53 protein-coding genes (1 of these 53 running past the window's edge) are annotated in these 57,671 nt (G+C 56.2%); 34 read left to right on the top strand and 19 right to left on the bottom strand.

The window, feature by feature from the left end; genetic code table 11:
• The 3 genes from addA to hslV form a co-directional block, all read left to right on the top strand.
• A protein-coding gene (gene addA / locus BV911_RS07910; RefSeq protein ID WP_086053066.1) for a double-strand break repair helicase AddA crosses the window boundary here: on the top strand, positions 1–3,212 show its 3' portion. The gene continues 163 nt to the left of window position 1, outside the view; the window shows 3,212 of its 3,375 coding nt (coding positions 164–3,375); its start codon lies off the left edge, out of view; its stop codon occupies positions 3,210–3,212.
• Between the two features lie 68 nt (positions 3,213–3,280).
• Positions 3,281–3,601, top strand: a complete 321-nt coding sequence (gene trxA, locus BV911_RS07905; RefSeq protein WP_086053065.1) for a thioredoxin — start codon at positions 3,281–3,283, stop codon at positions 3,599–3,601.
• 133 nt (positions 3,602–3,734) lie between these two features.
• Positions 3,735–4,295, top strand: a complete 561-nt coding sequence (hslV, locus tag BV911_RS07900) for an ATP-dependent protease subunit HslV (protein ID WP_086053064.1) — start codon at positions 3,735–3,737, stop codon at positions 4,293–4,295.
• Here the strand turns inward: hslV and BV911_RS07895 are convergent.
• The 4 genes from BV911_RS07895 to BV911_RS07880 form a co-directional block, all read right to left on the bottom strand.
• Entirely contained in the window at positions 4,292–5,521 is a 1,230-nt protein-coding gene (locus tag BV911_RS07895) for an MFS transporter (RefSeq protein WP_086053063.1), read from the bottom strand. The two genes, hslV and BV911_RS07895, sit on opposite strands and share 4 nt — an antisense overlap.
• 132 nt (positions 5,522–5,653) lie before the next feature.
• On the bottom strand, positions 5,654–6,961 hold the full coding sequence (hslU, locus tag BV911_RS07890) for an ATP-dependent protease ATPase subunit HslU (RefSeq protein WP_086053062.1): 1,308 nt from the start codon (positions 6,959–6,961) through the stop codon (positions 5,654–5,656).
• Between the two features lie 78 nt (positions 6,962–7,039).
• Positions 7,040–7,393, bottom strand: coding sequence for a Smr/MutS family protein (locus BV911_RS20365; RefSeq protein ID WP_371587966.1), 354 nt, complete (start codon positions 7,391–7,393; stop codon positions 7,040–7,042).
• Between the two features lie 311 nt (positions 7,394–7,704).
• Complete coding sequence (locus BV911_RS07880) at positions 7,705–8,373, bottom strand: Tim44/TimA family putative adaptor protein (protein ID WP_086053061.1); 669 nt, start codon at positions 8,371–8,373, stop codon at positions 7,705–7,707.
• Positions 8,374–8,476: 103 nt separating this feature from the next.
• Between BV911_RS07880 and BV911_RS07875 the strand changes: the two genes are divergently transcribed.
• Positions 8,477–8,980 (top strand): FxsA family protein, encoded by a 504-nt coding sequence (locus BV911_RS07875; RefSeq protein WP_086053060.1) that lies wholly within the window; start codon positions 8,477–8,479, stop codon positions 8,978–8,980.
• 80 nt (positions 8,981–9,060) lie between these two features.
• The gene (gene secB, locus BV911_RS07870) at positions 9,061–9,570 is read left to right on the top strand and encodes a protein-export chaperone SecB (RefSeq protein WP_086053059.1); all 510 of its coding nucleotides are present in this window, start codon (positions 9,061–9,063) and stop codon (positions 9,568–9,570) included.
• Between the two features lie 15 nt (positions 9,571–9,585).
• Here secB and dnaQ read toward each other — a convergent pair whose 3' ends face one another.
• From dnaQ to BV911_RS07850, 4 genes are read right to left on the bottom strand one after another with little or no spacing between them, the layout of a single operon-like run.
• Complete coding sequence (gene dnaQ / locus BV911_RS07865) at positions 9,586–10,308, bottom strand: DNA polymerase III subunit epsilon (protein WP_086053058.1); 723 nt, start codon at positions 10,306–10,308, stop codon at positions 9,586–9,588.
• Entirely contained in the window at positions 10,301–10,894 is a 594-nt protein-coding gene (gene coaE, locus BV911_RS07860) for a dephospho-CoA kinase (RefSeq protein ID WP_086053057.1), read from the bottom strand. The genes dnaQ and coaE overlap by 8 nt, the downstream gene beginning before the upstream one ends.
• Positions 10,891–11,718 carry a shikimate dehydrogenase gene (locus BV911_RS07855; protein WP_086053056.1) on the bottom strand — a complete coding sequence of 276 codons (828 nt, stop codon included), beginning with the start codon at positions 11,716–11,718 and terminating at the stop codon, positions 10,891–10,893. The genes coaE and BV911_RS07855 overlap by 4 nt, the downstream gene beginning before the upstream one ends.
• 4 nt (positions 11,719–11,722) lie before the next feature.
• The gene (locus BV911_RS07850) at positions 11,723–12,322 is read right to left on the bottom strand and encodes a nucleoside triphosphate pyrophosphatase (RefSeq protein WP_086053055.1); all 600 of its coding nucleotides are present in this window, start codon (positions 12,320–12,322) and stop codon (positions 11,723–11,725) included.
• A 404-nt stretch (positions 12,323–12,726) separates the two neighbouring features.
• Between BV911_RS07850 and hemJ the strand changes: the two genes are divergently transcribed.
• The 7 genes from hemJ (at position 12,727) to BV911_RS07815 (ending at position 20,122) form a co-directional block, all read left to right on the top strand.
• Positions 12,727–13,179 (top strand): protoporphyrinogen oxidase HemJ, encoded by a 453-nt coding sequence (hemJ, locus tag BV911_RS07845; protein ID WP_086053054.1) that lies wholly within the window; start codon positions 12,727–12,729, stop codon positions 13,177–13,179.
• Between the two features lie 130 nt (positions 13,180–13,309).
• The gene (gene rho / locus BV911_RS07840) at positions 13,310–14,593 is read left to right on the top strand and encodes a transcription termination factor Rho (RefSeq protein ID WP_086053053.1); all 1,284 of its coding nucleotides are present in this window, start codon (positions 13,310–13,312) and stop codon (positions 14,591–14,593) included.
• A gap of 19 nt (positions 14,594–14,612) precedes the next feature.
• Positions 14,613–15,899, top strand: coding sequence for a tRNA uridine-5-carboxymethylaminomethyl(34) synthesis GTPase MnmE (gene mnmE / locus BV911_RS07835; protein ID WP_086053052.1), 1,287 nt, complete (start codon positions 14,613–14,615; stop codon positions 15,897–15,899).
• A gap of 12 nt (positions 15,900–15,911) precedes the next feature.
• Positions 15,912–17,777, top strand: coding sequence for a tRNA uridine-5-carboxymethylaminomethyl(34) synthesis enzyme MnmG (gene mnmG / locus BV911_RS07830; RefSeq protein WP_086053051.1), 1,866 nt, complete (start codon positions 15,912–15,914; stop codon positions 17,775–17,777).
• Positions 17,767–18,402, top strand: coding sequence for a 16S rRNA (guanine(527)-N(7))-methyltransferase RsmG (gene rsmG / locus BV911_RS07825; RefSeq protein ID WP_240512188.1), 636 nt, complete (start codon positions 17,767–17,769; stop codon positions 18,400–18,402). Before mnmG ends, rsmG begins: the two co-directional genes overlap by 11 nt.
• Positions 18,395–19,195: a ParA family protein gene (locus BV911_RS07820; protein ID WP_086053050.1), complete on the top strand. Its 801-nt coding sequence runs from the start codon at positions 18,395–18,397 to the stop codon at positions 19,193–19,195. The genes rsmG and BV911_RS07820 overlap by 8 nt, the downstream gene beginning before the upstream one ends.
• A 63-nt stretch (positions 19,196–19,258) precedes the next feature.
• A complete protein-coding gene (locus tag BV911_RS07815) occupies positions 19,259–20,122 on the top strand; it encodes a ParB/RepB/Spo0J family partition protein (protein WP_371587965.1) in 864 nt (287 codons plus the stop codon).
• On the opposite strand, the gene BV911_RS07810 is transcribed toward BV911_RS07815, so the two are convergent.
• The 4 genes from BV911_RS07810 to rph all read right to left on the bottom strand — a co-directional run bounded on the left by BV911_RS07810 (position 20,097) and on the right by rph (position 22,931).
• Entirely contained in the window at positions 20,097–20,390 is a 294-nt protein-coding gene (locus tag BV911_RS07810) for a YbaN family protein (protein ID WP_240512187.1), read from the bottom strand. The two genes, BV911_RS07815 and BV911_RS07810, sit on opposite strands and share 26 nt — an antisense overlap.
• Before the next feature lie 63 nt (positions 20,391–20,453).
• Positions 20,454–21,647 (bottom strand): radical SAM family heme chaperone HemW, encoded by a 1,194-nt coding sequence (gene hemW / locus BV911_RS07805; RefSeq protein ID WP_086053047.1) that lies wholly within the window; start codon positions 21,645–21,647, stop codon positions 20,454–20,456.
• The gene (gene rdgB, locus BV911_RS07800) at positions 21,610–22,221 is read right to left on the bottom strand and encodes an RdgB/HAM1 family non-canonical purine NTP pyrophosphatase (RefSeq protein ID WP_086053046.1); all 612 of its coding nucleotides are present in this window, start codon (positions 22,219–22,221) and stop codon (positions 21,610–21,612) included. Before rdgB ends, hemW begins: the two co-directional genes overlap by 38 nt.
• Complete coding sequence (rph, locus tag BV911_RS07795; RefSeq protein ID WP_086053045.1) at positions 22,218–22,931, bottom strand: ribonuclease PH; 714 nt, start codon at positions 22,929–22,931, stop codon at positions 22,218–22,220. Before rph ends, rdgB begins: the two co-directional genes overlap by 4 nt.
• 101 nt (positions 22,932–23,032) lie before the next feature.
• On the opposite strand from rph, the gene hrcA reads away from it, so the two are divergent.
• Together hrcA and BV911_RS07785 are read left to right on the top strand one after the other, a co-directional pair.
• On the top strand, positions 23,033–24,094 hold the full coding sequence (gene hrcA, locus BV911_RS07790; protein WP_086053044.1) for a heat-inducible transcriptional repressor HrcA: 1,062 nt from the start codon (positions 23,033–23,035) through the stop codon (positions 24,092–24,094).
• An 11-nt stretch (positions 24,095–24,105) separates the two neighbouring features.
• Positions 24,106–24,705, top strand: a complete 600-nt coding sequence (locus BV911_RS07785) for a nucleotide exchange factor GrpE (RefSeq protein ID WP_086053043.1) — start codon at positions 24,106–24,108, stop codon at positions 24,703–24,705.
• A gap of 39 nt (positions 24,706–24,744) precedes the next feature.
• On the opposite strand, the gene mutS is transcribed toward BV911_RS07785, so the two are convergent.
• The gene (gene mutS, locus BV911_RS07780; protein WP_086053042.1) at positions 24,745–27,372 is read right to left on the bottom strand and encodes a DNA mismatch repair protein MutS; all 2,628 of its coding nucleotides are present in this window, start codon (positions 27,370–27,372) and stop codon (positions 24,745–24,747) included.
• Between the two features lie 186 nt (positions 27,373–27,558).
• On the opposite strand from mutS, the gene BV911_RS07775 reads away from it, so the two are divergent.
• Both BV911_RS07775 and BV911_RS07765 read left to right on the top strand, forming a co-directional pair.
• A complete protein-coding gene (locus tag BV911_RS07775; protein ID WP_086053041.1) occupies positions 27,559–29,814 on the top strand; it encodes an NADP-dependent malic enzyme in 2,256 nt (751 codons plus the stop codon).
• Positions 29,815–30,364: 550 nt separating this feature from the next.
• A complete protein-coding gene (locus tag BV911_RS07765) occupies positions 30,365–30,892 on the top strand; it encodes a hypothetical protein (RefSeq protein WP_086053039.1) in 528 nt (175 codons plus the stop codon).
• Positions 30,893–30,994: 102 nt separating this feature from the next.
• On the opposite strand, the gene msrA is transcribed toward BV911_RS07765, so the two are convergent.
• Entirely contained in the window at positions 30,995–31,663 is a 669-nt protein-coding gene (msrA, locus tag BV911_RS07760; RefSeq protein WP_086053038.1) for a peptide-methionine (S)-S-oxide reductase MsrA, read from the bottom strand.
• 246 nt (positions 31,664–31,909) lie between these two features.
• On the opposite strand from msrA, the gene BV911_RS07755 reads away from it, so the two are divergent.
• Together BV911_RS07755 and BV911_RS07750 are read left to right on the top strand one after the other, a co-directional pair.
• Entirely contained in the window at positions 31,910–32,251 is a 342-nt protein-coding gene (locus tag BV911_RS07755) for a DUF2853 family protein (RefSeq protein WP_086053037.1), read from the top strand.
• 261 nt (positions 32,252–32,512) lie between these two features.
• A complete protein-coding gene (locus tag BV911_RS07750) occupies positions 32,513–33,379 on the top strand; it encodes a BadF/BadG/BcrA/BcrD ATPase family protein (RefSeq protein ID WP_086053036.1) in 867 nt (288 codons plus the stop codon).
• Here the strand turns inward: BV911_RS07750 and BV911_RS07745 are convergent.
• Entirely contained in the window at positions 33,376–34,212 is an 837-nt protein-coding gene (locus BV911_RS07745) for a TIGR00730 family Rossman fold protein (RefSeq protein ID WP_086053035.1), read from the bottom strand. The two genes, BV911_RS07750 and BV911_RS07745, sit on opposite strands and share 4 nt — an antisense overlap.
• A gap of 189 nt (positions 34,213–34,401) precedes the next feature.
• On the opposite strand from BV911_RS07745, the gene dapD reads away from it, so the two are divergent.
• The 7 genes from dapD (at position 34,402) to BV911_RS07710 (ending at position 41,934) form a co-directional block, all read left to right on the top strand.
• The gene (gene dapD, locus BV911_RS07740; RefSeq protein ID WP_086053034.1) at positions 34,402–35,229 is read left to right on the top strand and encodes a 2,3,4,5-tetrahydropyridine-2,6-dicarboxylate N-succinyltransferase; all 828 of its coding nucleotides are present in this window, start codon (positions 34,402–34,404) and stop codon (positions 35,227–35,229) included.
• Between the two features lie 10 nt (positions 35,230–35,239).
• Positions 35,240–35,584, top strand: a complete 345-nt coding sequence (locus tag BV911_RS07735; protein ID WP_086053033.1) for a hypothetical protein — start codon at positions 35,240–35,242, stop codon at positions 35,582–35,584.
• A 129-nt stretch (positions 35,585–35,713) separates the two neighbouring features.
• Positions 35,714–36,859 carry a succinyl-diaminopimelate desuccinylase gene (gene dapE, locus BV911_RS07730; protein ID WP_086053032.1) on the top strand — a complete coding sequence of 382 codons (1,146 nt, stop codon included), beginning with the start codon at positions 35,714–35,716 and terminating at the stop codon, positions 36,857–36,859.
• A 4-nt stretch (positions 36,860–36,863) separates the two neighbouring features.
• Complete coding sequence (locus BV911_RS07725) at positions 36,864–37,460, top strand: DUF2064 domain-containing protein (protein WP_086053031.1); 597 nt, start codon at positions 36,864–36,866, stop codon at positions 37,458–37,460.
• Positions 37,461–37,521: 61 nt separating this feature from the next.
• A complete protein-coding gene (gene rnr, locus BV911_RS07720; RefSeq protein ID WP_086053030.1) occupies positions 37,522–39,777 on the top strand; it encodes a ribonuclease R in 2,256 nt (751 codons plus the stop codon).
• Between the two features lie 106 nt (positions 39,778–39,883).
• A complete protein-coding gene (locus BV911_RS07715; protein WP_086053029.1) occupies positions 39,884–41,170 on the top strand; it encodes a lytic murein transglycosylase in 1,287 nt (428 codons plus the stop codon).
• A gap of 74 nt (positions 41,171–41,244) precedes the next feature.
• Complete coding sequence (locus BV911_RS07710) at positions 41,245–41,934, top strand: GntR family transcriptional regulator (protein ID WP_086053028.1); 690 nt, start codon at positions 41,245–41,247, stop codon at positions 41,932–41,934.
• 66 nt (positions 41,935–42,000) lie between these two features.
• Here BV911_RS07710 and BV911_RS07705 read toward each other — a convergent pair whose 3' ends face one another.
• The 3 genes from BV911_RS07705 to BV911_RS07695 all read right to left on the bottom strand — a co-directional run bounded on the left by BV911_RS07705 (position 42,001) and on the right by BV911_RS07695 (position 44,884).
• A complete protein-coding gene (locus tag BV911_RS07705) occupies positions 42,001–43,284 on the bottom strand; it encodes a TRAP transporter large permease (protein ID WP_086053027.1) in 1,284 nt (427 codons plus the stop codon).
• Between the two features lie 2 nt (positions 43,285–43,286).
• A complete protein-coding gene (locus BV911_RS07700) occupies positions 43,287–43,817 on the bottom strand; it encodes a TRAP transporter small permease (protein ID WP_086053026.1) in 531 nt (176 codons plus the stop codon).
• Between the two features lie 74 nt (positions 43,818–43,891).
• Positions 43,892–44,884 carry a TRAP transporter substrate-binding protein gene (locus tag BV911_RS07695; RefSeq protein WP_086053025.1) on the bottom strand — a complete coding sequence of 331 codons (993 nt, stop codon included), beginning with the start codon at positions 44,882–44,884 and terminating at the stop codon, positions 43,892–43,894.
• A gap of 611 nt (positions 44,885–45,495) precedes the next feature.
• Here BV911_RS07695 and glpD point away from each other — a divergent pair.
• Positions 45,496–47,079 carry a glycerol-3-phosphate dehydrogenase gene (gene glpD, locus BV911_RS07690; RefSeq protein WP_086053024.1) on the top strand — a complete coding sequence of 528 codons (1,584 nt, stop codon included), beginning with the start codon at positions 45,496–45,498 and terminating at the stop codon, positions 47,077–47,079.
• A 112-nt stretch (positions 47,080–47,191) separates the two neighbouring features.
• The gene (glpK, locus tag BV911_RS07685) at positions 47,192–48,682 is read left to right on the top strand and encodes a glycerol kinase GlpK (RefSeq protein WP_086053023.1); all 1,491 of its coding nucleotides are present in this window, start codon (positions 47,192–47,194) and stop codon (positions 48,680–48,682) included.
• Between the two features lie 38 nt (positions 48,683–48,720).
• On the opposite strand, the gene BV911_RS07680 is transcribed toward glpK, so the two are convergent.
• The gene (locus BV911_RS07680) at positions 48,721–48,981 is read right to left on the bottom strand and encodes a hypothetical protein (protein ID WP_086053022.1); all 261 of its coding nucleotides are present in this window, start codon (positions 48,979–48,981) and stop codon (positions 48,721–48,723) included.
• 1,165 nt (positions 48,982–50,146) lie between these two features.
• Between BV911_RS07680 and BV911_RS07675 the strand changes: the two genes are divergently transcribed.
• From BV911_RS07675 to BV911_RS07645, 7 genes are all read left to right on the top strand, one after another.
• Positions 50,147–50,857: a methyltransferase domain-containing protein gene (locus BV911_RS07675; RefSeq protein WP_086053021.1), complete on the top strand. Its 711-nt coding sequence runs from the start codon at positions 50,147–50,149 to the stop codon at positions 50,855–50,857.
• 139 nt (positions 50,858–50,996) lie between these two features.
• Positions 50,997–52,019, top strand: a complete 1,023-nt coding sequence (locus BV911_RS07670) for a UDP-glucuronic acid decarboxylase family protein (RefSeq protein ID WP_205963818.1) — start codon at positions 50,997–50,999, stop codon at positions 52,017–52,019.
• A 22-nt stretch (positions 52,020–52,041) separates the two neighbouring features.
• Entirely contained in the window at positions 52,042–53,061 is a 1,020-nt protein-coding gene (locus BV911_RS07665) for a glycosyltransferase family 2 protein (RefSeq protein WP_168184013.1), read from the top strand.
• An 83-nt stretch (positions 53,062–53,144) separates the two neighbouring features.
• On the top strand, positions 53,145–54,044 hold the full coding sequence (locus BV911_RS07660; protein WP_086053019.1) for a glycosyltransferase family 2 protein: 900 nt from the start codon (positions 53,145–53,147) through the stop codon (positions 54,042–54,044).
• Positions 54,045–54,111: 67 nt separating this feature from the next.
• Entirely contained in the window at positions 54,112–55,008 is an 897-nt protein-coding gene (locus BV911_RS07655; protein ID WP_168184012.1) for a lysylphosphatidylglycerol synthase transmembrane domain-containing protein, read from the top strand.
• 25 nt (positions 55,009–55,033) lie between these two features.
• Positions 55,034–56,479, top strand: a complete 1,446-nt coding sequence (locus BV911_RS07650; protein ID WP_086053017.1) for an NAD(P)/FAD-dependent oxidoreductase — start codon at positions 55,034–55,036, stop codon at positions 56,477–56,479.
• Positions 56,480–56,481: 2 nt separating this feature from the next.
• A complete protein-coding gene (locus BV911_RS07645; RefSeq protein ID WP_086053016.1) occupies positions 56,482–57,234 on the top strand; it encodes a polysaccharide deacetylase family protein in 753 nt (250 codons plus the stop codon).
• Positions 57,235–57,671 lie beyond the last annotated feature (437 nt).

Below are 57,671 nucleotides of genomic sequence, written 5' to 3'. Positions count from 1 at the left end.
GCCTGACATTTACCAAGGCCGCCGCCAGCGAAATGCAGAACCGTTTGTTCAGCCAGTTGGGTGACTGGGCGATGAAGCCCGATGCAGATCTGCGCGCCGCCCTGACCAAACTTGGGGTGGAAGGAACGCTGGAAACCAGCCGACTGGATGCCGCCCGCCGTCTGTTCGCCCGCGCCATTGAAACCCCTGGCGGGTTGAAAATTCAAACCATTCACGCGTTTTGCGCATCACTTCTGCGGCAATTTCCGCTAGAGTCTGGCGTCTCTCCCCAATTCACCGAACTGGACGAGCGGACCCAATCCGCCTTGTGCAACGAGGTTCTGGAAGAACTGTCCGACGGCTCAGAAGCAAGCGCCGTTGACGGGATCGCAGCCTATTTGTCAGGCGATGATCTAGACCGTCTGACCCGGGCCATTTTGAAGGACCGAGATAGCTTTGTGCCGCCGCTGGATTTGCCCGCCGCGCTGGAAGCGCACGGCCTGCCCCAAACCTTCAGCACCGACGCCCTGCTGGCGCAAATCTTTGATGGTGACGAAGGCGATCTGATCACCAGCCTCCTGCCCGCCTTGCGCGCCAAAGGCGGAAATGACGCCACCGCAGCCCGCAAGCTGGAACCTTTGGCGGCACGTCCACTGGTGCTCTCGGACCTCGCGGTTATGGAAAACGTGTTCCTGTTCGGCGCCACAGCCAAAGCGCCGTTTGCCGCCAAAATCGACAGCTTCCCAACCGCGCCGACCCGTAAAACCCTTGGCCCGGACCTGATGGATCGCCTCAACGATCTGATGCAGCGGGTCGAAGACGCCCGCCCCATGCGTCAGGCGCTGGTATCGGCCCGCAAGACCGCAACCTTGCACCGGTTTGCCGGCGTCTTCCTGCCTGCGGTCGACGCACGCAAAGCGCAACGTGGATGGCTGGATTTCGACGACCTGATCCTGCGCGCTCGCGATCTGTTAACCGATCCACGGGTGGCCGACTGGGTCCTTTACAAACTTGACGGCGGCATTGATCACATTCTGGTGGACGAGGCGCAAGACACCAGCCCCGTACAATGGGAGGTCATCCGCCTACTGGCCTGCGAATTTACCGCAGGAAACAGCGCCCGCGACGATACCTTGCGCACCATCTTTGTGGTCGGCGACAAGAAGCAGTCAATTTATTCGTTCCAAGGGGCAGATCCGCAGGAATTTGACCGCCTGCGCCAGCACTTCGACGACCGCCTGACCGAGGCGGCACAGCAATTGCAGATCCATGCCTTGGAGCACTCCTTTCGGTCCTCGCCTGCGGTTCTGGAGGTCGTTGATGCCACCTTTGACGGCGCAGCGGCGGCAGGTGTCGGCGGGACGACCCGCCATATCGCCTTTAAGGACCAACTGCCCGGCCGGGTCGATCTATGGCCGCCGGTGGAAAAGCCGGAAGAACCGGATACACCCGATTGGCATCGACCGGTGGACCAGATTAGCCCTCGGCATGAGAACGCGGTGCTTGCCGATGCCATTGCCAGTGAGTTGCGCCGTCTGATCGACGCGGGCGAAACCATCCCTGACGGCAAGGGCGGTCGCAAGCTGCTGTCTGAAGGCGATGTCCTGATTCTGGTCCAGCGCCGCGGGCAATTATTCCGCGAGATCTTGCGCGCGTGCAAACGGGAACGCCTGCGCATCGCCGGGGCCGATCGATTGATCCTGACCAAGGATCTCGCGGTCCGTGACCTGCTTGCGCTTTTGTCGTTTCTGGCACTGCCCGAGGATGATTTGGCTTTGGCCACCGCCCTGCGATCGCCATTGTTTGGCTGGTCGGAAGATGGGCTCTTTCAATTGGCGCAGCCTCGGCGCGGATTGCTGTGGTCGGCCTTGCGCGCCCAGCCGGTTCGCGGCCGCACCATGGCCATTTTGGACGACCTGATCGCCACCGCCGACTTCTTGCGCCCCTATGATCTGCTCGAACGGATCCTAAACCGGCACGGCATGCGGCAAGCCCTGATCGCGCGCTTGGGTCCCGACTGCGAAGAGGCCATCGACGCCCTGTTGGGTGAAGCACTGACCTATGAATCCACCGACATTCCCAGTTTGACAGGCTTTCTGGAATGGATGCGGGCCGAGGATGTAGAGATCAAGCGCCAAGCCGATGCCAGCGGCGAAAGCCTGCGTGTGATGACAGTGCACGGGTCCAAAGGATTAGAGGCGCCAGTGGTTATTTTGCCGGATTGCGCCAGTCGCCGGGCCTCGCCGGGGTCGGAAATTCTGATCACGCAGGATGGCTGGGCGGCGTGGCCCCCCAGCGCCGACGATCTGCCGGATCTTTTGAAATCTGCGAAGGCAGATCTGCAGGCGCTACAGGCCGAAGAACGCTTGCGGTTGCTCTATGTTGCCATGACCCGGGCCGAGGTTTGGCTTTGGGTCTGTGCTGCGGGGGAGCTTGGCAAATCCGGCGACAGCTGGCACGATCTGGTGCATTCCGCCATGGCATTGTGTGACGCGGGACCCATGGAATTTCCGACCGGCAACGGGCTGCGTCATGCCCGCGGTGACTGGGATGGCGGCGACGTCCAAGGGGCAGCAGAGGCCGGGCCTAGCTTGCCCGCCCTTCCGGACTGGACCTCGGGCCCGGCGCCACTTGAGACCGAACCACCGAAACCGGTTGCCCCGTCCAACTTGGGGGGCGCCAAGGCTTTGGCCGGCGATTTGGGGCGCGACGAGGCGACAGCGAAGCTGTGGGGGCGCAGCTTGCACTTACTGTTAGAGCATCTGCCGAACTACCCACCGGCAAGCTGGCCCAACCTGACGCCTGACCTGCTGCGCATGGGGGTCGACGGCGAAACCGATCTTGACCAAGGCGCACTTCTGGCTGAAGCAACACGCGTGCTGACCAACCCCGATCTGGCGTTCCTGTTTCACCCCGACACCTTGGCCGAGGTGGACATTTCCGCGCATCTGACCGGGCTGGATCGCCGCATGCACGGCATCATTGACCGATTGGTGGTGTCACAAGATCGTGTGTTGGCTGTCGATTTCAAATCCAACAGCTTGATTCCGGAACAAGCGGCATCCGTTCCAGATGGACTTTTACGACAGATGGGGGCCTATACTGCGGCTTTGACGGCGATTTATCCGGGAAAAGCCGTTGAGACGGCCTTGCTTTGGACCGCTAGCGCCCGCCTGATGCCGCTGCCGACCACGCTGGTACTGGCCGCCCTCGACCGGGCCGAGCCGCAATGAGCAACCTTGACGCTGCCCGGGATGGTTCTTACCTTCGACATCTGAGTTTTTTCGCCAAGGAGGCACCCATGGCAACCGTAGCAGCCACCGACGACACCTTCGATGAAGTTGTCAAGCAATCCGACATCCCCGTAGTGGTGGATTTCTGGGCCGAATGGTGCGGTCCGTGCAAGCAGATTGGCCCCGCTCTGGAAGAGATCGCCAAGGAAATGGACGGTAAGGTCAAGATCGTGAAGGTCAATGTCGACGAAAACATGAAGACCGCGCAAGAGATGCACATCCGCGGCATCCCGGCGCTGTTCATGTTCAAGGATGGCAAAGTGGTGTCGAACAAGACCGGCGCTGCCCCCAAGGCCGCGCTGCAAAGCTGGATCATGGGCGAGCTGTAATCGCCGCTGGTGATTTCGACAGACCAAACGCCCCGCAGTGCCGGGGCGTTTTCGTAACCGGACCAATCGGGCAAAAGCGCTTGTCGTGCCGCGCCCGGATGCCCATATAGGCCGCCAGAGCATTGGAGGCCCCATGGCAGAGCAACAGTTTCCCGGTTGGCACGGCACCACGATCATCGGCGTTCGCAAGGGCGGCAAGGTCGTGATTGCAGGCGACGGACAGGTCAGCCTTGGCCAGACCGTCATCAAGGGCACCGCCCGCAAAGTGCGCCGGTTATCGCCGGGGGGCTTTGATGTGGTCGCCGGTTTTGCGGGCTCCACCGCAGATGCGTTTACTCTTTTGGAGCGGCTTGAAGCCAAGCTTGAGGCCACGCCGGGCCAACTGGCACGGGCCAGCGTTGAACTGGCCAAGGATTGGCGCACCGACAAATACCTTCAAAAACTAGAAGCCATGCTGATCGTGACCGATGGCACCGAATTGCTGATCATCACCGGCGCGGGCGATGTGCTGTCCCCAGAGCATGACGTGACGGCCATAGGTTCGGGCGGCAACTATGCCTTGGCTGCTGCGCGCGGCTTGATGGAAGCCGATCTGGACGCCGAAGGGATTGCCCGCAAAGCCATGGCGATTGCCGCAGACATCTGCGTCTATACCAACGGCAAGCTGACCGTCGAAAGTATCGACGCGCATTAAGCGGTCGGGCAGGGCGCGCGCCGCAGGGCTTTGAACCCGACCCAGACCAAACCGGAACTGAGCAAGAAATAAACAGCGATCGCGGGCATTTGCCGATCAAACGGAATGCCCGCATCGATCAGCGCGCCGGTCAGGAATGGCCCGATGGCAGTGCCCAGAACCATGATCGCCGTCGCCATCGACCGGTTCGCCCCAAGATGCCGGGTGCCATAGGTTTCGGCCCAGAAGGCCGTCGACAGGGTATTGTTCGCCCCATTCGAAATTCCGATCAAGGCCATACCCATGGCAGCAACGATCAGGCTGTCCGAGCCGCCCAAGATCAGAAACCCCACCGCCATCGGCAGTTGATAGAACGGCATCAGGCGATGCGTTCCGAGACGGTCCAACACTATCCCGGTGGTGATCATTGACGCCACAGCCACCGCGGTGAACAGGGGAAACAACGCCACAAACTGGACATGAGGCCAGCCTTTGACCTCGGCCAAATGCACTTGTTGAAAAAACAGGGCCGTGCCGAATGCCGGTGGCCCAAGGATCAGCGGAATGATGCACCAGAACAGTTTGCTCCGCAGGACCTGCGGCCGCGTCCAGTGACGCCCGTTGAGGCCGGGAGACTGGCTTTGCTGCGCCGCGCTCTGCGGTGTGCGCTCCTCGCGCAGCAAGGCCAGTAGGGCGGGAATGGACAGCAGCGCCATTAGTGCGGCGACCACCCACAGATCGCGCCACGCGAACACCGTCAACAGTGCCGCGAAGATCAGCGGCAGGGACGCTTCACCCAACGACACCCCCAGCGCAACCGTAGACAGCGCGCGGCCGCGTGTGGCCACGAAGTACCGCCCCATAGCGGTGGCCGCGATATGGCTGCTCATGCCCTGCCCAGCCAGCCGCAAGGCCAAGATCACCGGGATCAGCGCCCATGCGGCAGAGACCTGCGACATCGCCAGACTGGCCAGCGCCAACATCGCCAAAACGCAGCTGCCAAGCACCCGAACCCGAAAATGATCCGTCAGGATGCCGGCCCACACCATGATTGTCGCCGAAATTAGGGTTCCGGCGCCATAAATCGACCCCCATTCCCCATGGGAAAGGCCGAATTCCGCCCGGATCTCGCCTGCGAAGGTCGAGATAAAGAACGTCTGGCCGTAGCTGGAGCTGAACATCAACAACGCACCCGCGGCAAGCCAGCGGGCGTTGTCACGCAGAAACGCGATCGAGGGAAGTTTCATATGGAAATGCCTACTGTCGCAGGCGGGACCCTAATGACATTTGCCTGCCTGCCAAGGGTTAGGACCCGCACCCCTGCGAGTCCAGTCCTGACAGATCTCGCGGGGGCGCAGAACGGCCCCCACGACGCGGACTTACAGCATGAAGCGGCTGATATCCGTCGACTGCACCAAATCGCCTAGATGCTTTTGCACAAAGGCGCCGTCCACGACGACCTCACTCCCCGAACGATCCGGCGCGGTGAAGCTGAGTTCTTCGAACACCCGCTCTAGAACCGTATAAAGCCGCCGTGCGCCGATGTTCTCGACACTGCGATTAACCTCTGCCGCAATCTGTGCCAAGGCGGCGATGCCGTCCTCAGTAAAGCTGACGGTGACCCCTTCGGTGCCCATCAACGCAGTGTATTGCAAGGTCAGCGCATTGTCCGTTTCGGTCAGGATGCGGACGAAATCATCTTCGGTCAGGGCGCGCAATTCGACGCGGATCGGCAGACGGCCCTGCAACTCAGGCAAAAGATCCGACGGCTTGGCCACGTGGAACGCGCCGGAGGCAATAAAGAGGATGTGGTCGGTCTTGACCGGGCCGTGCTTGGTGGAAACCACGGTGCCCTCGATCAGCGGCAGCAAGTCGCGCTGCACACCTTCCCGGCTGACGTCGCCACCGCGCGCATCCGCCCGGGCGCAAACTTTATCGATTTCATCGATAAAGACGATGCCGCTTTGCTCCACTGCTTCCAGTGCGGCGCGGGTCACGGACTCATCGTCCAGCAATTTGTCCGCTTCTTCTGACAGCAACAGCTCATAGCTTTGTGCAACGGTCATCTTGCGCCGTACCTTGCGCCCACCCATGGCTTTCCCGAACAGATCGCCAAGGTTCATCATCCCCATATTTCCGCCCGCTTGCCCGGGAATATCCATCATGGACAGGGGGTTTGAGGTATCTGCAACCTCAAGTTCGATCTCATGGCCGTCAAGATCGCCCGACCGCAATTTTTCGCGGAACCGTTCGCGGGTGGCATCCCGGGCATCGGCACCGGCGATCGCCTCAATGACGCGTTCTTCGGCGTTGGCCTGCGCCCGAGATTTGACGTCTTCGCGCATCTGATCCCGGACCATGGCGATCGCGCTATCGACCAAATCGCGGACGATCTGTTCCACGTCACGGCCAACATAGCCGACTTCTGTAAACTTGGTGGCCTCAACCTTCACAAAGGGCGCGCGCGCCAGTTTGGCCAAGCGGCGGCTGATCTCGGTTTTCCCGACGCCTGTCGGTCCGATCATCAAGATGTTCTTTGGGTAAACCTCATCTTGCAGCGACGGATCAAGCTGCTTGCGCCGCCACCGATTGCGCAACGCCACGGCCACAGCCCGTTTTGCGTCCTTCTGACCGATGATAAACCGGTCGAGTTCAGAAACGATTTCGCGGGGAGTCAGGGTGGTCATCAGCTTGGTCCTTGTTGTTCTAGCGCGATGTAAGAGGTTCAGCCGCCGCTGCCAAGGGGAGGCGGCAGATCAAACCGGTTACTTCATGCGCCGCAGGTACACGTAATAGGCACCGTCACCGCCATGACGCAGATGAGCTTGGGTGACCTGTAGGACAATGCTGTTCAGAGGGGGCGTCTGCAGCCAATGAGGCACCTGATGGCGCAGGATGCCGCGCGGGACCGGCACTGGCCCGCCGTCGTCACGATCCTTGCCCTTGCCGGTGATCACCAGAACCAGCCGCTGTTGCCGCGAATAGGCGCCCATCATGAAGCGGTTCAGCACCGGGTGCGCTTGCGACAGGGTCATCCCGTGCAGGTCAATTCGGGCATCCGGACGCAGTTTGCCGCGCTTTAATTTGGTGTGGGTTTTCGCGTCGACCTGCGGCGGCATCGCTGCAAGCCGCTGCGCCAGGGGCGGAACGAGATCGTGTCCGCGGGTCGAAGGCGGCGCGGCACTGCCGATCCGAAACAGGTGCTGCGCTTTTGGGGGAAGACCCTCATCACGCTTTTGTGGCGACTTGGGTCGCACAACGGGTGGTGCCGTTTTTACTACGTCGTCAATTGGTGCGCTGTTTGGCCGGATCGGGGTGACATTTTCTGCCACCCGTTTCCATAAGGCACGGTCTTCTTCAGACAGCTTTCCAGATCGACGACGCGCCACCAAGTCACCCGAGAACGATCAGATCGCAACCACGGCGCATATTATTCGCCTGTGGCGACAAGATGCCAGTTTGGATCGTCGGTGCCCATAACCCGGCTGAACGTCCACGTATCGCGTTGACGTTTGATTTCCGTCGGGCTGCCTTCAACAACATCACCAGACAGGTTTTTCACCACCGATGTCAGTTCAGCAACAAACCGAACCGTCAGATCGGCCTCGGCGCTGGTTTGGTCGAAGGTCGCATCCATCAATTTGACGTCCCGCAGGCCAACGAATGTCGCTTCGACATTCAGGCCTTGCTGCGTTCGCTCGTCAATAACGGCCGAGAAGCTTTCATACACCTCAGGCGACAGGAAATCTTTCACGCTGGACAGATCACCGCTTTCGAACGCCATGAGGATCATCTCATACGCGCCGCGCGCGCCCTGAAGGAATGGGCCCACCACGAAATCGTCATCGACCTTTTTCATTTCGGCGAGGGCCTTGGCGGCCGCAGAATGCTCGTCCACGTGGTCGATGATATCGTGATCCGGGCCGCCTTCGATCACTTCAAACCCGCCAGCGCGAGTGTTGCGGGTGTCGGGTGTCTCGGCGGCCGGCGTTGTCGGCTTTTCGAACCCCTCCCGGGTGCCCAGCACATTCTTCAGGCGCAGAATCAAAAAAATCGCAACGCCAGCAAGAACGAGTAATTGGAGCAAGGCAGAGCTCATGTTCACCTCATAGGGCAGAAGGATGGTAACAACAGACAGTCTTCCTTATGTAGTTGACGGGGGACGCCAAGTCCACCAACAGACCTGACCTATCGAGGGATACATGCGGCTGCTTTTCATCTTCATCCTCATTCCGCTGATTGAGATTGCACTATTTGTGACGGTCGGTGACCTGATTGGCCTCTGGCCGACCTTGCTGATCGTGCTGGCAACAGCCGTGATTGGGACGTCTCTTGTCCGCAGTCAGGGCCTGAGCGTGATGCGCGATATCCAGACATCGATGGACCGCCTCGACAATCCTGCGGCACCTTTGGCGCATGGCGCCATGATCCTGCTCTCCGGCATTTTGTTGGTGACACCGGGTTTCTTCACCGATTTCGTCGGGTTCGCCCTGTTGGTGCCCAAGGTTCGCGACCACGTCTTCAACCTGATCCGCAGCCGGATCACCATCAACGGTGTTCAAATGAATGCCGCATCGCGTGGACCGGGCAGGGGCAGTGCAGGCCGCGCCGCGGGCGATGTCATCGACGGTGAATTCCGCGAGATCGACCCCGACAGCCTGCCGCCGCGCCCCGGCAACCATCCCTCGGGCTGGAAACAAGATTAACCACACGCGCTGTCCGGTTGTGGTGGCGATACCGACCTGATAATCAGCGGGCAATTCGTTCCTAGCTCTGGAGAGATCTTATGGCTGATGCCCCGAACGGTGCTGCGCCCCAACCGACCCAAGTCAAGATGCAGGTCCTTGGCCAGTTCATCCGCGACTTGTCGTTCGAAAATATCGTGGCCCAAAAGGGCATTAACGGCGATGTGAAACCGGACGTTCAGGTTCAGGTCAACCTCGACGCCAAAAAGCGTCCCGCCGACAAGCAATACGAAGTGATCACAAAATTCGTGGTGACCTCGAAAAACAAGGAAACGGGCGACGTCCTGTTCGCTCTTGAGCTTGATTATGGCGGAATTTTCCTGATCGACGGCATTCCTGAGACTCAGCTGCATCCGTTTCTGATGATCGAATGCCCGCGGATGCTGTTTCCGTTTGTGCGCCGGATCGTGTCGGACGTGACCCGCGATGGTGGCTTCCCGCCGCTGAACCTTGATACCGTCGACTTTATGGGTATCTATCGCAACGAAATGGAACGTCGCGCCAAAGTTCAGGCGGAAAACACCGTTCCTCAGGATGCGCCGATCTCCTGATCCGAACTGATTGCTTTAGGGCTTGGCGGATCCGTCCGCCCGGCCCGCCATAACAGTCCAGACCGCCTTGTCCCCCATGGATTGAACGAAGGCGTCATGTGCCGCGCGCTCCTCATCTGTGAGACGCGGGGGCAGGGGGTTGGGCCGTGGTCGCGGACGCCAGTCTCCGGTCGCCACAGCATCCCGAACCTTAATGGCAGGACGCGCGTCCAGAACCAATCCGGGCTGCCGCCCACCGATCAGTTCCAGATAGACTTCCGCAAGAATTTCCGAGTCTAGCAGCGCCCCGTGCTTTTCGCGGGCCGAGTTATCAATGCCGAACCTGCGGCACAAGGCATCCAGCGACGAGGGCGAGCCCGGAAATTTGCGCCGCGCAATCGCCAGCGTATCAATTGCGCGCGCGTTCTGTAACTTTGGCATCCCGGCCCGATCCAGTTCCGCATTCAGGAATTTCATGTCAAAGGCGGCATTGTGGATCACGAGCTTTGCATCGCCACAGAATTCATGGAACGCCATGCCCACCTCCCGAAAGAGCGGCTTATCCGCCAGAAACTCGGCGCTGAGACCGTGAACTGCGAACGCGTCTGCCGGCATGTCACGTTGGGGGTTGATATACTGATGATAGGTCCGGCCAGTGGGCATGTGGTTCTCTAGTTCGACACACCCGATCTCAACGATCCGATCGCCGTTATACGCATCAAAACCGGTGGTTTCGGTATCAAGAACGATCTCACGCATTCTGGCCTCGTATCTGGTCGATGATTGCCGCGACGGCGGATCTCGCCGTGGGCATATCCGTTGTTTCTATCACATAATCGGCCCGCTGCCGCTTTTCGGCATCGGGGATTTGGCGGGCAAGAATGGCCTCGAACTGGGCATCCGTCATGCCCGGTCGCGCCAAAACCCGGGCACGCTGCACAGCCGGCGGCGCAGAGACGACAATTACCGCATCCATATCCCCGTGTCTGCCCGTCTCGAACAGAAGCGGAATATCCAGAACAACGATATCACTCTCAGCCGCGCTTAAAAACCGGACGCGATCTTCGGCAACCAACGGATGCACCACTGCTTCGATCTGGTCAAAGGCGGTGGGATCGGTCGCGATCCAATCTTTCAGGGCAGGGCGTGACACGGCACCGGCCACGATCGCCTCGGGTCGAAGCGCGCGCAGTGGTGCCACCGCCGCGCCGCCCGCGGCATAGAGACGATGCACTGCGGCGTCCGCATCCCAGACCGCGCAGCCCGCTTCTGCAAACAAGCGCGCGGTGGTTGATTTTCCCATACCGATGGAGCCGGTCAGACCAAGAACGTAAGGCCGCCTCATGGGCGCAACATGACGTCCCGAAGCGCGTCCGTCACATCTGGACGCTGACCAAACCACGCCTCAAAGCCGGGGACCGCTTGATGCAGCAGCATTCCAAGGCCATCTACCGTCTTGGCCCCAGCTGCGGCGGCGGCGATCAGGAAAGATGTATCAAGAGGCGTATAAACCAGATCCGTCGCGATCGCACCGGGCTGTAGCCCGCGCAGGGGCACGTCAAAGGGTGGTTGTCCGCTCATCCCAAGCGAGGTCGTATTGACCACGGTCACAGCCCCGTTCAGGCCGATGCGAGGCGCATCCCAATCGATCACCCGAACTTTTGGTCCGAATGTATGTGCCAACGCTTCGGCCCGGGCCCGGGTCCGGTTCGCCAGCCGCAATTCTGGCACACCTTCTTCCAACAGACTGTCAATCACTGCCCGCGCCGCGCCACCAGCCCCGAACACCATGGCTGGTCCCTGATCTGCCTTCCACTCAGGCCGAGCTGCCTTAATATTCTGGATAAACCCATAGCCATCCGTGCTGTCGGCCGAGATCCGTCCATCGGGATGGAACACCAATGTGTTGGCTGAACCCATTCTGGCGGCGCGTTCTGTCACCTCGTCGGCAAGGGATACCGCGACCTCCTTGTGCGGGATCGTGACATTTGCACCAACGAACCCCGCCAGTGGTAAGGTCCGCAGCACCCGCTCAAAGTCACCCGCGGCTACATCCAACGGCACGTAATGGCCGGAAATCCCGTAGAACTTTAGCCAATGACCATGTAATCGTGGCGACTTGCTATGTCCGATCGGATGGCCGATCACACCTGCCAAAGGTATTTTCATAGTGTCATCCCGGCAAATCTCCTCTTTCGGTCAAATACGCCAGCAACTCTAGAAGCGGAAGACCAAGAACATTGAAATAGTCGCCGTCAACCTTGCTAAACAGACGGATCCCTTCCTCTTCCAACTTGTAACTTCCGACCGAATCTTGAATCCCGGGCCAGTTTCGGTCGAGATATGCGGCTAGGTAGGCGTCACTGAATGTCCGCATCTGCAAACGGACCATCCCAACATGGCGCCAGATTGGGCGACCGTTCTGGTAAAGAACCGCAGCGGACAGCAGATTATGGCGATCACCGCATAAAGCACGCAGCTGCTGTTCCGCCTCCAAGCGGGTTGTCGCCTTTGCCAGCAAGCTGCCGCGATGATCCAAGACCTGATCACAGCCAAGAACCAGACGCCCTGGATGCTTGTCACTGACCTTGCGCGCTTTCATCTCGGCCAAGAGATCTGCGATGTCACGCGGCGCGGCCTGTTCCGCCAGCATACTGGCGCGAACCGAATCTTCATCAATCCGCGCAACACTCACTTCGACCGGGACGCCAGCTTGTTCCAGCAAACGACGTCTGATCTTGGAGCCAGAGGCAAGAAGCAGGGGGGGCTGCATGTGGATATTCCTGTATGGGACTCGGTCTAAGCCTCGTTGATGACAGGGGTGTAACCCGCGTGCCAGCAGCAATGCCGACAGATCCACCGATTTGTTCAGTTCAAGACTCCACGTTAATCCACAGTGGACAAGGTTTTGGGATAACATTTACGAAAGATTAAGATTCACCCATTACCCACCGACTTATCCACAGGCCGCGAACAAGTTGAAATTTTTAACATCTTATTTCAAAAAGATTTTTTTATTTTGTCATGGCCAATCTCTGTCCAAGACAAAGAACAGTCCACATGGGGTAAACCTGTGTGTAACTGTTTAATCCACACTGCCCACAGGACCTACGACATCATCATCTTTTCATTTCTTTCTATATTATAGATAGAGAGGGAGACCGAACGGGGGCCTCCTTGATCCAACTCCTCTCAGACTCGTATTTTTGGACAAAATCTCTCCATGTGATCTCTGTGATCTCTTGGATGGCAGGGTTGCTTTACCTGCCCAGACTGTTCGTCTATCACGTAGAACAGGTTCAGTCTGGATCAGACACAGACCAGTTGTTTCAGACCATGGAACGAAAACTGCTGCGTGCGATCATGAACCCTGCAATGATCGCAACCTGGGTGTTCGGCCTTTGTTTGGTTTTAACGCCCGGTGTTGTCGATTGGAACTCTTTTTGGCCTTGGATCAAGGCGTTATCGGTTTTGACGATGACTTGGTTTCACCATTGGCTTGGATTACGTCGGAAAGATTTCGTTCGCGGGACCAATACCAGAAGCGGGCGCACCTACCGCTTGATGAACGAGGTGCCGACCCTGCTTATGGTCCTGATTGTTGTGTCGGTGATTGCACGGCCATTCTAAGCATTTGGGAAGACGATTGACTCCGCGTAGCGAACCGCCTATCTGGGGACCTTGACGAGCGTTCGCTCTGTTTTCTTCCCAACCCCTTCTCAACGGACTTTGCCGACGATCTGGCAAAGAGGTATGCTCGATGAATATTTCGGTCACTCAGGAAAAGCTGAATCTGGCGGACCTGAAGGTCAAGTCTCCGCAAGACCTTTTGGCGATGGCCGAGGAGCTTGATATCGAGAACGCCTCCACGATGCGGAAGGGCGAGATGATGTTCCAGATTCTGCGCGAACGCGCAGATGAAGGTTGGGAAGTCTCCGGTGACGGGGTGATTGAAGTTTTGCAGGACGGATTCGGATTTTTGCGCTCTCCCGAGGCGAACTATCTGCCCGGACCTGATGACATCTATGTCTCCCCGGATATGATTCGACGGTTCTCGCTTCGCACGGGCGACACTGTAGAGGGTGTGATTCAAGCACCGCTTGAGGCCGAACGTTATTTTTGCATGACCATGGTCACCAAGATCAACTTTGAGGACCCCGAAAAGGCCCGTCACAAGATTAACTTCGACAACCTCACGCCGCTATACCCCGACGAGCGGATGACAATGGAAATCGAGGATCCGACGATTAAGGATCGCTCAGCCCGGATCATTGATCTGGTGGCGCCGATTGGTAAAGGGCAGCGGTCCTTGATCGTGGCACCGCCTCGTACTGGTAAAACGGTGCTGCTGCAGAATATCGCCGCATCCATCGAAAGGAACCATCCTGAGTGCTATCTGATCGTTCTGCTAATCGATGAGCGGCCAGAAGAAGTGACCGACATGCAGCGCTCTGTGAAGGGCGAGGTGGTGTCCTCCACCTTCGACGAACCTGCCACGCGCCACGTCGGGGTTTCAGAGATGGTGATCGAGAAGGCCAAACGACTTGTCGAACATAAGCGGGATGTTGTGATCCTTCTGGATTCGATCACGCGTTTGGGGCGTGCCTATAACACCGTGGTTCCGTCCTCCGGGAAGGTTCTGACCGGTGGTGTCGACGCAAACGCGCTCCAACGACCAAAAAGATTTTTTGGTGCGGCGCGAAACATCGAAGAGGGTGGGTCGCTGACGATCATCGCAACGGCGCTGATCGATACCGGCTCGCGAATGGACGAAGTGATCTTCGAAGAGTTCAAGGGTACCGGCAACTCCGAGATCGTGTTGGATCGCAAAGTGGCGGACAAGCGTGTCTTCCCGGCGATGGATATCTTGAAATCGGGAACGCGCAAAGAAGAGCTTTTGGTTGATAAGGTTAATTTGCAGAAGACCTTCGTTCTTCGACGCATCCTGAATCCGATGGGCACCACCGATGGAATCGAGTTCCTAATCTCGAAGCTGCGGCAGACCAAGTCCAATGCGGAATTCTTTGAATCCATGAATACCTGATATAGTGTAGAGACGAGTAATGGATACCATATATGCTCTAGCTTCCGCTCAGGGCAAGGCCGGTGTTGCCGTTGTTCGTGTCTCTGGCCCCAATGCATTTCTGGCAGTGTCAGTTTTGGCAGGGCGACTACCGGCGGTCAGACGCGCATCGCTCATGTCTCTCCGAGATCAGGAAGGCGGGCTTCTTGATCATGCCCTGGTTCTGGTTTTCGCCAAGGGGGGTAGTTTTACTGGGGAAGAATCGGCGGAATTTCAGTTACATGGAAGTCGCGCGACCGTATCCGCAGTTCTTCGGGCACTGTCGGATATCGATGGACTGCGCTTGGCCAATCCTGGAGAGTTTACGCGACGCGCCCTAGAAAACGGCCGGATGGATTTGACCGAGGTCGAAGGACTGGCAGATCTGATTGACGCGGAAACAGAGGCACAACGACGGCAAGCGCTGCGCGTATTCTCCGGGGCCCTCGGCGCACGCACCAGCAAGTGGCGCGCAAATCTGGTCCGCGCGCTGGCTTTACTGGAGGTAACAATCGATTTTTCCGACGAAGACGTCCCGGTTGACGTTTTTCCAGAAGTGTTGGAACTGGTCACGTCTGTTCGTCAGGATATTTCGGAGCAGGTCGCCGGCGTTGCCGTTGCCGAAAGAATTCGCGATGGATTTGAGGTCGCGATTATGGGACCGCCTAATATCGGAAAATCTACGTTACTCAATGCACTTGCAGGTCGTGATGCCGCGCTGACGTCCGAGATTGCGGGGACGACACGGGACGTGATTGAGGTACGGATGGATCTCCACGGACTTCCAGTAACTTTTTTGGACACGGCCGGCCTCCGCAAGACAGATGATAAAATCGAAGCGTTAGGGATTGAACGCGCTTTAGAACGGGCAGATGCGGCCGATATCAGGGTTGTTCTGTCTGACTCGAAGTCGGATGTCGAAGTCAAGCTCTCCCCGGGTGATATTATCCTGAAAGGCAAGGCGGATCTGTCGATGGAGTCGTCAGATGGTATTTCAGGGCGAACGGGTCAAGGCGTAAGTGATCTTTTGGCTAGAATTTCAAACGAGCTTATGATGCGCACCCAATCGGCTGGGCTAGCGGTTCACGAACGACACAGAATTGCGATGACGATGACCGTAGGGCTTTTGATGTCTGTAGAAAAAGGCATAGTGGATGGCAGTAGTCATACAGAGTTGGCGGCAGAGGATCTGCGGCATGCGGTCACGGCACTCGACGCGCTTGTTGGAAAAGTCGATATCGAACAAGTTCTAGACGAAATCTTCCGAAGCTTCTGCCTCGGGAAATAAGGAGTGTTCCACGTGAAACATATGTTTGACGTTGTGGTCGTCGGAGGCGGGCATGCAGGATGTGAGGCTGCGCATATTGCCGCGCGGATGGGTGCAAAAGTTGCCCTCGTCACTCTCGATAAACGTGGGATAGGGACTATGTCATGTAATCCTGCGATCGGTGGCCTCGGAAAGGGCCATTTGGTGCGGGAGATCGATGCCCTGGATGGGGTTATGGGACGTGTGGCTGATAAAGCGGGAATTCAGTTTCGACTGTTAAATCGTAGCAAAGGCCCAGCTGTCCAAGGACCGCGATCACAATCCGACAGACAGATCTATCGTACACAGATGCAGATTGAACTCAACAATTTGCCTAACCTGACCATTGTGGAAGGGGAGGTCACGGATCTCTGTATGAATGGTTCAATACTGACAGGCGTTTGCCTAGCGAATGGTACTGAGCTAATCGCGCCCGCTGTGGTGATTACGACCGGAACCTTTTTACACGGCATTATCCATATCGGTGATAAGGCGCATCCAGGAGGTAGAATTGGCGAAGCTCCGTCCAACCGTCTCGCTGACCGATTTAAGGATCTCTCTCTTCCCTTGGGGCGGTTGAAAACAGGCACGCCTCCGCGCCTCGATGGCCGCACGATTGACTGGAGCATCCTTGAATCCCAACCCGGTGACGATGACCCAGTTTTTCTGTCCTTCCAGACACAATCCACATCTGCGCGCCAAGTAAACTGTGGCATCACCCATACGAATATTAAGACTCATGAAATCATCCAAGCAAACTTGTCACGATCTGCAATGTACGGGGGGCATATAGATGGCACGGGCCCTCGTTATTGCCCGTCGATTGAAGATAAGGTAACGCGATTTTCTGGAAAAGATAGTCACCAAATCTTTTTGGAGCCGGAAGGCGTGAACGATACGACCGTGTATCCGAATGGAATTTCTACGTCTCTACCCGTTGATGTTCAGGAACAATACATCGCATCCATTCGAGGGCTGGAGCAGGCCAAGATCGTCCAGCCAGGTTACGCCATTGAGTACGATTTTATTGATCCACGTGCCCTTGGCACGTCATTGCAATTATTATCACAACCTGGCTTATATTTAGCGGGTCAAATCAATGGAACCACGGGTTACGAGGAAGCCGCCGCTCAGGGATTGGTCGCAGGGATGAATGCGGTTCGCTTCGCGATGGACTTGGAAGCGATAACCTTCAGCCGATCTCAGTCCTATATCGGCGTATTGATCGACGATCTGACGACCCGAGGTGTGTCTGAACCCTATCGAATGTTCACCTCTCGTGCGGAATTCCGTCTTTCATTGCGGGCGGATAACGCGGATCAAAGGCTGACGCCAATGGGGATGGAGATTGGTTGCGTGGGTGAAAATCGTATCGCCTCTTTCTCAGGTAAACTGGAGCAGTTACAACGGCAGCGCTCGGTTCTTTCGGACGAATCTTGGGCGCCATCCCAAATTCAAGCAGCGGGAATTAGTATCAGCGCGGGTGGCGGTCGACGTAATAGTCTCGATCTTCTGTCATTTCCGAATGTGAATTTTTCACACATTGTAGCGCTGAATCCCGCTCATGCTACGATCCCGACTTATATCCAAGATCAATTGTGGTGCGATGCGTTGTACTCAAAGTATCTTGCGCGCCAAGAAAGAGATGTCGCACTTCTTCAAAGTGAAGAAGCGCTCAGCATTCCCGAAAACTTCGTATTTGACGGACTTCCTGGCCTCTCAAACGAACTAAAAAGTAAGTTGAATTTGGTCCGGCCTTCCTCGATTGCTCAGGCGGGTAGAATTGAGGGAATGACGCCTGCAGCGCTGACCTTAATTTTGTCTCGGATCCGATCGCGAGGACAAGTACGTGGGCTATAATTCTTTGAGGCCATCTGAAGGCGGGGTCGGATTTAAGGTTTCACGTGAAACATTGGATCGCCTAATTATATTCGAGAAATTGGTGCGGAAGTGGACCGCGTCGATCAACCTTGTGTCTAAGCGTTCTCTAGACGAGCTTTGGGTTCGGCATATCGTGGACTCAGCTCAGGTCTTTCAGGTTATGGCTCCGATCAAGGGGCGATGGGTGGATTTGGGCTCCGGTGGCGGATTTCCAGGCGCCGTCGTCGCAATTTTGGCAATAGAGCTGGCACCAGAATTGCGTGTCGTGTGTGTTGAAAGCGATCAACGTAAATCGACCTTCTTAAGGGCTGTTTCACGTGAAACAGGAGCCAATTTTAGCGTGGTGTCGCAAAGGATTGAAGATGTCCCGCCATTGGAGGCTGATTACTTGAGTGCGCGAGCCTTGGCGGCGTTACCGCTGCTTTTGGAACTGAGTGAACGCCATCTTAAGTCCAACGGGACCGGTATTTTCCCCAAGGGTGAATCCGTTGCATCGGAATTGACGGAAGCGCGAAAAAACTGGAGATTCCATCTTGAGAGTATTACTAGTACGACAGACCCAAAGTCTGTTCTCTTGAAGATTGGAGCGTTAACTCGTGCCTGAATTTCCAAAACCCAGGATCGTGGCAATTGCCAATCAGAAGGGCGGTGTCGGAAAAACCACCACGACGATTAATTTAGCGGCTGCACTTGAGAAGCGTGGTTTCTCGAGCTTAATCGTCGATATCGATCCACAAGGAAATGCCTCAACCGGGCTGGGAGTTCACGTCGAGGCCCGTCGGAAAACAACTTATGATCTTCTCGTAGATGGAGCGGATCCGAGCGATGTCCTAATGTCGACTGATATCCCGGGAATCCTGATTGCACCAGCAACAACGGATCTATCGTCGGCTGATATTGAACTGTTCGCGAATGAGCGTCGAAGCTTTCTTTTGCGCGATATTTTGCGAGGTCCAGTGATCTCGGGACTGGAAATCGACTACATCTTGATCGATTGCCCTCCGTCTTTGAACCTTCTGACAGTCAATGCAATGGTCGCGGCACATTCGATTTTAATCCCACTTCAAAGTGAATTTTTCGCGTTGGAGGGCCTGTCACAGTTGATGTTGACGATCCGAGAAGTTCGGCAGACCGCCAATCCGGACCTTCGGATTGAAGGTGTGCTTCTGACCATGCACGATCAGCGGAATCGCTTGGCACAGCAGGTCGAAGCAGATGCGCGGGAAACCCTAGGCGATATGGTGTTTAAGACCGTCGTTCCGAGAAACGTCCGGGTCTCTGAGGCACCGTCGCATGCGGTTCCGGTGATAGACTATGATCCCACTTCCAAAGGAAGTATGGCGTATAAATCCTTGGCAGAAGAGATAATAGCGCGCTATCACAAGATTGACGCATAAGATTGGGGCAGAGACGTGATGAACAGGGATAAACGCGGATTGGGGCGAGGACTTTCCGCATTAATGGCCGATGTCGGCATGCATGATAGCGCTGAGACGCATGCGAGGGTCCGTCCGGAAACTGTGCTCGCGATAGAGCAGATCGCTCCGAATCCAGACCAGCCACGTCGTACGTTTACAGAAGAAAACCTTCGTGAGTTGGCTGAATCCATCCGAACGAAAGGCGTCCTGCAGCCGCTAATCGTACGCCGAAAGGTAACGGGGCAAGCACAATTCCAAATTGTCGCCGGTGAACGGCGTTGGCGGGCAGCCCAGATTGCCCAACTTCATGAACTTCCTGTTGTCGTTCGCGAACTTTCGGATGTGGAAGTTTTAGAAATTGCGATCATCGAGAATATTCAACGGGCAGATCTGAACCCCGTTGAGGAGGCCGCCGGGTTTCGCCAGCTGATGGATCGTTTCGGTCACACGCAAGAGAAATTGGCAGAAGCGCTTGGTAAAAGTCGAAGCCATATTGCGAACTTGCTGCGCTTACTGCAGCTTCCAGAAGACGTTCTGCAAATGCTGGTCGACGGTCGGTTGTCTGCCGGTCATGCTCGGGCACTGATTACGACGGAAGACCCAATTGGATTGGCGCGTATTGTGATCGCAAAGGGGCTATCTGTTCGAGAAACAGAGCGTCTAGCGCGCGATGAAGGTGCCAAGAAATCGGCACCCACTGAGACGGTGACCAACTCACGCCAAGAGAAAGATGCCGACACGCGGGTGTTAGAGCAAGATCTGGCGGCAAATTTGGGGATGAAAGTGTCAATTTCACAGTCATCAGGGCGGGAATCTGGAACCGTGACTATCGCTTATGGATCATTTGATCAACTCGACGAGTTGTGCCGAGTGCTGAGCCTTAGCCCGACGGCCGGGACCATATAAACCCAAGGCAGGCAAGCAGGACCGCGCCTTGGCATGCCAGTAGGGTCGGGCTTAACCCAAATAGGATCGAGCCCGAAAATGCGACGCACATCGAGCCCGTGGCCAGCCATTTTGCTTTTTTGCGGATGGCGCCACGGTGCTGCCAGTCTTCGATATGTGGGCCAAACACTGGGTGGTTTATGATCCAGAAATGCAGTTTCGGTGATGACTTTCCGAAGCAATACGCAGCAAGGATCATGAACGGGACTGTCGGCAATAGGGGAAGCATAAGCCCTATCATTCCAGCCGCGACAGCGACCCAACCCAATGAAAACCATAACAGAGCCATCGTCTAGTCGCTCAATAAGTCGCGAAGAATGGCATTCAGGACCATCCGTCCTGCTTGGGTGGCTTGAAGTTGGGAACCGTTTCTTGTCACCAATCCCAGTTCTTCGAGGTCGATAAGCCGTTGATGGGGGAGAACATGGCCCAGTCGTTTAAGGCGCTCCACATCACTGCCCTCAGACAGTCTCAGGCTCATCATCAAGTATTCGGCGGCCTGATCGTCAGCGCTGAGACGTGTTCTTAAAGATTCCCCATTTCCTTTGATCTCAACATCTTGAAGCCATTTTGTTGGGGCTAGATGGGTTTCTGTTGCGTACCTGCCGTCAGCAAGGGTGAGGCGCCCATGTGCGCCGGGGCCGATGCCAATATAATCACCATAGCGCCAATAGATGAGGTTGTGGCGGGATTCGCTGCCGTCTCGGGCGTGGTTAGACACTTCATAGGCGGGCAGGCCATGGTCGTTACAAATCGACTGGGTCAAATCATAGAGATCTGCTGATAGGCTCTCGTCCGGCAGATCTCTCAGCAATCCACGAGCGTGACGGTCCCCAAACGCCGTGCCAGCCTCTACGGTCAACTGGTACATGGACAGATGATCGGGTTGCATCGCCAATGCTTCGGTCAATTCACGACGCCAGCCTTCAAAGGTTTGGCCTTGTCGGGCATAGATCAGATCAAAGCTTACGCGGTCAAAGGTTGACCGGGCAATATCCAATGCCTTTCGGGCTTCGGTCGCAGTGTGAAGTCGACCAAGCCTGCGAAGATCATCGTCTATAAGTGACTGAATTCCTACAGAAATTCTAGAAACTCCAGCATCCCGAAAGCCTTGGAATTTCCCTATTTCGATGGAGGTTGGATTGGCCTCTAGGGTGATCTCTAGGTCATTGGCGACGGGCCAGAGGCGGCGGATCTCGGCGATCAGTTGACCAACGGCGTCGGGGGTCATCAGGCTGGGGGTGCCGCCGCCGAAGAACACGCTTCGAAGGGTTCGGCCTTGAGTAAGCGCGGCATTGCGCCGTAGTTCGGCCAAGTAGGCGCGGGTCCAACGTTCGTGGTCGATGCTGGCGACGACATGGGAATTGAAATCGCAATACGGGCACTTGGCGGCGCAGAACGGCCAATGCAGATACAGGCCGAACCCGCCGGCCTGCCAGTCTTGAAAATCAGTCAAACAAGCCTGCCTGAAGTTGGGCAAAGGCATCTGCACGGTGGCTCATGGCATGTTTGCGCACTGGATCCATTTCTCCGAAGGTTTCAATTTCGCCATTAGGTTGGAAAATCGGGTCAAAGCCAAACCCTTGAACGCCGCGCATCGGCCAAACCAGCCGTCCTGATACGCGGCCTTCGAAGAGGCGGTCCTCGCCATCTGGCCACGCCACACACAGTGTACAACAGAAATGCGCGGTGCGGGGTTCCGAGGCGGCGCGGTCCTCTAGCATTTGCCAGACTTTCGTCATCGCCATCGGAAAGTCACGACCGTTTGGGGTTTCGGCCCAGTCGGCCGTGTACACGCCCGGTGCGCCGTCCAAAGCGTCAACCATGATGCCGCTGTCATCGCTGAGGGCGGGCAGGCCTGTGGCTTGAGCTGCAGCGTGGGCTTTGATCCGGGCATTTCCTGCAAAGGTGCTTTCGGTTTCATCCGGCTCTGGCAGCCCCAACTCTTTTGCGGACACCGCTGTCACCCCGAAGGGGGACAGGAGGGCTGCAATTTCACGCAGTTTACCAGCGTTGTGCGAGGCAATGACAATCCGGTCTTCGGTTAAGCGACGGCTCATCCTTTGACCGCCGCCTGCTGTGTCGCAACCAGATCGGCTGTGCCGGCTTGTGCTAGGTCCAGAAGCTGTCCCATCTGTTCGCGCGAGAACGTGGCGCCCTCGGCAGACATCTGAACTTCAACCAAGCGACCTGAGCCGGTCATGACGAAATTACCGTCGACACCAGCTTCGCTGTCTTCAGGATAGTCCAGGTCCAACAGGGGTTGCCCGGCATAAATGCCACAACTAATTGCAGCGATTGGGTCGGTCAGCGGATCAGAAATGACATCGCCAGCCTTCATCAGCCGATTGACCGCCAGCTTCAGCGCAATCCAACCGCCGGTGATCGAGGCACAGCGCGTCCCGCCGTCGGCTTGAATGACGTCACAATCGATGGTGATTTGGCGCTCGCCCAAGGCAACACGGTCGAGGCCTGCGCGCAAAGAGCGTCCGATCAACCGCTGGATCTCTTGGGTGCGGCCGGACTGGCCATTTTTGGCTTCGCGCCGCATCCGGCTGTGGGTGGCGCGGGGCAGCATGCCGTACTCGGCGGTGACCCAGCCCAATCCAGTATTTTTCAAAAACGGCGGTACGCGGTCTTCCAATGAGGCCGTACATAGGACATGGGTATCGCCCATGCGGATCAAACAAGACCCTTCGGCATGACGGGTCACATCGGTTTCGATCGAAACCGCGCGAAGTTCGTTCAATTTTCGTCCAGAAGGTCGCATGACAAATCCTTGCGTTGCTGTCGCGTTCCCTTATCTTCCGTATGCTGCACAGTTCAAGCCCGCAGGCAGACCATGCATCCAACTGGGGCAAGAAGGTAGGAATGATCGACCAACGCCACATGATTGAGGGATTGAACGACCGCTCGCGCGAGGTTTTCCGCCGAGTCGTCGAAGCCTATCTGAGCAGCGGGGACCCTGTGGGTTCACGCACGTTGACCCGTAGTATGAATGAAAAGGTCAGCGCGGCGACGATCCGGAACGTGATGCAGGATCTGGAATTCATGGGTCTGCTGGGTAGTCCGCACGTCTCGGCGGGACGAATTCCGACGCAAAAGGGGCTTCGGATGTTCGTGGACGGCTTCATGGAGGTCGGAGATCTGACCGAGGCAGACCGCAAGATGATGGACTCCACCATGGGCAATTCCGTCTCGGATGTGGGAACCATGTTGGACAGTATCGGGTCGGCCCTGTCCGGGATCACCCATGGCGCAAGTCTGGTTCTGACCCCAAAACACGAAGCCCAGATCAAACATATCGAGTTTGTCAGTCTGGCTGCGGACCGGGCCCTTGTCGTTTTGGTCTTTGCGGATGGTCAGGTTGAAAACCGGGTCTTTACGCCGACTCCGGGGCAGACCCCGTCCTCGATGCGCGAAGCCGCGAATTTTGTGAACGCCCTTGCCGAGGGTCGGTCCTTGCGGGATCTGCGCCGGGTGATGGAGCATGAGATCAAAAGTCGTCGGCAAGAGATCGATGTCTTGGCGTCAGAATTGGTCGAAAGCGGCCTTGCGGTGTGGGATCAGGTCTCGGAAGGGACCGAGCGTTTGATTGTTCGGGGTCGGTCAAATCTTCTGGATCAGCAATCCGAGCAAGATCTCTCGCGGATCCGGAACCTGTTTGATGATCTGGAACGGAAGCGCGACATCGCAGAATTTCTAGAACTGACCGATGACGGCGAGGGTGTGCGCATTTTTATCGGCTCAGAGAACAAGCTTTTTTCACTTTCGGGTTCCTCTTTGGTAGTCAGTCCATATATGAACGCTGATCGTAAGATAGTGGGTGCGGTCGGGGTCATCGGACCCACCCGTCTGAATTACGGGCGTATCGTACCAATCGTGGATTATACCGCACAGCTGGTCGGAAAACTGATCTCTGACCGGAGCTAAGAGGAGTTGAGATGGCGGAACCGAAGCACAAGGACGTGACGAGCCTGGATGATATCCCGTCTGCCGCTGGAAATCAGGAGCCGATGGATTTGAATTCTCTGGCCGAAGAAACTGTGGATTACGCGTCTGAGGATCGGCTGACGGCCGAACTGGAACAAGCGCTGGCCGAACGCGATGAAATGCGCGACCGGTTCATGCGTGCGTTGGCGGATGCGGAAAACGCCCGCAAGCGCAGTGATCGCGATCGGCGCGAGGCCGAGCAATTTGGCGGGTCGAAATTGTCTCGTGACATGCTGCCGGTCTATGACAATCTGGTGCGGGCACTGGATGCGGCACCAGAGTCTGACGAGAACACCAAGGCGCTGTTGGAAGGGGTGCGGCTGACGCTGCGCGAACTTCTGAACATCTTCACGAAGCACGGGATCACGCCGATCGTGCCTGAAATCGGGGATCGTTTCGATCCGCAGTTGCATCAGGCGATGTTTGAAGCACCGGTGCCGCAGACCAAAGCCGGGGACATCATTCAAGTGATGACCCAAGGCTTTTTGCTGCATGACCGTCTGCTGCGTCCGGCCCAAGTCGGTGTGTCGTCGACCCCTGCAGGGTCCTGATACACGCAACAGAAGACCACTGATCCGGACGCCGCCGGATCAGTGCTGGTTTGGCCCTGCAAGCGATTTTAGTTCGTACAGCAGGGCAAGTGCGTCTAGCGGGGTCATTTGATCCGGCTGGACGTCTGATAGACGGATCGTGACGGGATCCGGCGCGGCGTTGGGTGCGGGCTCTGCCGGAAGGCGCGTTGCGAACAGCGGCAAGTCATCAATCATCGGCGTGCGTTTGCCGCCTTCCCGGTCGCCTTTTTCCAGCGTTTCAAGCACTGCCCGAGCGCGTGCAACCACGACCGCAGGCAGACCGGCCAACTTGGCCACCTGCACCCCATAACTGCGATCTGCGGCACCGGGCCGGACCTCGTGCAGGAAAATCACATCGCCTTCCCATTCCTTGACCGCCACTGTGGCATTGCTGGCATTGGCCAACTTGTCGGCCAGTGCGGTCAGTTCGTGGTAATGGGTGGCGAACAGCGCCCGGCACTGGTTGCCATCGTGCAGATGCTCAAGGGTGGCCCATGCGATTGACAGGCCATCATAGGTGGCGGTGCCGCGTCCGATTTCGTCCAGAATAACCAAGGCTCTGGCATCGGCCTGATTCAGGATGGCCGCCGTTTCCACCATCTCCACCATAAAGGTGGACCGGCCCCGGGCCAGATCATCCGCCGCGCCGACCCGACTGAACAGTTGCGATACCAGTCCGATATGAGCCCGTGTCGCCGGAACGAAGGCCCCGGCTTGGGCAAGCAGCGCAATCAACGCATTCTGCCGCAACCATGTGGATTTCCCGGCCATATTCGGGCCGGTCAGAAGGCAGATCGCCGCGCCATTTTCAGCAGACAGGGTACAGTCATTGGCAACGAACGACGCGCCGGATTGCCGACGCAATGCCGCTTCGACAACCGGATGGCGCCCTGCGGTGATGTCGAACGCGCGGCTGTCATCCACCACAGGGCGGCACCAGTCGGCCTCGGCTGCGAGATCGGCCAATGCTGCCGACAGATCTATTTCTGCCAAGGCCCGCGCCGCCGCGCCAATCGCCGTGGCATGATCAAGGCAAGCGCGGCTCAGTTCAGTGAAAAGCCGCTTCTCGATCTCCAGCGCTTCGCTGCCGGCGCTGAGGATCCGCCGTTCCAGATCGGACAGTTCGACCGTAGTGAAGCGGACGGCATTGGCGGTGGTCTGCCGGTGGATAAACGTCTCGGAGAGCGGGGGCGCCAGCATTTTCGCCGCATGGGTCGCGGTGGTTTCAATGAAATAGCCCAGCACGTTGTTGTGCTTGATTTTCAGGGCCCCAATGCCGGTGTCCGCGCTGTACGTCGCTTGCAGGCGGGCGATGATGCCGCGACCTTCATCGCGCAGGGTACGTGCGTCATCAAGAGCAGGGTCGTGGCCCGTTGCGATGAAACCGCCATCGCGGGTCAACAGTGGGGGTTCAGCCACCAGAGCGGCATCCAGAAGCGCGTGCAGTGCGCTATGGCCGGTCAGGCTGTCGCTTGCGTCGCGTAGGCGGCTTGGCAAGTCTAGGCCCGATAACATTTGTGCAATCCGGTCCGCCTGTTCCAGCCCATCACGCAGGGAGGTCAGGTCACGGGGACCGCCGCGTTCTAGCGACAACCGGATCAGGGCACGGTCCATATCTGGCACGCGGCGCAGGGCGGTTCGCAGATCGTCGCGCAGGGTTGGGGTTTTTCGTAGATGGTCCAAGGCGTCATGGCGGCTGTGAATTTCGGCCAGATCGCAGGACGGGCTCGACAGGCGTCGGTCCAGCAAGCGCGCGCCTGCGGCGGTAATGGTCCGGTCGATGGCTTGAATAAGGGATCCGTCGCGCCCCCCAGACAGGCTGTGGGTGATTTCCAGATTGCGCCGGGTGGCGGCGTCGATCTGCATCGCCCCACCGACATCTTCGCGCACCGGTGGGCGGATCAGCGGAAGATTGCCTTTCTGGGTCAACTCCAGATAGTCCAGCAATGCCCCCAAGGCCGACAGTTCAGCGCGGCTGAAGGTGCCGAACCCATCTAACGACGAGACCCCGAATAGCGCGCAGAGACGGGCTTCACCGCCGCTGCTGTCGAAACTAGAGGCGCCAAGGCAGGTCACGGCGCATCCGGCCTCGCGGGCGATTTCGGCTAAAACCGGTTCGGTGGCGTCAGTACAGAGCACTTCGCGCGGCGTCAGGCGGGCGATCATCGGTGACAGCATCACGCGCGGGCAAGGCGCGACTTGTTGTTCGCCGGTTGAAATGTCGATCCAAGCCAACGCGCCACTGCCGCGAACTTCGGTCCATGCGGCAAGGTAATTGTGCCGCCGCGCCTCCAGCAGGCTGTCTTCGGTCAAGGTGCCGGGGGTCGCAAGCCGGGTCACGCCGCGATGCACGACAGATTTGCTGCCCCGTTTGCGGGCTTCGGCCGGGTCTTCCAGTTGCTCACAAATCGCCACGCGAAAGCCTTTGCGCAGCAGCGTTTGCAAATAGCCTTCGGCCGCGTGAACCGGCACGCCGCACATCGGAATATCGGCATCGTCATGCTTGCCGCGTTTGGTTAACGCGATATCAAGCGCTGCTGCTGCCGCCACCGCATCGTCGAAGAACATCTCGTAAAAATCGCCCATCCGGTAAAACAGAAGCGCGTCGGTATGCTCGGCTTTGATGTCCAGATATTGCGCCATCATTGGCGTCATGTCGGCCCCCTGAAGGTTGGCCCATTGTGGACCGGGTTTCGCGCGGTTGTAGATCACCTACCCGGATGGAAAAACCGGAAATCGACCCGATTGCCGGGATTGCTGCTGTCGGGTGGCGATTGGGAAGACAGCGGGCCTCGAATATGTAAACTGGGCACCTGGGGAGGAGCCATGTCCATGTCGAACACCAAAGTCACGTCCGAAGAGGCGCTGTCGTTTCACCGCCTGCCGCAACCCGGCAAATGGGAAATTCAGCCCACAGTCCCGATGAGCACCCAGCGGGATTTGTCGCTGGCCTATTCACCGGGGGTCGCAGAGCCGTGTCTGGCCATCGCCGAAGACTCGCATTTAGCCTATGAATACACCAACAAAGGCAACCTTGTGGCGGTGATATCGAACGGCACCGCGGTGCTGGGACTTGGCAATCTTGGGGCGCTTGCCTCCAAGCCGGTGATGGAAGGCAAGGCGGTTCTGTTCAAGCGGTTCGCGGATGTGAACTCGGTGGATATTGAGCTGGATACCGAGGATCCAGAAAAGTTCATCGAAGCCGTCAAGTTGATGGGGCCATCCTTTGGTGGGATCAATCTGGAGGACATCAAGGCACCGGAATGTTTCATCATTGAGCAGCGCCTTAAGGATGAGATGAACATCCCGGTGTTTCACGATGATCAGCATGGCACGGCGGTCATCTGTGCTGCGGGCCTGATTAACGCGCTTTATCTCAGCGGGAAGAAGATTGAGGATGTTCGGATCGTGCTGAACGGCGCCGGGGCTGCCGGGATTGCGTGCATCGAGCTTCTGAAAACCATGGGTGCCCGGCATGATAATTGTATTGTCTGTGACACCAAAGGGGTGATTTATCAGGGCCGGACCGAAGGCATGAACCAGTGGAAGTCCGGGCATGCGGCCAAAACCGACGCCCGAACGCTGGAAGATGCCATGGTGGGCGCCGATGTGTTTCTGGGCGTTTCAGCCAAGGGCGCGGTGACACCTGAGATGGTGGCGAACATGGCTGACAATCCGGTAATTTTCGCTATGGCCAACCCGGACCCGGAAATCACCCCGGAAGCGGCGCACGAAGTTCGGCTTGATGCGATCGTGGCAACTGGGCGGTCCGACTATCCCAATCAGGTCAACAATGTTCTTGGTTTTCCGTATCTGTTTCGCGGCGCTTTGGATATTCACGCCCGAGCCATCAATGATGAGATGAAGTTGGCCTGCGCGCGGGCCTTAGCCGAACTGGCGCGCGAGGATGTTCCAGACGAGGTTGCGGTTGCGTATGGTCGCAAGCTGTCATTCGGGCGCGACTATATCATTCCGACACCGTTTGATCCGCGTTTGATCTGGCGGATCCCGCCAGCCGTGGCTCGCGCCGGGATGGCCACCGGGGTGGCGCGACGTCCGATTGAGGATATGGACGCCTATGAGCACAGCTTGAAAGCGCGGATGGATCCCACCGCGTCGATCCTTGAGGGCTTGCATGCGCGGGCGCGGCAGGCGCAGGCCTCGATGATTTTCGCAGAGGGCGACGATATTCGGGTTCTGCGTGCTGCGGTGGCCTATCAGCGTGCCGGGTTGGGGCGGTCGATCGTGGTTGGCCGCGAGGCGGACGTGAAAACCAAGTTGGAAGCGGCAGGTCTGGGCGATGCCGTGCGGGAAATCCGGGTCGTGAACGCGGCGAATACGACCCATTTGGCAACCTACAAGGCATTTCTCTATGAGCGATTGCAGCGCCGGGGTTATGACCGGAATGATATTCACCGGCTGGCCTCGCGCGATCGGCATGTCTTTTCGGCACTGATGCTGGCACATGGTCATGGCGATGCTTTGGTGACGGGTGCGACCCGGAAATCCGCCTATGTCCTCGATATGATCAACTATGTCTTCGATGCTGACGCTGCCCACGGGGCTGCGGGGGTGACGGCGCTGTTGCATAAGGGGCGGATCGTGATGATCGCGGACACTTTGGTGCATGAATGGCCATCAGAAGTGGATTTGGCGAATATCGCCGAACGTGCCGCCGAGGTGGCGCGATCCTTCGGGTTGGAGCCACGTGTGGCGTTCGTCAGCTTCTCGACCTTCGGCTACCCGAACTCTGAGCGGGCCGAGAAAATGCACGCGGCGCCGCGTATCTTGGAAACGCGCGGGGTGGATTTCGAATTTGAAGGCGAAATGACGGTGGACGTCGCCCTAAACCCAGAGGCGCAGAAGGCCTATCCGTTTTCGCGTCTCACCGGTCCGGCCAATATCCTGATCGTGCCGGCGCGCCATTCGGCCTCAATTTCAGTCAAGCTGATGCAGGAGATGGCCGGCGCAACCGTGATCGGTCCGATCCTCACAGGTGTCGACAAGCCCATTCAGATTTGTAGCACCGGATCGACCGAGAACGACATCCTGAACATGGCCGTTGTCGCCGCGTCCAATCTGGACTGAATGCCGTAAACCGGCCTTTCTGCTGCGGTGAAGGGAGGACCGCAGCAGGAGGGTGGCGATGATTTTGATTCCGTCGGTCGCGCAGGTGCCCCACAATCCCGCTGGCGTTCTCATTAAGTATTTGAAATTACGATATTTTAGAAATTCCTTGATCACGAAACTTGTGAGCACCGTGTCGTTTCCGCAGGGAATTGTGACACCCGGCAGGTTCCGCCGCCAAGAGTTGTTAATATTTGGCGACGAATTTGCAGGCGAAAACTTATATAACACACTGATACTTCCCATATAATTTTGAAAATTCGGAAAATTGGCACGCAAAATAATTGTGCTTCTCGGACTGATACTCTCATCTTTTTAATGTGATGTGCATTTACGCACAGATCGGGGGCTCAGGATCTGCGGTTTTTAAAGTCCTGCCGATGATCCAAATACCTTTCAACGACGCATGAAACGGCCACGGACGGTCGCAGACAGCGCCGTCCAAGATGAGGCCGGATGCCTCGATGAAATCGACGTGCCGATCGTGGCATGTTACTGAAAGGACTATAAAATGTTTAAGAAATCCACACTCGCTGCTCTTGCTCTTGCTGTAACCACCGGCGCAGCTTTCGCTGCCAACGGAGCGGATCAACTGGCTCTGAATGTCGGCGTTGAACCGGGCGCCTATTCCTTGGCTGATCTGGTCGCTTTGAAAAGCGCGGATCAAGATTCCCAATCGCGCAAATCGATCCCTTATATCTTGGAAAACGGCGCAAACGGCACTGTTACCCGCGGCACCACTGCTGACAACGCGCAGTTGTCTGGCGCACTTGGCGTAACGCCCAGTGCTTACTCCACCTTTGAGCTGACAGCGATCAAGGCTGCTGTGAACGATGGCAACGACGAAGAAGCGCGTTACTACACCGACGGCGGCTATGCCCGCAGCACCGGCGCGATCTCGGCATCCGACACGGCCTACCAGGGTCTGGAAGCAACGCTGAACATCAACGCTGACGATTACACCCTTGCCGAACTGATCATCCTTCAGGATGCAGTTCAGGAAAACGACACCTCGCTGGTTCGCGCGTTCTTGAAGTAATAAAACTGGGTCATGAAACCGGTGCGGTCGAACCCGCGCCGGTCCCAGATAGAAAACGGCCCGCACCCCTGTGCGGGCCGTTTTTTTGCGTAGCGGGCTGACTTAAAGACCGGCGAAGGGGGCGGCATCCCCCCACAGCGCTTTGATGCGCTGGTCGCGGCCACAGCCATCGCGATACTTCTTATAGGCGGCGGCCTTGCTAACCGGGCCAAAGCGGGTCAGGACCAGATCATCCTTTTTATAGTAATCTTGATGGTAGTCTTCGGCTGGATAGAAGGGCGCGGCCGGCAGAACCGCAACCTCGACCTTGTCGACCCCCAGATCAGAGGCGGCTGTCTGAAGCGCTGCAGTGGCCGCCCGTTTTTCCCCCGCGGTGGCCGGGAACAGCGCGGGCGCGTAGACAGCACCCCGGTCACAGAACTGTCCGCCGCCATCCAGCGGATCGATGGACCGCAGGAACAAATGCAGGATCTGGGGATAGCTGATCACGTCGGGATCATAGGTGATCTCGACGACTTCCAGATGGCCGGTGCCGCCGCGCGAGACCTCTTTATAGGTGGGATTTGCTGCCTTTCCGCCAGCATAGCCCGAAACGACGTCGGTCACGCCTTTGACGTGCTCGAAATCTGCCTCGACGCACCAAAAGCAGCCTCCAGCAACAACCGTAGTTTCCAGTGGTGCCGCACGGACCTGCGAACCGACCAGCGTGGCTCCTGCGGCAATCGTTATAGCAACGGCCAGCGGTTTGAGGGAATTCAGGGTTCGATACATGACTTGTCCTCCTTGGGGATACTGAAGTCTGTGCTGCTGCATGGCAGCGGCGCAATCCATTGCTTTGGATTGTCACGCAGGCGTGCGCGGGTTTGACCGCCCGTGTCCAAGAACGGGCCGTGGTTGATGGGGAACTTGGCAATATTGGCGCTAACCTAGAAGCTTTGCCTTTGCCAACCGGCGGATACATGGTTCAAATGGTTTGAACACACGCGGTTTCAAGCAACCTATGAGAGGACACGACACATGAGCAAACGCGACGATCTGATTGCCCTTTATGCCGAAGACCTGCAAACAAAGTGCAAAATGACGCCGGATATGGATCTTCTGACGAAGGTGACAATCGGGTGCGGACCGGCTATTTATAACGCGGATTCGTCGACCGTCGCGGCATTAGATGCCGCCGAGTTGGAGCGGGTCAAGGCCAATTTCCTGATCAAGAAGCTTGGGTTGCCAGATGGCCCTGATCTGATGGCTGGCATCGATGCGGCCGTTGAAACCTATGGGAAATCCGAACGCAGCAAGTATCGGGCCGTGATGTACTATCTGCTCACCAAGCATTTCGGAAAAGAAGCGGTTTACGGATAAGTTTCGTTTAATTTTAGAGGCTTGGAATTTGCGTTTTTGCAGATCGTGCGGTAGGAATACTGTGTCTGGTCAGGATGACTTGGACCCAAAATTCCGAAACACGTGTGGTGCGAAAGCGCGTGGGGTGAAGAAGGGTTCCGGGGGGTCGGAACCCTTCATTTTCTGTGGCCGACATACGCCAGCCCAAAAGAACAGGCGGATTGCCTGTGCGGCCGCGCTCATATCCTCCCAAGTTCTGATCTGTTCAGGTAGAGTGCTGGCATGATGATGAATGACCCAAATATGGTGATCGCTGTAGATGGCGGCGGCAGTGGCTGTCGCGCTGTTCTGTGGCGGGAAGGCTGTGACCCTGTTTTCGCCACCGGCGGGCCTGCTAATATTACCACCGATTTACAGGCGGCCATTGCGTCCCTTGCCGGACTTTTGGACGTTGTGACATCGCAGGCTGGCTTGCCATTCCTGTCCGCAGCAGTCGCGCGGGTGCATCTGGCGCTGGCTGGTCGCGGCGACCACAGCGTCGATACTATTCTTGCAGAGCGACTTGGACTGACGCGTCTGAGTGTTTCTGACGACCAGATCAGTACGGTCGTAGGGGCCCTAAGTGCGCGGGACGGGGCTGTTGCCGGCATTGGTACCGGATCGTTTCTGGCAGTGCAAATTTCAGAAAAAGTTTTATTTTCAGGTGGATGGGGTCCGGTTATCGGGGATCAGGCGTCGGGCCATTGGCTTGGAAGGTCTGTACTTGAGCAAAGCCTTCTTGCCCATGATGGTTTAATCGCAGCCTCGGCGCTGACACGGAATATAATGGACCTGTACGGCGGTGCGCCCCTTGGATTGGTGCGGTTTGCATCGACGGCGCGTCAGTCCGATATTGCAGGCCTTGCGCCGATGGTGGTGGAATACGCGCAATCCGGTGATCCGGTCGCACGGGGACTGATGCAGCGCGGTGGGCGCTATATTATGGACGGGCTTACCGCACTTGGCTGGCGCCCCGGTCAGCGCCTGTGCCTTTGTGGCGGGCTGAGCGCGGAATACGCGGATTATCTGCCCGAAGCGGTGCAGGCGGGGTTGGCCGCCCCGGATGGGACGGCGCTGGATGGTGCATTGCGGCTGGCGCGTCAAGGTTAGACGGTGGTCTCTGTCGGATCCGGGACGCCGGCTGCGTCGATAATGGCCACGGCTTCGGCCGCAGTATCGACGAAATGAAACAGGCCAAGGTCTGCGTCTGAGATGGTTCCAGCTTCGGCCAATGCCTGCCAATTGATGATCTTGCGCCAGAACTCTTCGCCGAACAGCAGAATTGGCACAGGGGCCATGCGGCCGGTCTGAATCAGGGTCAGTGTTTCGAACAGCTCATCAAGGGTGCCGAACCCGCCCGGAAAGACGGTGATCGCAGAGGCCCGCATCAGGAAATGCATCTTGCGCACGGCGAAATAGTGAAAGTTGAAGCTTAGATCCGGGGTAACATAAAGGTTCGGGGCCTGTTCGTGAGGCAAGACAATGTTCAAGCCGATGGAAATGCCGCCGGCGTCAAGTGCGCCCAGATTGCCCGCTTCCATCACCCCCGGGCCGCCGCCCGTGACGATGACATGCTCTTGATTGCCAGTTTTCAGACTTTTTTCCGTCATCAGGCGGGCGAAGGTCCGCGCCTCGGTATAAAAATGGGACAACCGGCCGAGGTTTTCAGTACGGGCCGCGTCTGCATTTTCTGGGGCGGGAATGCGCGCGCCGCCGAACATCACAACCGTCGACACGATGCCGCGTTCATCCAAGGCGATCTGGGTTTTCAGCAGTTCCAGTTGCAGGCGGACGGGGCGCAGGTCTTCGCGGCACATAAAGTCGGTGTCGGTAAAGGCGAGACGATGGGTGGGCGAGCGGGTTTGAGGCGTGTCCGGGATCGCGCGCGCACGTTCCATGTCCTCATGCGCGTCGGGAAGGGGATGAACCTTATGATCTGTCATAATTGCCCTTTCTAGCTGCATCTTGTGGTGCAGTGCCGAACCCTGACCTAGTGCCTTTACAGCAGTGTGGCCAGCGTAAAGCCAGAAGGTTCTCTGGCATGACTTGCCTAACTTGGGCTTGCATTGCGCCGATCCCAGACTGCGCGTATAGCGACACAATAGAAATCAGCCTTTAACGGGAGGCAAAATATGTCGAACGCAGCATTGGAAACCGCGATTGAAGCCGCTTGGGAAGACAGGGACGCGATCACGCCCGAGACCAAGGGGACCGTGCGCGATGCCATTGAAGAAACGCTGGACGCCTTGGATAGCGGCAGCTTGCGGGTGGCTGAACCTGGCGCAGACGGCAAGTGGACCGTCAACCAATGGGCCAAGAAAGCTGTTTTGCTTGGGTTTCGTCTGAAAGACATGGACCTTCAAGAAGGTGGCCCGCAGGGCGGCACTTGGTGGGATAAGGTTGACAGCAAGTTCGCGGGCTGGGGCAAGAAAAAGTGGAAAAAGGCCGGGTTTCGCGCCGTTCCCAACTGTATTGTCCGCAAATCGGCTTACATCGCGCCGGGCGTGGTTTTGATGCCGTCCTTCGTCAATCTGGGGGCCTATGTTGATACTGGCACCATGGTTGATACGTGGGCGACGGTGGGCTCCTGCGCCCAAATCGGCAAGAATGTGCATCTGTCCGGCGGTGTCGGCATTGGCGGCGTTCTTGAGCCGATGCAGGCTGGCCCGACGATCATTGAAGACAACTGCTTCATCGGGGCGCGGTCAGAGGTGGTTGAGGGCTGTATCATCCGCGAAGGATCGGTTTTGGGGATGGGTGTCTACATCGGCCAGTCAACCAAGATCGTCGATCGCGCCACGGGTGAAGTCACCTATGGCGAAGTGCCTGCCGGATCGGTTGTGGTGTCTGGCACCTTGCCGTCGACGAACGGGGTCAGCCTGTATTGCGCGGTGATCGTGAAACGGGTGGATGCAAAGACCCGGTCGAAGACCTCGATCAACGATTTGCTACGCGATTGAGGTCGGGCGCATGACCGAGGACATCGACGTCAAACCAAAGCGGCCGCGTGCAGTCTACACCTTGCTGGTCGAAGTCGGTCGCAAGACCGGTGACGGCCTGCCCAAAGGGGCGACAGGGGCCGCATTGATGTGCTATTGCGCTGGTGTCGACGAAGCCGAGGCCGTGCGTGAAACTGTGGCAATCCTCAAGCAGGCCGATCTCGCCCCTTTGGATGTCACGGGCTACGGCACCTTGGATGAGCGTCTGGAAGAGGGTCATGACATCGACGAGGACGAGCGCGGATTAATGGCACGGGCGCTTGACGAAAACTCGGTCATTGTCGCGCAGGTGACGCCCTTTTTCGACAAGGCGTGATCTTTTAGCGCGCTGCGCTTGGTCGGAGCAGCAGAGAGTTCTCTTGGGCCGGGCGCTTTGCCGGTTGGCCCAAGATCCGTTGCGCGGCACCAGAGGCTGCGCTAGGCCGGGGGCAAAGGAGAGCCGCCCGTGACCCATATTGACCCCGTAGACCTGACCGCCCGCCTGATCCGATGCCCGTCGGTGACCCCAGAAGACGGGGGCGCATTGGACTTGTTGCACGATGTCCTGACGGATGCGGGCTTTGCCTGCACGCGGGTGGATCGGGGCGGAATTTCCAATCTCTTTGCGCGATGGGGGTCCAAGGGGCATCCGCGAAGCTTTGGCTTCAATGGGCATACCGATGTGGTGCCTGTGGGCGATGCGGCGGCGTGGACCTGCGATCCGTTTCAGGCCGAAATCCGGGACGGCATGATGCTGGGCCGCGGTGCCGTGGATATGAAATCCGGGGTTGCGGCCTTTGTTGCGGCAGCGGTCCAACTGGTCACGGGCACCCCGCCAGACGGCGCGGTCATTCTGGCCATCACCGGCGATGAAGAGGCCGATGCAATAGATGGCACCCGGGCATTGCTGGACTGGATGGACGCGGCGGGCGAAGCGATGACCGTCTGTCTGGTGGGCGAGCCGACCTGCCCAGACCGGCTGGGCGAGATGATCAAGATTGGGCGGCGCGGCTCAATGAATATCTTTTTTACCGCCACCGGGGTACAGGGGCACGCGGCCTATCCGCATCGGGCCAAGAATCCTGTGCCCGCCTTGGCGCGACTGGTGGATCGACTGGCACAGGCCCGCCTTGACGACGGCACGGCGCAGTTCGATCCGTCGACCCTTGCGGTGACGACGTTTGACACCGGAAACCCCGCCACCAACGTGATCCCCGCCCAATGCCGCGCGACGGTCAATATTCGCTTTAATGATGCCCATAGCAGTAGCACCCTGACGGAGTGGCTAGAGCAACAGCGCGCCGCGATTGTCGACGAGACTGGGATTGAAATCGACGTGCGGGTTGCGGTGTCGGGAGAAAGTTTTGTCACTCCGCCGGGGACCCTTTCTGATCTGGTGGCGACGGCGGTGACGGCAGAAACTGGTCTGGTGCCGGTGCTGTCGACCTCTGGGGGCACGTCTGACGCCAGATTCGTTCAACGCCATTGCCCGGTGGTGGAATTTGGCCTGGTGGGGCGCAGCATGCATCAGGTGGATGAACAGGTTGAGGTGGCACAAATCCTGGCACTAACGGCGATCTATGGCCGCATTTTAAGAGATTACTTTGCCTGAGCGGATGCGCCCCCGTCTGGTGGTGATGCTGAAAGAGCCGCATCCGGGCCGGGTGAAAACACGGCTGGGGCGGGATATCGGCATGGTGCGTTCCGCGTGGTGGTTCCGGCATCAGGCGGCGGGGTTGCTGCGACGGTTGCGTGATCCACGCTGGGACCTTGTCCTTGCGGTGTCGCCGGATCGTGAGGGCTGCCTTAGTCGGGTCTGGCCCGAGGATCTGCCACGCTGGCCGCAAGGGCACGGCGATCTGGGCGACCGGATGGCGCGGATATTCCGCCAGATGCCGGGCGGGCCGGTTGCGATCATTGGTGCGGATATTCCGGCTGTTGGCAAAGGGCATGTGGCGCGGGCTTTTGCGGCGCTTGGCCGGGCAGAGGCCGTGGTCGGGCCTGCCCCGGATGGCGGCTATTGGCTGATCGGGCTGGCCCGGCGTCGGGGGATCCCGCCCGGTTTGTTCAAAGGGGTTCGATGGTCGACCGATCACGCCCTTGACGATACCTGTGCCACGCTGCCCGGGCACCGGATCGCGGGCATCGATGTCTTATCCGATGTCGATACGGTGGCCGACCTGCCGCGTCGTCGGTTGCCGAAAAGGACGTAAATCCCCAGACCGTCGCCGCTTTCCCGGTGACGGCTGTTTGGCTTTCTGGTAGGCCTCAAGCATGACACGCATCCCAACCAAGGATGAAATCCTCGCCTGGATTTCAGACCATCCCACCCAGACTGCAAAACGCGATATCGCCCGGGCCTTCGGGATCAAGGGGGCTGCGCGTATCGACTTGAAGAAGTTGCTGCGCGAGCTTGAGGCCGATGGCCATCTGGAAAAACGCCACCGCACCTATCGCGACCCCGAACGCCTGCCGCCGGTAAGCGTTCTAGAGGTGCTGGAACCGTCGGATTCCGGGGATATCTTTGCCCGTCCGCTGGAATGGGGGGGCGAAGGCGCAGAACCCAAAATCCTGTTCATTCCGCGGGCGGCTGAACCTGCTTTGGGGGCAGGGGATCGGATTCTGGCGCGTTTGCAGCATGTTGGTGCCGAAGATCATGTCTATGAGGCACGCCTGATCCGACGGATTGGGACAAGCCCGGCGCGGATGCTGGGGGTCTTTCGGGCCCATGAAGAAGGCGGGCGCGTGGTGCCCATCGACAAAAAGGCCAATACCGAGTGGCAAGTGGCCCCCGGTGCGACCTTCGGGGCCAAAGACGGCGAATTGGTTGAGGCCGAGCCTGCCGGTCCGCGCCACCGCATGGGATTGCCGCAAGCCCGGGTCGTGTCGCGTCTGGGTGATCCCAGTGCGCCGCGGGCTGTATCGCTGATTGCGATCCATGAACATGGTATTCCTGATCAGTTTCCTGAGGCTGTTCTGGCTGAAGCCGACGCCAAGACCCCGGCCCCTATGGGCAAGCGCGAGGATTTGCGCGACCTGCCTTTGGTGACGATCGACCCAGAAGATGCGCGTGATCATGACGATGCGGTCTTCGCCGAGGCGGACACGGGCGGCCAAAATCCGGGTGGCCATGTCCTGTGGATCGCGATTGCCGATGTGGCCCACTATGTGCGACCGGGAAGCCGGTTGGATCACGAGGCCCGCAAGCGCGGCAATTCCAGCTATTTTCCCGACCGCGTCGTGCCGATGTTGCCGGATGTCCTGTCGGGCGATCTGTGTTCTTTGCACGAAGGCGTCGAGCGCGCCTGTATGGCGGTTCGAATTCAGATTGATGCGGATGGGCGAAAGATCGGCCATCGGTTCGTGCGCGGCATGATGCGGTCGGCGGCGTCGCTGACCTATGGCGAAGTGCAGCGTGCCATGGATGGGGATCCCAGCCCGCGGGCTGAAACCATGCTCAGCGACGTGATCCGGCCGCTTTACGCGGCCTATGCGGCCCTGCGCAAAGCCCGCGAACAGCGCCAACCGCTGGAACTGGATCTGCCTGAGCGGCGGATCGAATTGAATGACGCCGGCAAGGTCACTTCGGTGTCCTTCCGCGATCGCTATGATGCGCATAAGCTGATCGAAGAATTCATGGTGTTGGCGAACGTCTGTGCCGCCGAGACGCTGGATGCGAAGAAGCGCCCGCTTTTGTATCGCGTCCATGAAGAGCCCAGCCCTGAAAAACTGGACGCGTTGCGCGAAGTTGCCGGGGCGTCGGGGCTGATTTTGGCCAAGGGGCAGGTGTTGCAGACCCGGCACCTGAACCGGCTGCTGGAAGCGGCGGCAGAGACCGATGCCGCAGAACTGATCAACATCTCGACGCTGCGGTCGATGACGCAGGCCTACTACGGGATTAAGAATTTCGGCCATTTCGGGCTGGCGTTACGTCAGTATGCGCATTTCACCTCACCGATCCGGCGCTATGCCGATCTGGTGGTCCATCGGGCGCTGATTACTGCCCATGGCTGGGGCGATGACGGCCTGTCGCCCGAAGAAGAGACGCGATTGGAAGCCACGGCCAAACACATTTCAGAGACCGAACGCCGGTCAATGCTGGCCGAGCGCGATACCACCGACCGGTACCTTGCGGCCTTTCTGTCGGAACGGGTCGGCAATGAGATCACTGGCCGGATCTCGGGCGTCACCCGGTTCGGGTTGTTCGTCAAACTGGACGGAACCGGGGCGGATGGTCTGGTGCCGGTCCGGTCGCTCGGGGCTGAGTTCTTCCACTTTGATGCCGAGACCCAGACCCTGATGGGGTCGGATACCGGCGTGACGATGCGGATGGGCCAGAACGTCACCGTTCGCTTGCTTGAAGCGTTGCCAGTGACCGGTGGGATCGCGTTGGAGTTGCTGGAACTGGATGGGAAAAGCTTGCCGACAGGTCCGCGACGGGCCCGGGGCAAGCCGACCCGACGGCGCGAAGGCAAGGCGCGGGCGAAGGTGGCCAAGACCAAGCGCAAGGTGATCCGGTCGCGCCGCTAAGCCTGGCCGGGGCGACCCGGCGGGCCGGAATGCTCTAGGCGGGTTGATTTATTTTCGCTACATTTTCAAAAAAATTAGCCAAAGGCTTCCAGAGCAGGAGCAGTCGATGCGAACAGGTCTATCCCATTTGAGCCTCTCTTTGTCGTTGGTTTTGGCGGGCGGCACTGTGGCCGTCGCCAATCCCAGTCTCGACGTGCAATCGCGTGCCGTCACTGAATCGCCGCGTCCCTTTACGAGGCCCAGCATGACGCCGAACATGTCCAACACGCCCACTGCTGCGGGATTTCAGGTTTGGGTGGTTGGCTTTAAACAGCGCGCCCGCGAGCAAGGCATTTCAGAACGCACGCTCGACAGTGCCTTTCGCGGCGTGACGCTGGACCCGGCGATCATCGCCCGGGACCAGAACCAGTCGGAATTTACCAAACAGCTGTGGGAGTATCTGGACTCGGCTGCGTCGGAGACCCGGATCGCAAACGGCCAAGCGATGATGCGCAAGCATGGGCAAGTGTTGGCGCAGCTACAGGCGACCTACGGGGTTGATGCCGAAGTGGTCGTCGCAATCTGGGGGCTGGAAAGCGCTTATGGCAGCAATCGCGGGTCGACTCCGATCATCGGCGCCTTGGCCACGATGGCGTATGAGGGGCGCCGGGGTGCTTTCTTTGAGGAACAACTGATTGCCGCTCTGAAAATCCTTCAGAATGGGGACGTGACTCCGCAAGGCATGACCGGCAGTTGGGCTGGGGCGATGGGGCATACCCAGTTTATCCCGACCTCCTATCTCAGCTACGCAGTGGACTTTGGCGGCGACGGTAAGCGGGATATCTGGTCGGATGACCCAACCGATGCCCTTGCCTCGACCGCGGCGTATCTGGCCGAGTCCGGCTGGCAGAGCGGCCACCCTTGGGGTGTCGAGGTGCGCGTGCCGTCCGGGTTTGACTTCGCCCAATCTGGCCATGATACGCGCAAGACGGTCACAGAGTGGACGCAACTTGGCGTGCGGGACATGGCCGGAAATACGGTGCGCAATTATGGGGATGCGGCGATCCTTTTTCCGGCAGGCGCGCAAGGACCAGCCTTCATGATCTTCCGCAATTTCAATGTCATCGAACGGTACAACGCCGCGGATAGCTATGTGATCGCGGTGGGGCATCTCAGCGACCGGATCAAGGGCGGATCAAACTTTCAGGGCAGCTGGCCCCGGTCGGACCGTGCGTTAAAGCGCGATGAGCGCGTCGAGATTCAAGAGCGACTGACAGCCAAAGGCTTTAGCACCCAGGGCGTCGACGGCCGGATCGGGCCAAATACAATTGCCGCTATCCGAGAGTTCCAATTGGCGGCTGGGATGGTACCTGACGGATATCCTTCGGTTTCCTTACTGCAAAAACTGCGCTAAGTTTAAGCAGGAACGACCAATCCTTGATCTAACATTCAAGTATGGTAGATTACGGATAAAATCGGAACCCCCCTATGAACCTTCCATCTTCAGGTCGAGATGACGTGCGCCGCACCAATGCCGACGATGTGTTCGGCGTCTTGCGGGATGAAATCGTATCCTTGGACCTTATCCCTGGTACGAAATTATCCGAAGCGGACCTCGCTCGGCGGTTCGGGGTTTCCCGTCAACCAGTCCGTGAGGCGTTGATCCGGCTGAATCATCAGCGGCTCGTACTGGTTCGTCCGCAGCAAGCCACCGTCGTTTGCAAGATCTCAGCGAAGGATATCTTGCATTCCCGCTTCGTCCGCATCGCGGTTGAGGTTGAGGTTGCGCGTTTGGCCTGCCGGAATGTGACCGACCGTGATTTGAACGCCCTGCAACATAATTTGGATAAGCAGGAAAAAGCGGTCGAGGCCACCGATTATCGACGTTTTCATACGCTGGATTATCGGTTTCATCGCCTGCTGTGTATCGCTGCCCGCGCGGAATTAATCTATCGCACTGTGGCTGAAAGTAAGCAGTATGTGGAGCGGATCTGTTTGCTTGAATTGGCCATACCAGAACGGTTTGCCACAACCTATCAAGATCACAAGGCGATTTTTGCGGCGCTTGTCGAGCGGAACTCCTGTGAGATGGAAGCGCTGCTTCGGGTACATTTGGCCCGGTTAAACGGAACTCTGCAAAGCGTTCGTGCCCAGAATCCCGAATTTTTTGACGACTGATTTGCCGACTTAGGCTGTGATGGCGCGCCCGCCCTTTTGGACAGGCGCGCCTTCGGTGTGGTGCGATCAGGGGTACAGCAACCCCGGCAACCAGAGCGAGACTTGCGGCACATAGGTCACAAGGATCAGCGCTGCCAGAATGGCGAGGTAGAAGGGCCAGATCGTCTTGAGGGCTTCTTCGATCTTGATCTTGCCGACGGCACATCCCACGAACAGGCAGGAGCCCACTGGCGGGGTGCACAGGCCGAGGCCAAGATTGACCAACAGCATGATGCCGAACTGGGTCGGATCCATGCCCAGACCTTTCGCAATCGGCAGGAAGATCGGGGTGCAGATCAGGATCAGTGCTGCCATGTCCATGATCATGCCAAGGATCAACAGGATAACGTTGATCATCAGCAAGATGATGATGGGGTTGTCCGAGATCGACACCAGCAGATCGCTGAGTTGCGACGGCACCTGATACAGCGCCAGCAGATAAGCAAAGGAACTGGCGAAGGCGATCAGGATCATCACCATAGAGGTGGTCCGCACCGCACCCTTGACCGAAATCAGGAACCCTTCAAGGGTCAAGCTGCGATAATAGAACCGGCACAGGAACACCGCATAGAGCGCCCCGAAGGCCCCGGATTCGGTCACCGTGAAGATGCCAGACAGGGTGCCACCGACAATGATCACAGCCGTGACCAGCCCCGGGATTGCATCTGCCGAGGCCCGACCCACTGCCCGCCAGCCGGGAAACGGTTCGGCTGGGTAGTTGTGTTTGACGGCCAGTGCATAGGCTGCGATGGCCAGACAAACGCACATCAGAATGCCGGGCATCACGCCGGCCATGAACAATTTAGAGACCGAGATGCCGCCCCCGGCTGCAACGGCGAAGATGATCATGTTGTGGCTGGGCGGGATCACGATCCCGGCGATGGACGAGGTAACGGTTACGTTGACCGCGTAATCCGGACGATAGCCGCGTTCCTTCATGACCGGAATCAACAAAGAGCCCAATGCAGAAATGTCCGCGATGGCGGACCCTGAGATGCCACCGAACAGCATGCTGGAGAAGATGTTGACCATGGCGAGGCCGCCCTTGAAATGCCCGACCAAGGCCGACGCCAATCGGACAAGACGAATGGCGATACCGCCGTGCAGCATAATTTCGCCGGCGAAGACGAAAAATGGGATGGCCAACAAGGAAAAGACCGAAACGCCAGCGGTAGCGCGCTGGAAGGTGATCAGCATCGGAAAGCCTTCGTACCAGAAGGCCGAGGCAGCGGCGATGCCCATCGCAAAGGCCACGGGCATGCCAATGACCACGCCGACGCCAAAGACGCCGAGAAGAAGTGCCAGACCCATATTTAGAGGACCTTTCCGAATTGAGCGGCGTTGGGGTCGCCAAATGTGAGGATGCGCAGGATGGCGCGCGATCCGGCGAACAGACAAACCAATCCTCCGCAAGACGTGATCGCGAGGGTGCGGAAGCTTTCTGGAATTTGAAGCATCGGCAAAAGCGTGTCCCAACCGAAGCGCATCAATGAGATGCCGGCGATCAGCATGACGGCGCCAAAGATGGCAAGGGTAATGTCGGTCAGGATGATCAGAACGGACCGTGCCGGTTCTGGGACCATATCAAGAAACAGCGTGACCCCAAGATGGGAGTCTTCGTGAACACCGACAGCTGCGCCAAGGAAAGCGATGTAGCAAATCAGAAGAAGCGCAAGTTGTTCGACCCACGTGGGCGTAACGTTCAGGACGTAACGGCCGAAGACCAGCCAGCCGAAAGTGACGATGAGGACGACCAGTGCGCAGGAGGCGACGGTAAGACAGACCCCGCTGACGCCGTTTAGAAAGAATCGGACGCGGGCAACCGTAGCGGACGATACGGGCATTTCGATATCCCTGGAAAATGAGGGTTAAAAAAAATGGCCTGTCGAAGTGACAGGCCATTTTGATGAGGGACGGATCAGTCCGCGTTGCGGATCATGTTGACCAGTTCTACTTGGTCGGGATTGCTTGCCAGATACTTTTCATAGACCGGGGCCATCGCCTCTTGGAACGCGGTCTTGTCGGCGATGGTGTTTACGATCGTACCGCCAGCAACCAGCGTTTCCATGCTTTTCTTTTCACGCTCTTGCCACAGCGAGCGCTGCAATTCGGCGCTGGACTTACCGGCTTCTTTAACGATCACCTGCTGTTCCGGGGTCAGCTTGTCCCATGTGCGCTTGGACATGCACAGGCATTCGGGAATGATCAGGTGCTCGGTCAGCGAGTAGTATTTTGCCACCTCGTAGTGGTTGGTCGACTCGTAGGACGGTGGGTTGTTCTCGGCCCCGTCGACGACACCGGTTTTCAGCGACTGGAATACTTCGCCGAAGGCCATGGGGGTGGCGTTTCCGTCCATTGCTTCGATCATGGCAACATATAGATCGTTGCTCATCACCCGCACTTTAAGTCCGGTAATGTCAGCGGGCGTGTTGATCGGCATTTTGGAGTTGTAGAACGAGCGCGCACCGGCGTCGTACCAGCCCAGCGGGACCAGTCCTTTGGCTTCCATGCCGGCACCGATCGCTTCGCCGACCTCGCCATCCATCAGGCTGTACATGTCGGGAACGCTTTTGAAGATGAAGGGCAAAGACACGATATTGGTCTCTGGGATCGACTGCCCCATCGGCCCAAGGCTGAATTCACCGAAATCGATCGCACCGAGTCGGGTTTGTTCGATGGCATCGGGCTGATCGCCGAGCACACCGTTATTATAGACCTTGCCGGTGATTTCCCCGTCGGTGCGTTCGGTTACTTCATCAAGAAACGCCTGCATGCCGATGCTGACTGGATAATCGTCAACGTGGATATTCCAGCCGCGCAACTCAAGCGCAGAGGCCGCACTTAGGGTCAGGCCCGACACGGCGATCGCGGTGACAGCGCCAAAGCTCAGTCGTGATAGTGATGATGTCATTGGTATTCCTCCCAGAATTTTGTGCTCTCAGTGTCGCACAAGGCGTTCTTCCGAACCCGAAGGGACCGGAAGAACGCCTCGACACTCAAGGCACACTACCATACCAGATAGACATGACAAGCACGGCGTAGGGCCAAGGCTGCAAAACATTTTGCGGGACCCATGCCGCGTTACGTGTCCGATTTCTGGATGGGACGAAGCGTGGCCACCAGACGCTTGCTGGTTACGAATGTGGAACCTCGAACGAGATTGGTCGTTGATACCCCAAGGCCGTGAAAGACGACGCGGTCGGCGCTTCAAATGCGCGGCTTGGCCGTCACATACTTGCGATCATTTTCCTTTTTGCGCGATTGTGCGTGCGATCACATCGTGTCAATCGGAGGCTCGGTTCTTTGAGTTTTGATCATTTATGGCGCACAATTTTCGTTTTTCGTCGATATTTTCGTCTGATTAGTCGTAATCGACCGGTCGGTGTGTTGGACAATTTTTGCCAAAATCGGCATTTTTAGGTTGGAAATTCGCCATAACGAACATAAACGAAAATCAAGTTTTGACAGGAACGGAAAATCGTGATTTCCATAACGGCGAAGTCACCGGGTTGGAGGGGCAAAATGGCGCCGGAAACGCAGGCGAACCACACGACCGATCTTTTTGTTATCGGTGGGGGGATCAATGGCTGCGCAATCGCACGCGATGCCGTCGGACGCGGGCTGTCAGTGTCGCTTGCCGAGATGAACGACCTTGCTTCGGCCACGTCGTCAGCGTCGACCAAGCTGTTTCACGGCGGATTGCGCTATCTGGAATATTTTGAATTTCGGCTGGTCCGTGAGGCCTTGATCGAACGCGAAACCCTGTTGCGGGCGATGCCCCATATCAGCTGGCCGATGCGCTTTGTGCTGCCGTACCACCCGGATATGCGGTTCGAGGGGGAAACGCCGACCTCAAAGGTGCTGAACACGGTGATGCCGTGGATGAAGGGGCGTCGACCTGCGTGGCTGATCCGGTTTGGATTGTTCTTGTATGACACTCTGGGCGGGCGTCAGATTCTTCCCGGGACAACGACCGTCGATCTGACCCACGCGCCGGAAGGCGGGCCGCTTCAGGATCGGTTCGAGACGGCTTATGAGTACTCCGATTGCTGGATTGAAGATAGCCGTCTGGTGGCCTTGACGGCGCGAGATGCGCGCGCGCGCGGCGTGGAGGTCATGACCCGAACGAAGGTGCTGTCCGCCGAGCGCGAGGACGATCACTGGAAAATTACGCTGCAGCCGAAGGATGGCGGTGCGCCGTATGTCCGCCGGGCGCGGATGCTGGTCAATGCGGGTGGCCCTTGGGTGAAGGACATCATCCAGAACACGGTTCGGGTCAATTTGGCGGACGGTGTTCGCTTAGTGCGTGGCAGCCATATCGTGACAAAAAAACTGTTCGATCACCCGAAATGCTATTTCTTTCAAGGTGAAGACGGACGGATCATTTTTGCGATCCCCTATGAGACCGATTTTACCCTGATCGGAACTACGGATGCCGAACATCCGGACCCCTCGATCAAGCCGGTTTGCACCCCTGCCGAGGCAGATTACCTAATGACCTTCGCGTCGAAATATTTCGAGACGCCGGTCACGTGGGACGATGTGATCTGGAGCTATTCCGGCGTGCGTCCGCTCTATGATGATGGGGCTAAATCGGCGACCGCGGCGACTCGGGACTATGTGCTGCATGTCGATCAGTCGGCCGGTGTGCCGTTGCTGAACATCTTTGGGGGCAAAATTACCACGCATCGCCGCCTCGCCGAACATGCTTTGGATAAGATCGTGCCGTTCTTTTCCAAACTGCGCGGGTCTTGGACTGCGGGCGTGCCGTTGGCAGGCGGCGATTTTCCGGTCGATGGCGTCGAAGATTTGGTGGCTCAATTACGCCGCGATCACGGGTTTCTGGATGAGTTCTGGGCGCGACGTCTTGTGCGTGCTTATGGCACCGAAGCCCATCAGCTTTTGAAAGGGGCGAGCAGGCCTCGGGATCTGGGCGTGTCTTTTGGCGGGACGTTGACGGAACGTGAGGTACGCTGGCTGATGGAGCGCGAGTTTGCGGTTGAGGCTGAGGATGTGGTTTGGCGGCGATCAAAGCTTGGTCTGAGGATGTCGAAAGATCAGATTGCAGCGCTGGACGTATGGATGCGGGGCCATCCATACCGCTGATGATTTCCCTGTTCGCGGGGCGTAGTTCCAAATTGCAGGATCGTTCGTGTTCGGCCACGATACGGGGGACGTGTCAGTGACCTTGAGAAGAACCGGACCGGAGGGCCGTATCATGACCTATACCCTTGCTATCGATCAGGGCACGACCTCAAGCCGGGCCATTTTGTTCGATGCGAAGATGAAGAAAGTCGCGATTGAGCAGGAAGAATTTGCGCAGCACTACCCGGCATCTGGATGGGTCGAGCATGAGCCAGAGGATTTGTGGGACTCCACCCTCAGAGTCTGTCGGGCAGTCTTAAAAACAGCAGGGATTTCTGCGAATGATATTGCCGGCATCGGGATCACCAATCAGCGCGAGACAACGGTTGTCTGGGATAAGACGACGGGAAAAGCGATTCATCGGGCGATCGTCTGGCAGGATCGGCGCACCGCAGAGTTTTGCCGCGAGCTGCGCGATGCCGGGCACGAGGCGATGTTTACGGCACGCACCGGTTTGTTGTTAGATCCTTACTTTTCGGCCACAAAATTGAAATGGATCCTCGACCATGTCGACGGTGCGCGAGAGCGGGCTGAGCAGGGGGAATTGTTATTCGGGACTGTGGATAGCTTTTTGATCTGGAAGCTGACCGGCGGTGCCGCGCATGTTACCGACGCCACCAATGCCGCCCGGACGTTGCTCTATGATATTCACAAAGGGCGATGGAGTACGAACATCTGCGCCATGCTGCGTATTCCAACGCAGATGCTGCCAGAGGTCAAGGATTGTGCTGCCGAATTCGGCACGCTGACCGGCGATCTTCTCGGGGCAGAGATTCCGATTTTGGGGGTGGCCGGCGATCAACAGGCCGCGACATTGGGCCAGGCCTGCTTTCAGCCGGGCATGTTGAAATCAACCTATGGCACTGGTTGCTTTGCCTTGCTCAACACCGGCACCGTACCGGTTGCCTCTCAGAACCGGTTGTTGACCACCATCGCTTATCAGTTCGACGGAACGCCGACCTACGCGCTGGAGGGCTCTATCTTCATTGCAGGCGCCGTGGTTCAGTGGTTGCGGGACGGGCTGAAGATCATCGGTGCCGCTCCGGAAACGCAAGAATTGGCTGCCACGGCAGACGAAACGCAGTCACTGGTCTTGGTGCCGGCCTTTGTCGGGCTTGGCGCACCCTATTGGAACGCAGAGTGCCGGGGGGCTGTGTTTGGTCTGACGCGCAATTCTGGGACTGCGGAATTTGCCAAGGCCGCGCTAGAGAGTGTTGGCTTTCAAACACGCGACCTCTTGCAGGCGATGACCGCTGACTGGGAGGCTCAGGGGTGCGAAGATGTGCTACGTGTTGACGGCGGAATGAGTGCCAGTGATTGGGCGATGCAGTTTCTGTCGGACATTCTCGGCGCGCCAGTGGACCGGCCGGAAATTCGCGAAACCACCGCGCTTGGGGTGGCATGGCTAGCGGGGATGCGCGCCGGAATTTATCCGGATCAGGCCGGGTTCTCTGAAAGCTGGGCATTGGAGCGCCGCTTTGAGCCGCAGATGGATGTGGACACGCGAGAAGAAAAATATGCACGTTGGAAGCGGGCAGTGGCGGCGACCATAGACGCGGGGTGATGGCGGCATTGTCCGACCCTTTTGGTTGTGGCGGAAACCTACAGCAGGCGCTCGACCAGCACGCTGCCCGGTCTCAGCGGCTGATCGAACGGGCGCTTCATGGTGAAAAACACATGGATGGCTCCATGGGAAGAGGGTTCCGGGAGGTCGCTTTTTCCAGTCGTTTCAGCGTGCCAGGCCATGTCAGGATCAAACCAAGTCGCATGCGAGCCACGCAGCCTGAGCGGTGCGTTGTCATTGGACCAGTTGCTTGTGTGGTAGCGGACGGAGAAGGCTTTAACATGCGCCTCGGCTAACACATAGGATCCGCTAAATGGTTCATCCTAAGCGATAACCGCATCAACACCTGACGGATTTGAAAAACAACGCGCCCTTAGCTTGGGAGGTCACGTTCCGGAAGGTTGTAAGGCTGTTTCCTGAACCGTTCCTGTTGACTTTGTAGCCGTCTTTCATCGCTTGCACTGGCGTTATTCTGTCCCCGGTTAATCGGGAATCCGCTAGTTGTACTGTCAAAGATAGCGGAGCAGCGTTGTCTCCAATTCTTCGCCAGATCGGAAGTGATGGCTTTGCTGCGCTTGCTCAATGCGACCGTCGATTCTTTCAACCATCCCGTAGGTTCGAGGTGACTTCGGCGGGATCGGGCGGTGCCCGATATCGAGGGCACCGCAGACTGTATCGAACGCGTCTTCACCGGTCGTGTCGCGCTTCTGCAGGCCTAAGATCCGATCCGTGACCCTTTCCCCTTATTGGGCAAAGAGGTGCGTATCAAGGACCGGGAAAGCACACTCCATATCCCGCAAGAAACGCCGTCGTTAGCTGCAGTCTTGGCGCTAAGAATAAGGATGAAGACCCACCGTGTGGCTCGATTGACGGTCACAAACAGGGATCGGCCGCGGGTTTCATCGGTCAACCGCGTCAGATAATCCCCGTCAACGTAGAGGAATTCGGAGTCCTAGGCCCTGAAAGCGCTGTGTCTTGGTCCGGCCGCCTCGGCCGTTTATCGCGCCGGTTTCCGACGCCGTGTCGGGGCAGGCCGAGGTCCAGCCTAAAGATCGAGGGACCCGAGATCAGGAGTTTGCGCACCGGCAGGCAGCAGGTCACCGCGTGCTCGAGCAGCATCGCGGGAAGGGCCACCGCAACGATTTCCTACACCGGGGTCAACGTCGTTTTCAGGCAGTGTAGCGTGAGGCAGCGGTGGCAGTGTTTCCATTTAAGCAACGATTGCCCCGTTATGGCAAATCGGTCCCCCATGGTGGATTAATTAGGACCGATTCATTTTGAATACGATGGAATCATTAGAATAAACTATAAAAAGTCAAAATAATTGCGTGATGCGATAAAATAGGATAAGTAATTAGAGAAGTTGCTGTTTGGCAAGAGATAGGGAAAGCCCTACTTTACGAAAGATAAAGGTTTTGTTCGATAGGATGATTGTATTGGAATAATCAGAGGGGGGAGGCAAAGATGGGCGTCGGTCAAGATATTTCAGCTGGAAATGCCGGTTGGACATTCGGGGACAATGTTCCGGACACGTTCGTTGATCATATCAAGCTATCTGTGCCTCTTTACGAAGATGGACACAAACTCACCTGCCAATTATCCGATTTTTTTGTCAAAAATGACAGTCTTGTTTACGAGATTGGTACCTCGACTGGCGAGTTGATTCGCAAGTTGGCAGTCCACAATGCCATGAAGCGAGGTGCCCGCTGGGTCGGCTTGGACATCGAGCCTTCTATGATCAAGGCCGCTACGGATCACTGCAAGGATGTTCCGACCATTAAGATTATGAAAGAAGACGCTCGTTTTATGGATATGGAGCGAGCGGACATGATCGTTAGTTATTACACGATGCAATTCGTTCCACCACGGTTTCGACAGGATTTATTCACCAAAATCTACGAGACGCTGAACTGGGGTGGGGCGTTAATAATGTTTGAAAAAGTTCGTGGCCCGGATGCACGGTTTCAAGACATTATATCCCAACTGTATAATGATTTCAAAATTCAGAATGGCTTCTCAAGCGAAGAGGTTGTGGAAAAAGCGCGTAGTTTAAAGGGAATATTAGAGCCATTTTCCACGCAGGGGAATTTGGATCTAATGCGGCGTGCAGGATTCCAGGATGTAGTCACTGTTCAAAAGTATCTTTGCTTCGAAGGATTTTTGGCAATTAAATGAATTTCTGAACTGCGAAGTGCCAAATGAAACCGTTGGTGGAATATTGCTTGAATATGGATATATCTCAAAATATCAGTTTGATCTTTAAAAACGGACCTGTCCGAATCCACGCACCTTACGTCAGATATGAGGTTTCAGGATGAACACTATTTCTGATCTGCGCCTCAAGAAGCGAATATTGGTAACTGGTGGGGCGGGTTTCCTAGGATCGCATCTTTGTGAGCGGTTGCTGGCACAAGGAAATGAGGTTTTGTGCATCGATAACTTTTTCACAGGGCGTCGTCAAAACGTTGCACACCTTCTGGGCTGTCCGGATTTTGAATTAATCCGTCACGACGTCACATTTCCCTTTTACGCTGAAGTGGATGAGATTTACAATCTCGCCTGCCCCGCGTCACCGATACACTACCAGCATGACCCGGTTCAGACGACCAAGACCTCGGTACATGGTGCAATCAACATGCTCGGTCTGGCCAAACGAGTTCATGCCAAAATACTTCAGGCATCGACATCAGAGGTTTATGGTGACCCTGCCCAACACCCTCAACGCGAAAGTTACTGGGGTAATGTAAATCCAATAGGATATCGCTCCTGCTATGATGAGGGAAAACGCTGTGCAGAAACGCTGTTCTTTGACTATTTTCGACAACACAAAACCAGAATCAAGATTGCACGAATCTTTAATACTTATGGGCCCCGCATGCATCCAAAAGATGGCCGCGTAGTGTCCAATTTTATTGTACAAGCGTTGGCAAACGAACCAATCAGCATTTATGGGCGAGGAGAACAGTCTCGTTCGTTTTGTTATGTTTCTGATCTAGTCGATGGATTAATCCGACTAATGGATTCTCCAGATAATTTTACCGGTCCGGTCAATATTGGTAACCCGAATGAATTATCAATCCGAGAGCTAGCAGAAATTATTCTATTAATGACATCGTCTAAGTCAAAGCTGGTATTTCAGGAGCTGCCTAGTGATGACCCTTTTAGGCGCATGCCGGATATTACGCTCGCACTTAGTGCTATTAATTGGACGCCTCGGATAAGTCTGCGGAAAGGCCTGGCTTTGACAATTGAACATTTTCAACAACAAAAGCTGCAAGCTCAAAAAGGGTCCGGTTTTATAACAAGAGAAAATTATTGTTATGACCGCGGGGAATGACATGGGGGAATGCGGAGTAAATATGATTTCAGCTCAAGGTAGGCAGATAAGCGTTATCATGCCCGCGTACAACGCAGCTTTATTAATTTCAGACGTATTGACACCATTGTTGCAAATGCGAGAGTCGGGTGAGTTGATAGAAGTCATTGTAGTGGACGACCACTCTGAGGATGATACTTTTCTCCTTGCGCGCCAAACGGGCGCTACAGTCGTCCGGACAAAACGGAATTGTGGTCCTGGAGCTGCGCGAAATCATGCAGCGACTATCGCTAGAGGAGATATATTATGGTTTGTCGACTCGGACGTCCTCGTCGCTAAAGAAAGTGCAAACCAAGTTTGGGCAGCGTTTAACTCTCAGGACGTCGATGCGGTGTTTGGCTCGTACGATTCTAAACCCTCAGGAAAGCCATGGTTCTCTCGTTACAAGAATCTATCCCACCATTTCTACCATCAGCGTGCAAACCGAGAATCGAGTACGTTCTGGGCGGGCTGCGGGGCTATCCGGGCTGATGTTTTTCGGAAGTTGGGTGGGTTTGATGTCGAAACCTATCGTGTTCCGTCGATCGAAGATATCGAGTTGGGATATCGGATAAAGCGGGCGGGAGGTCGTATTCTGTCGATGCCAGACCTACAAGGCAAGCACTTGAAGGTCTGGACGTTAAAGAATGGCATATTTACGGACATTTTCAGACGTGCTTTGCCGTGGTCGCGATTGATGATGTCCTATGGTACAATAGAAAATGATCTTAATGTAGCCTGGGATGAGCGATTAAAGGCTGTAATTTCGGTTCTGTTTTTGTCAAGTGCAATTATTGCGACATTTAATATCACATTATTGCCATTTTTTATAGTTTTCGGAGTTATCACTGTTTGGTGTAATGTAGAGTTCGTAAAGTTTTTTTTTCGATCCGGCGGATTCTGGTTTGCATTGTTTGCGCTGTCCTTTCATCAGTTTTATTATACGTATTCGTCTTTCGCATTTGCTTGGTGTTGGGTGGAACGCCACATATTTAGAGTTAAGGCCAGGCGTCACGTTCCCTGACTGCATGCAGATTATTGTTCATCCACTTCGATAGAAACAAAGCTGAACGGTTTAAACAAAAACTGAAATAAAAGGGTAATCAAATGGATGGGTTCAATCTGGAAAAAAGCACTGAGCTCGGGAACGATATGATGTCTATGAGTGTGATTATTCCGGCATACAACGAAGAATTAGCTGTGCGGCGAACAATTGAGGAGGTTTTTTCTGCTCTGGAGCCGACCGGAATAGAGTATGAAGTGATTGTGGTTGATGATGGATCGAAAGATCAAACGCGGTCCGAAGCGCTCTTGACCCGCGCAAAGGTTACTTGGAATGAAATGAACTCTGGCTATGGTGCTTCATTAAAGCGGGGCATCCGAACTGCAAAATACCCGTTCATAGCAATTTTGGATGCTGACGGTACATATTCAGCGCAGTATTTGCCAGAAATGCTCGAGTTGTGTCGTTACCAAGACATGGTAGTTGGAGATCGGGGAGCTACCATGCGAAATGTTCCGCTGATCAGGAAGCCTGCCAAAGTTGTGCTTAATAGTTTGGCATCATTTTTGGCCGAACGAAAGCTTAACGATTTAAATTCAGGGTTGCGAATTTTCAGAAAATTGGAGCTAATGCCATTTCTGCCACTTTTGCCTCAAAATTTTTCATTCACGACAACAATTACTTTGTGTATGTCCTGCAGTGGAAAAAGGATGGCGTACTTTCCGATAACGTATCGAAAGCGTATTGGTGACTCTAAAATTAGACCTATAGATTTTTTAAATTTTATCATTCTTGTTTTGAGGGTTATTGTTTTGTTCAACCCTCTCCGTGTGTTTATCCCGCTTGGGCTTGCCTTGTTCACCGTAGGTTTTGTCAAACTGTGCTACGATTTAACTAAATGGAATTTGAGTGAATCTGCGATCTTTGCGTTCCTCGCCGCGATAACGATCTGGTCTCTGGGGTTGATCGCAGATATGATCTCACGACTTCATTTGAGGCCATAACGTGGGGTTTCGGGCAAACTTTAAAACGTTAAGAGTGCGGTGGCTATTCCGCACAGCCGGATCGGCGTTGGCCTTAATTATATTGTTTTTGGTTTTGCCAATAGAAACTGTATGGAGCAAACTGGAGAGAATTCCGACGCCGCTCTTTCTCTGGATTATTTTGATTTTTACAATTGGGCATTTCGCGGCCGCTGCAAAGTGGTGGAACTTACTAGGACGTAAGATTCCTTTTATTACGGCTGTGCACGCTCATATGGCAGGCATGGCTGCTAACCTATGTCTTCCAGGCGTAGCTGGTGGCGATGCGGTCCGTGCAGGCGTTGGTTATTCGGGGTATCGGGATGGGGCGAGAGTTTTTTCTGGTTCTGTCGTAGATCGGTTGATGGATTTGCTTGCGTTGGCATGTTTGGGATTGATAGGATTTTTTAAAATAGAAGAAATACCCTATGACGCTGATACATATCTTATTTCCATTGCAGTTGTTTTTTTTATATTTGTTGGCGCTCTATTTGTGTTCCCGCCGCTTGCCTTAATTATTCGCCGCAGGCTGGTCATTAAATTATCTATCCCGCCGATTATCTTTAAGGTGGTGGAGGCTTTGTCCGAATTTGCCAGAATGCCTTTTCTGCTTGCATCAACATTTCTCGCGTCCATTGCAATTCAGCTTCTATTTTTGTCTTTAGCGTATCGGTTGTCGTTAGCTATAGGGCTCAATGTTTCATTCTCTACTTGGTGCTTCGCATGGCCAGTTGCCAAGATTGTTAGTGTTTTACCTATTTCCTTAGGCGGTCTTGGTGTTCGAGAAGCGATTCTCGCTGCGCTGTTGATTCCATTTGGAGCCGACGCGACTCAAGTTGTTGCTGCTGGATTGTCTTGGCAAGCTGTCCTTTTTATAACTGGTGGATTGAGCGGATTTATTCTTATTGCGGGAAACGCAGGAGTAAGGTGGAGAAGAAAGGAATGAAAATTACCTGGGAGATGGAGGATTTATGAAATACGAACCGGCGGATAGTTCATGGGCGACAACTGTTGTGGTTCTTGGGGCAGGACCTGCAGGGATCGCATCGGCATATGCAATGAGCAAGCGGAAACTGGGTCAAATTCAGGTATTTGAATCTGCACCAATGGTTGGGGGGAACTCTTCGTCTTTCATGATCGATGGTATATGGTGTGACTTCGGATCTCATCGTTTTCATCCAGTGGCTGATCCCGTCGTACTCACCGATGTAAAGAGAATGCTCGGTCCGGATCTTTTGCTGCAACCTCGCCACGGTCGAATTCGACTAAGTGGCCGTTGGATTCGCTTTCCATTAAGGATGGGAAACGCAATGTCTCACCTTCCAGTGAGTTTTTTTGCTTCTTTATTTGTGGACAGTATTCTTAAGCCATTCCGTTCGAGGTCGCCAGGTTCTCAGACGTTTTCTTCAATTTTACACGACGGTCTGGGGCCAACAATTTCGAATAACTTTTACTTTCCGTACGTTAAAAAGCTGTGGGGCCGAGAGCCAGACGAGCTGGCTGTAACTCTGGCTGAGCGACGGGTTTCGGGTAATTCTATAGGTAGGATTGCCGGGAAAATCTTGCGTTTTCTGCCAGGGCTTCGGTCGCCGACGACCGGGAGATTTTACTATCCGAAGCGAGGCTTTGGGCAAATTGTTGAGACCATGGCGGACCGCGCAGTTGCTCAGGGGGCGCAGTTCAACTTAAACTCAAAAATTTCAAGAATTGGTCATGAGAATGGCCGTATCACTGAAATTTGTTTTATTTCAAATGAAGCTGAAACGAGCTTTCGAACAAATACTATCTTATCTACCATACCGATCCCGACTCTAATATCGCTCATGGATCCACCGCCGCCATCGAAAGTAAGTGACGCCGCGAAGGCCATTCATTACAGAGGGATGATTCTTTTGTATTTAGTTCTCGAGACAGATCGATTTACCGAATATGATGCGCATTACTTTCCTGAACTCTCAATTCCGATCAGTAGGATGTCTGAGCCAAAAAATTATAACTCGGCTTCCGATCCCGCTGGTCTAACCATATTGTGTGCAGAATTACCGTGTGATCCTGGAGATATTTGGTGGGGGATGGATGATGAGGCTCTTGGCAAGAAATTGTGTGGATGGTTGGGTGAAGTCGGTCTTCATGTCGCGGTTCCGATACGGCGTTGCCACAGTCGTCGTCTCACGCACGCGTATCCGGTGTACGATTTGAAATATTCTGAGCATTTTGAGGTAATGGACGCGTGGTTGCAGGGTATCGACGGGCTTCTTAATTTCGGTAGGCAGGGATTGTTTGCACATGATAATACTCATCATGCGTTCGCGATGGCGTATGCCGCTGTTGAGTGCATCGATAAAAATGGAAAAATCAATCGTGAAAAATGGAAAAATTTTCGTTCTGAATTTAAGAATCATGTTGTAGAGGATTGATTATGGGCGGTGCCGCTGTCGATATTCTGATGTACCATTCCATTTCCAATGATGTAGGGCCGACATCTATAACTCCGCAAGTTTTCTCCAATCAGATGGAAATGGTGGCAGAATCCGGTATCCAAGTTATTTCTATGGATCAATTTTTAGTTTACTCATTAAATCCAAACGCACATTCTGATCGGGCAATCGTTTTGACATTCGACGATGGATTTCAAAATTTTGCAGATACTGCATTTCCCATTTTGCAAAGGCACAAGTTTAGGGCTACGGTTTTTCTTGCCACTGATTATGTTGGTCAGACAGATATCTGGGAGCAATCTAATAGTTCTTCAAAAAAAATTTTACCTTGGGGTGTTGTTAGGGACCTAAGTCGAAATGGAGTAGTATTTGGTAGTCATTCCGTAAGCCATGCAGATTTAACTCTTCTTAAACCCAATACATTGAAGGTAGAGTTAAAAGCTTCAAAGCAAGAGATCGAGTGCAAAATTGGCAAGGCTTGTAAGCATTTTGCTTTTCCTTATGGAAGGACGAATGATGAAGTGAATAATATGGTTTCTAGGTACTATACGAGTTCTGTTGGGACCCGGTTCGATAGGACCACTGTAGGTTCGAGTGTCTATAATCTTCCAAGACTTGAAATGTTTTATTTTAACCATCTCGATCGTTGGCGAGACTATCTGGGTGGCCGTGGAGCCGGATATTTTGCGGCGCGCCAACTTTTGCGTAAACTACGAAGGCGTTTGACGACTTGAATGCCATCGGCGGATAGTTTGTGCTCACGGCTCATCCAATTTGGATGATTGTGATGATTCAGGCTCCGCAAGGAGACTCGTTTTATGAACTGTTTAGGCTGACCGACACACATCCTTTGTGCATTCGTCGGTACTCCTCCAAGGGTCGCGCCGTTTCATGCGTCGATGATATGCACGTTCTGAGCAGCATAATACTCACAAATTTTATAGAACTGCGGTGCTTGGATGCTCCACATGAGTACTCCCCGCCGAAGGCGCTATACAGTCGATGGAAACGATGGTTGTTCATGGGGGTGTTCGCTCGGATCATCCCAAGTTCGACAAAATCGGCTCGATTTTGGGCAGGATCTTCGAGCCCCAGCATATAGTTTCAATGGGTTGGAGTCTGTGTAAGACTGATTTCGGTGAAAGTCGTGTAGTTACACGTCCTATAACTT

Origin of the sequence: Pseudoruegeria sp. SK021 (genome assembly GCF_002119405.1) — a bacterium.
GTDB lineage: Bacteria > Pseudomonadota > Alphaproteobacteria > Rhodobacterales > Rhodobacteraceae > Meridianimarinicoccus.
This window is presented reverse-complemented; position numbering and strand designations above follow the sequence as displayed.

Excerpts from the sequence above, each read along its gene's own strand:
- trxA (WP_086053065.1), top strand. The coding sequence starts at position 3,281 with ATGGCAACCGTAGCAGCCACCGACGACACCTTCGATGAAGTTGTCAAG.
- hslV (WP_086053064.1), top strand. The coding sequence starts at position 3,735 with ATGGCAGAGCAACAGTTTCCCGGTTGGCACGGCACCACGATCATCGGC.
- BV911_RS07895 (WP_086053063.1), bottom strand. The coding sequence starts at position 5,521 with ATGAAACTTCCCTCGATCGCGTTTCTGCGTGACAACGCCCGCTGGCTT.
- hslU (WP_086053062.1), bottom strand. The coding sequence starts at position 6,961 with ATGACCACCCTGACTCCCCGCGAAATCGTTTCTGAACTCGACCGGTTT.
- BV911_RS20365 (WP_371587966.1), bottom strand. The coding sequence starts at position 7,393 with ATGCCGCCGCAGGTCGACGCGAAAACCCACACCAAATTAAAGCGCGGC.
- BV911_RS07880 (WP_086053061.1), bottom strand. The coding sequence starts at position 8,373 with ATGAGCTCTGCCTTGCTCCAATTACTCGTTCTTGCTGGCGTTGCGATT.
- BV911_RS07875 (WP_086053060.1), top strand. The coding sequence starts at position 8,477 with ATGCGGCTGCTTTTCATCTTCATCCTCATTCCGCTGATTGAGATTGCA.
- secB (WP_086053059.1), top strand. The coding sequence starts at position 9,061 with ATGGCTGATGCCCCGAACGGTGCTGCGCCCCAACCGACCCAAGTCAAG.
- dnaQ (WP_086053058.1), bottom strand. The coding sequence starts at position 10,308 with ATGCGTGAGATCGTTCTTGATACCGAAACCACCGGTTTTGATGCGTAT.
- coaE (WP_086053057.1), bottom strand. The coding sequence starts at position 10,894 with ATGAGGCGGCCTTACGTTCTTGGTCTGACCGGCTCCATCGGTATGGGA.
- BV911_RS07855 (WP_086053056.1), bottom strand. The coding sequence starts at position 11,718 with ATGAAAATACCTTTGGCAGGTGTGATCGGCCATCCGATCGGACATAGC.
- BV911_RS07850 (WP_086053055.1), bottom strand. The coding sequence starts at position 12,322 with ATGCAGCCCCCCCTGCTTCTTGCCTCTGGCTCCAAGATCAGACGTCGT.
- rho (WP_086053053.1), top strand. The coding sequence starts at position 13,310 with ATGAATATTTCGGTCACTCAGGAAAAGCTGAATCTGGCGGACCTGAAG.
- mnmE (WP_086053052.1), top strand. The coding sequence starts at position 14,613 with ATGGATACCATATATGCTCTAGCTTCCGCTCAGGGCAAGGCCGGTGTT.
- BV911_RS07815 (WP_371587965.1), top strand. The coding sequence starts at position 19,259 with ATGGCCGATGTCGGCATGCATGATAGCGCTGAGACGCATGCGAGGGTC.
- BV911_RS07810 (WP_240512187.1), bottom strand. The coding sequence starts at position 20,390 with ATGCTTCCCCTATTGCCGACAGTCCCGTTCATGATCCTTGCTGCGTAT.
- hemW (WP_086053047.1), bottom strand. The coding sequence starts at position 21,647 with ATGCCTTTGCCCAACTTCAGGCAGGCTTGTTTGACTGATTTTCAAGAC.
- rdgB (WP_086053046.1), bottom strand. The coding sequence starts at position 22,221 with ATGAGCCGTCGCTTAACCGAAGACCGGATTGTCATTGCCTCGCACAAC.
- rph (WP_086053045.1), bottom strand. The coding sequence starts at position 22,931 with ATGCGACCTTCTGGACGAAAATTGAACGAACTTCGCGCGGTTTCGATC.
- hrcA (WP_086053044.1), top strand. The coding sequence starts at position 23,033 with ATGATCGACCAACGCCACATGATTGAGGGATTGAACGACCGCTCGCGC.
- BV911_RS07785 (WP_086053043.1), top strand. The coding sequence starts at position 24,106 with ATGGCGGAACCGAAGCACAAGGACGTGACGAGCCTGGATGATATCCCG.
- mutS (WP_086053042.1), bottom strand. The coding sequence starts at position 27,372 with ATGATGGCGCAATATCTGGACATCAAAGCCGAGCATACCGACGCGCTT.
- BV911_RS07775 (WP_086053041.1), top strand. The coding sequence starts at position 27,559 with ATGTCGAACACCAAAGTCACGTCCGAAGAGGCGCTGTCGTTTCACCGC.
- BV911_RS07765 (WP_086053039.1), top strand. The coding sequence starts at position 30,365 with ATGTTTAAGAAATCCACACTCGCTGCTCTTGCTCTTGCTGTAACCACC.
- msrA (WP_086053038.1), bottom strand. The coding sequence starts at position 31,663 with ATGTATCGAACCCTGAATTCCCTCAAACCGCTGGCCGTTGCTATAACG.
- BV911_RS07755 (WP_086053037.1), top strand. The coding sequence starts at position 31,910 with ATGAGCAAACGCGACGATCTGATTGCCCTTTATGCCGAAGACCTGCAA.
- BV911_RS07750 (WP_086053036.1), top strand. The coding sequence starts at position 32,513 with ATGATGATGAATGACCCAAATATGGTGATCGCTGTAGATGGCGGCGGC.
- BV911_RS07745 (WP_086053035.1), bottom strand. The coding sequence starts at position 34,212 with ATGACAGATCATAAGGTTCATCCCCTTCCCGACGCGCATGAGGACATG.
- dapD (WP_086053034.1), top strand. The coding sequence starts at position 34,402 with ATGTCGAACGCAGCATTGGAAACCGCGATTGAAGCCGCTTGGGAAGAC.
- BV911_RS07735 (WP_086053033.1), top strand. The coding sequence starts at position 35,240 with ATGACCGAGGACATCGACGTCAAACCAAAGCGGCCGCGTGCAGTCTAC.
- BV911_RS07725 (WP_086053031.1), top strand. The coding sequence starts at position 36,864 with ATGCGCCCCCGTCTGGTGGTGATGCTGAAAGAGCCGCATCCGGGCCGG.
- rnr (WP_086053030.1), top strand. The coding sequence starts at position 37,522 with ATGACACGCATCCCAACCAAGGATGAAATCCTCGCCTGGATTTCAGAC.
- BV911_RS07715 (WP_086053029.1), top strand. The coding sequence starts at position 39,884 with ATGCGAACAGGTCTATCCCATTTGAGCCTCTCTTTGTCGTTGGTTTTG.
- BV911_RS07710 (WP_086053028.1), top strand. The coding sequence starts at position 41,245 with ATGAACCTTCCATCTTCAGGTCGAGATGACGTGCGCCGCACCAATGCC.
- BV911_RS07705 (WP_086053027.1), bottom strand. The coding sequence starts at position 43,284 with ATGGGTCTGGCACTTCTTCTCGGCGTCTTTGGCGTCGGCGTGGTCATT.
- BV911_RS07700 (WP_086053026.1), bottom strand. The coding sequence starts at position 43,817 with ATGCCCGTATCGTCCGCTACGGTTGCCCGCGTCCGATTCTTTCTAAAC.
- BV911_RS07695 (WP_086053025.1), bottom strand. The coding sequence starts at position 44,884 with ATGACATCATCACTATCACGACTGAGCTTTGGCGCTGTCACCGCGATC.
- glpD (WP_086053024.1), top strand. The coding sequence starts at position 45,496 with ATGGCGCCGGAAACGCAGGCGAACCACACGACCGATCTTTTTGTTATC.
- glpK (WP_086053023.1), top strand. The coding sequence starts at position 47,192 with ATGACCTATACCCTTGCTATCGATCAGGGCACGACCTCAAGCCGGGCC.
- BV911_RS07675 (WP_086053021.1), top strand. The coding sequence starts at position 50,147 with ATGGGCGTCGGTCAAGATATTTCAGCTGGAAATGCCGGTTGGACATTC.
- BV911_RS07670 (WP_205963818.1), top strand. The coding sequence starts at position 50,997 with ATGAACACTATTTCTGATCTGCGCCTCAAGAAGCGAATATTGGTAACT.
- BV911_RS07665 (WP_168184013.1), top strand. The coding sequence starts at position 52,042 with ATGATTTCAGCTCAAGGTAGGCAGATAAGCGTTATCATGCCCGCGTAC.
- BV911_RS07660 (WP_086053019.1), top strand. The coding sequence starts at position 53,145 with ATGGATGGGTTCAATCTGGAAAAAAGCACTGAGCTCGGGAACGATATG.
- BV911_RS07650 (WP_086053017.1), top strand. The coding sequence starts at position 55,034 with ATGAAATACGAACCGGCGGATAGTTCATGGGCGACAACTGTTGTGGTT.
- BV911_RS07645 (WP_086053016.1), top strand. The coding sequence starts at position 56,482 with ATGGGCGGTGCCGCTGTCGATATTCTGATGTACCATTCCATTTCCAAT.